The sequence below is a fragment of the Microbispora sp. GKU 823 genome (assembly GCF_002027145.1).
GTDB classification, from domain to species: Bacteria; Actinomycetota; Actinomycetes; order Streptosporangiales; family Streptosporangiaceae; genus Microbispora; species Microbispora siamensis.
Genome location: NZ_MWJN01000044.1, coordinates 1 through 53,813, shown reverse-complemented (window position 1 = coordinate 53,813; position 53,813 = coordinate 1). Strand labels below are relative to the sequence as shown.

General features: G+C 70.9%; 64 protein-coding genes, 1 tRNA gene and 4 pseudogenes (1 of these 69 running past the window's edge). 35 read left to right on the top strand and 34 right to left on the bottom strand.

Annotated elements, in window-relative coordinates:
• On the bottom strand, window positions 1-299 hold the 5' portion of the coding sequence (locus tag B1L11_RS23160; RefSeq protein WP_143737472.1) for a MarR family winged helix-turn-helix transcriptional regulator. 181 nt of this gene lie to the left of the window's left edge; only the first 299 of its 480 coding nucleotides appear in the window; its start codon is at window positions 297-299; its stop codon lies beyond the left edge, outside the window.
• 179 nt (window positions 300-478) lie between these two features.
• Here B1L11_RS23160 and B1L11_RS23155 point away from each other — a divergent pair, with 179 nt between their 5' ends.
• Entirely contained in the window at window positions 479-1,717 is a 1,239-nt protein-coding gene (locus B1L11_RS23155; RefSeq protein ID WP_079316422.1) for an amidohydrolase family protein, read from the top strand.
• A gap of 12 nt (window positions 1,718-1,729) precedes the next feature.
• Here B1L11_RS23155 and B1L11_RS23150 read toward each other — a convergent pair whose 3' ends face one another.
• Window positions 1,730-2,353: a response regulator transcription factor gene (locus tag B1L11_RS23150; protein WP_079316421.1), complete on the bottom strand. Its 624-nt coding sequence runs from the start codon at window positions 2,351-2,353 to the stop codon at window positions 1,730-1,732.
• Window positions 2,350-3,513, bottom strand: a complete 1,164-nt coding sequence (locus tag B1L11_RS23145) for a GAF domain-containing sensor histidine kinase (protein WP_079316420.1) — start codon at window positions 3,511-3,513, stop codon at window positions 2,350-2,352. Before B1L11_RS23145 ends, B1L11_RS23150 begins: the two co-directional genes overlap by 4 nt.
• Before the next feature lie 125 nt (window positions 3,514-3,638).
• Between B1L11_RS23145 and B1L11_RS23140 the strand changes: the two are divergent.
• The 4 genes and pseudogenes from B1L11_RS23140 to B1L11_RS47050 all read left to right on the top strand — a co-directional run.
• A pseudogene (locus B1L11_RS23140) lies at window positions 3,639-4,178 on the top strand (SDR family NAD(P)-dependent oxidoreductase); the annotation flags it as partial.
• Between the two features lie 118 nt (window positions 4,179-4,296).
• A pseudogene (locus B1L11_RS51690) lies at window positions 4,297-4,497 on the top strand (S-adenosylmethionine:tRNA ribosyltransferase-isomerase); the annotation flags it as partial.
• 98 nt (window positions 4,498-4,595) lie between these two features.
• Window positions 4,596-5,348, top strand: a complete 753-nt coding sequence (locus B1L11_RS23135) for an S-adenosylmethionine:tRNA ribosyltransferase-isomerase (RefSeq protein WP_256862814.1) — start codon at window positions 4,596-4,598, stop codon at window positions 5,346-5,348.
• 41 nt (window positions 5,349-5,389) lie between these two features.
• Window positions 5,390-5,971 carry a hypothetical protein gene (locus B1L11_RS47050; RefSeq protein WP_179155276.1) on the top strand — a complete coding sequence of 194 codons (582 nt, stop codon included), beginning with the start codon at window positions 5,390-5,392 and terminating at the stop codon, window positions 5,969-5,971.
• Between the two features lie 72 nt (window positions 5,972-6,043).
• On the opposite strand, the gene B1L11_RS23125 is transcribed toward B1L11_RS47050, so the two are convergent.
• Together B1L11_RS23125 and B1L11_RS23120 are read right to left on the bottom strand one after the other, a co-directional pair.
• Window positions 6,044-6,970, bottom strand: a complete 927-nt coding sequence (locus B1L11_RS23125; protein ID WP_179155282.1) for a 1-acyl-sn-glycerol-3-phosphate acyltransferase — start codon at window positions 6,968-6,970, stop codon at window positions 6,044-6,046.
• Window positions 6,967-7,701, bottom strand: a complete 735-nt coding sequence (locus B1L11_RS23120; protein WP_079316418.1) for a GNAT family N-acetyltransferase — start codon at window positions 7,699-7,701, stop codon at window positions 6,967-6,969. The genes B1L11_RS23125 and B1L11_RS23120 overlap by 4 nt, the downstream gene beginning before the upstream one ends.
• A 202-nt stretch (window positions 7,702-7,903) precedes the next feature.
• On the opposite strand from B1L11_RS23120, the gene serB reads away from it, so the two are divergent.
• Complete coding sequence (gene serB, locus B1L11_RS23115) at window positions 7,904-9,127, top strand: phosphoserine phosphatase SerB (protein ID WP_256862810.1); 1,224 nt, start codon at window positions 7,904-7,906, stop codon at window positions 9,125-9,127.
• Here the strand turns inward: serB and B1L11_RS23110 are convergent.
• The gene (locus B1L11_RS23110; protein ID WP_079316417.1) at window positions 9,052-10,389 is read right to left on the bottom strand and encodes an FUSC family protein; all 1,338 of its coding nucleotides are present in this window, start codon (window positions 10,387-10,389) and stop codon (window positions 9,052-9,054) included. The two genes, serB and B1L11_RS23110, sit on opposite strands and share 76 nt — an antisense overlap.
• Window positions 10,390-10,538: 149 nt before the next feature.
• Here B1L11_RS23110 and B1L11_RS23105 point away from each other — a divergent pair, with 149 nt between their 5' ends.
• A complete protein-coding gene (locus B1L11_RS23105) occupies window positions 10,539-11,114 on the top strand; it encodes a hypothetical protein (RefSeq protein ID WP_079316416.1) in 576 nt (191 codons plus the stop codon).
• 158 nt (window positions 11,115-11,272) lie between these two features.
• Here the strand turns inward: B1L11_RS23105 and B1L11_RS23100 are convergent, their stop codons facing one another.
• The 4 genes from B1L11_RS23100 to B1L11_RS23085 all read right to left on the bottom strand — a co-directional run bounded on the left by B1L11_RS23100 (window position 11,273) and on the right by B1L11_RS23085 (window position 15,438).
• Window positions 11,273-11,734: a histidine phosphatase family protein gene (locus B1L11_RS23100; protein ID WP_256862809.1), complete on the bottom strand. Its 462-nt coding sequence runs from the start codon at window positions 11,732-11,734 to the stop codon at window positions 11,273-11,275.
• 164 nt (window positions 11,735-11,898) lie between these two features.
• On the bottom strand, window positions 11,899-14,232 hold the full coding sequence (locus B1L11_RS23095) for a sodium-translocating pyrophosphatase (protein WP_079316415.1): 2,334 nt from the start codon (window positions 14,230-14,232) through the stop codon (window positions 11,899-11,901).
• Between the two features lie 407 nt (window positions 14,233-14,639).
• A complete protein-coding gene (locus tag B1L11_RS23090; protein WP_079316414.1) occupies window positions 14,640-15,068 on the bottom strand; it encodes an ATP-binding protein in 429 nt (142 codons plus the stop codon).
• Window positions 15,069-15,087: 19 nt separating this feature from the next.
• A complete protein-coding gene (locus tag B1L11_RS23085; RefSeq protein WP_030506779.1) occupies window positions 15,088-15,438 on the bottom strand; it encodes an STAS domain-containing protein in 351 nt (116 codons plus the stop codon).
• A 403-nt stretch (window positions 15,439-15,841) separates the two neighbouring features.
• Here B1L11_RS23085 and B1L11_RS55065 point away from each other — a divergent pair.
• Window positions 15,842-16,567 (top strand): annotated as a pseudogene (locus tag B1L11_RS55065) (DEAD/DEAH box helicase); the annotation flags it as partial.
• 237 nt (window positions 16,568-16,804) lie between these two features.
• Window positions 16,805-18,144, top strand: a pseudogene (locus tag B1L11_RS51680) (Zn-binding domain-containing protein); the annotation flags it as partial.
• 138 nt (window positions 18,145-18,282) lie between these two features.
• Here the strand turns inward: B1L11_RS51680 and B1L11_RS45500 are convergent.
• The 4 genes from B1L11_RS45500 to B1L11_RS23060 all read right to left on the bottom strand — a co-directional run bounded on the left by B1L11_RS45500 (window position 18,283) and on the right by B1L11_RS23060 (window position 22,578).
• On the bottom strand, window positions 18,283-19,578 hold the full coding sequence (locus tag B1L11_RS45500; RefSeq protein WP_143737470.1) for a hypothetical protein: 1,296 nt from the start codon (window positions 19,576-19,578) through the stop codon (window positions 18,283-18,285).
• 1,162 nt (window positions 19,579-20,740) lie between these two features.
• A complete protein-coding gene (locus tag B1L11_RS23070; RefSeq protein ID WP_306291693.1) occupies window positions 20,741-21,130 on the bottom strand; it encodes an Rv3654c family TadE-like protein in 390 nt (129 codons plus the stop codon).
• 160 nt (window positions 21,131-21,290) lie between these two features.
• On the bottom strand, window positions 21,291-21,704 hold the full coding sequence (locus B1L11_RS23065; protein WP_143737469.1) for a TadE family type IV pilus minor pilin: 414 nt from the start codon (window positions 21,702-21,704) through the stop codon (window positions 21,291-21,293).
• 472 nt (window positions 21,705-22,176) lie between these two features.
• Complete coding sequence (locus tag B1L11_RS23060) at window positions 22,177-22,578, bottom strand: GntR family transcriptional regulator (RefSeq protein WP_079316412.1); 402 nt, start codon at window positions 22,576-22,578, stop codon at window positions 22,177-22,179.
• Window positions 22,579-22,635: 57 nt separating this feature from the next.
• Here B1L11_RS23060 and B1L11_RS47045 point away from each other — a divergent pair, with 57 nt between their 5' ends.
• Entirely contained in the window at window positions 22,636-22,806 is a 171-nt protein-coding gene (locus B1L11_RS47045) for a hypothetical protein (protein ID WP_179155279.1), read from the top strand.
• Window positions 22,807-22,935: 129 nt separating this feature from the next.
• On the opposite strand, the gene B1L11_RS23055 is transcribed toward B1L11_RS47045, so the two are convergent.
• Together B1L11_RS23055 and B1L11_RS23050 are read right to left on the bottom strand one after the other, a co-directional pair.
• Window positions 22,936-23,475, bottom strand: coding sequence for a GNAT family N-acetyltransferase (locus tag B1L11_RS23055; protein ID WP_079316411.1), 540 nt, complete (start codon window positions 23,473-23,475; stop codon window positions 22,936-22,938).
• A complete protein-coding gene (locus B1L11_RS23050) occupies window positions 23,475-24,785 on the bottom strand; it encodes a helix-turn-helix transcriptional regulator (protein WP_079316410.1) in 1,311 nt (436 codons plus the stop codon). Before B1L11_RS23050 ends, B1L11_RS23055 begins: the two co-directional genes overlap by 1 nt.
• A gap of 179 nt (window positions 24,786-24,964) precedes the next feature.
• Here B1L11_RS23050 and B1L11_RS23045 point away from each other — a divergent pair, with 179 nt between their 5' ends.
• The 8 genes from B1L11_RS23045 to B1L11_RS23015 all read left to right on the top strand — a co-directional run bounded on the left by B1L11_RS23045 (window position 24,965) and on the right by B1L11_RS23015 (window position 28,991).
• Entirely contained in the window at window positions 24,965-25,210 is a 246-nt protein-coding gene (locus B1L11_RS23045; protein WP_079316409.1) for a hypothetical protein, read from the top strand.
• A complete protein-coding gene (locus B1L11_RS23040; protein ID WP_079316408.1) occupies window positions 25,207-25,542 on the top strand; it encodes a hypothetical protein in 336 nt (111 codons plus the stop codon). The genes B1L11_RS23045 and B1L11_RS23040 overlap by 4 nt, the downstream gene beginning before the upstream one ends.
• Before the next feature lie 89 nt (window positions 25,543-25,631).
• Window positions 25,632-26,756, top strand: a complete 1,125-nt coding sequence (gene amcB, locus B1L11_RS23035; RefSeq protein ID WP_079316407.1) for a cyclophane-forming radical SAM peptide maturase AmcB — start codon at window positions 25,632-25,634, stop codon at window positions 26,754-26,756.
• Window positions 26,753-26,932, top strand: a complete 180-nt coding sequence (amcA, locus tag B1L11_RS23030) for a multiple cyclophane-containing RiPP AmcA (protein WP_079316406.1) — start codon at window positions 26,753-26,755, stop codon at window positions 26,930-26,932. Before amcB ends, amcA begins: the two co-directional genes overlap by 4 nt.
• 76 nt (window positions 26,933-27,008) lie before the next feature.
• Window positions 27,009-27,677, top strand: a complete 669-nt coding sequence (locus B1L11_RS23025; RefSeq protein WP_079316405.1) for a pentapeptide repeat-containing protein — start codon at window positions 27,009-27,011, stop codon at window positions 27,675-27,677.
• Between the two features lie 11 nt (window positions 27,678-27,688).
• Window positions 27,689-28,411: a hypothetical protein gene (locus tag B1L11_RS23020; protein ID WP_079316404.1), complete on the top strand. Its 723-nt coding sequence runs from the start codon at window positions 27,689-27,691 to the stop codon at window positions 28,409-28,411.
• Between the two features lie 92 nt (window positions 28,412-28,503).
• Window positions 28,504-28,725: a type II toxin-antitoxin system HicA family toxin gene (locus tag B1L11_RS45490; protein ID WP_143737468.1), complete on the top strand. Its 222-nt coding sequence runs from the start codon at window positions 28,504-28,506 to the stop codon at window positions 28,723-28,725.
• A 20-nt stretch (window positions 28,726-28,745) separates the two neighbouring features.
• Window positions 28,746-28,991, top strand: a complete 246-nt coding sequence (locus tag B1L11_RS23015) for a type II toxin-antitoxin system HicB family antitoxin (RefSeq protein WP_143737467.1) — start codon at window positions 28,746-28,748, stop codon at window positions 28,989-28,991.
• Between the two features lie 95 nt (window positions 28,992-29,086).
• Here B1L11_RS23015 and B1L11_RS23010 read toward each other — a convergent pair whose 3' ends face one another.
• On the bottom strand, window positions 29,087-29,857 hold the full coding sequence (locus B1L11_RS23010) for a GntR family transcriptional regulator (protein ID WP_079316402.1): 771 nt from the start codon (window positions 29,855-29,857) through the stop codon (window positions 29,087-29,089).
• A gap of 90 nt (window positions 29,858-29,947) precedes the next feature.
• Between B1L11_RS23010 and B1L11_RS23005 the strand changes: the two genes are divergently transcribed.
• From B1L11_RS23005 to B1L11_RS22945, 14 genes are all read left to right on the top strand, one after another.
• Window positions 29,948-30,358, top strand: coding sequence for a hypothetical protein (locus tag B1L11_RS23005; protein WP_079316401.1), 411 nt, complete (start codon window positions 29,948-29,950; stop codon window positions 30,356-30,358).
• Entirely contained in the window at window positions 30,355-30,966 is a 612-nt protein-coding gene (locus B1L11_RS23000; RefSeq protein ID WP_079316400.1) for a hypothetical protein, read from the top strand. The genes B1L11_RS23005 and B1L11_RS23000 overlap by 4 nt, the downstream gene beginning before the upstream one ends.
• A gap of 261 nt (window positions 30,967-31,227) precedes the next feature.
• Window positions 31,228-32,100 (top strand): hypothetical protein, encoded by an 873-nt coding sequence (locus B1L11_RS22995; RefSeq protein WP_143737466.1) that lies wholly within the window; start codon window positions 31,228-31,230, stop codon window positions 32,098-32,100.
• Window positions 32,051-32,881: a hypothetical protein gene (locus tag B1L11_RS22990; protein WP_079316398.1), complete on the top strand. Its 831-nt coding sequence runs from the start codon at window positions 32,051-32,053 to the stop codon at window positions 32,879-32,881. Before B1L11_RS22995 ends, B1L11_RS22990 begins: the two co-directional genes overlap by 50 nt.
• A gap of 34 nt (window positions 32,882-32,915) precedes the next feature.
• Window positions 32,916-33,107 (top strand): hypothetical protein, encoded by a 192-nt coding sequence (locus B1L11_RS22985; protein WP_079316397.1) that lies wholly within the window; start codon window positions 32,916-32,918, stop codon window positions 33,105-33,107.
• The gene (locus B1L11_RS22980; RefSeq protein WP_079316396.1) at window positions 33,104-33,454 is read left to right on the top strand and encodes a hypothetical protein; all 351 of its coding nucleotides are present in this window, start codon (window positions 33,104-33,106) and stop codon (window positions 33,452-33,454) included. The genes B1L11_RS22985 and B1L11_RS22980 overlap by 4 nt, the downstream gene beginning before the upstream one ends.
• Window positions 33,451-33,978, top strand: a complete 528-nt coding sequence (locus B1L11_RS22975) for a hypothetical protein (protein WP_079316395.1) — start codon at window positions 33,451-33,453, stop codon at window positions 33,976-33,978. Before B1L11_RS22980 ends, B1L11_RS22975 begins: the two co-directional genes overlap by 4 nt.
• A gap of 11 nt (window positions 33,979-33,989) precedes the next feature.
• On the top strand, window positions 33,990-34,253 hold the full coding sequence (locus B1L11_RS22970; protein WP_079316394.1) for a hypothetical protein: 264 nt from the start codon (window positions 33,990-33,992) through the stop codon (window positions 34,251-34,253).
• Window positions 34,250-34,384, top strand: a complete 135-nt coding sequence (locus B1L11_RS51675) for a hypothetical protein (RefSeq protein ID WP_256862807.1) — start codon at window positions 34,250-34,252, stop codon at window positions 34,382-34,384. Before B1L11_RS22970 ends, B1L11_RS51675 begins: the two co-directional genes overlap by 4 nt.
• A 20-nt stretch (window positions 34,385-34,404) precedes the next feature.
• Window positions 34,405-36,645: a hypothetical protein gene (locus B1L11_RS22965; RefSeq protein ID WP_079316393.1), complete on the top strand. Its 2,241-nt coding sequence runs from the start codon at window positions 34,405-34,407 to the stop codon at window positions 36,643-36,645.
• A 145-nt stretch (window positions 36,646-36,790) separates the two neighbouring features.
• Complete coding sequence (locus B1L11_RS22960) at window positions 36,791-37,357, top strand: hypothetical protein (RefSeq protein ID WP_079316392.1); 567 nt, start codon at window positions 36,791-36,793, stop codon at window positions 37,355-37,357.
• Complete coding sequence (locus B1L11_RS22955; RefSeq protein WP_372974712.1) at window positions 37,354-37,623, top strand: WhiB family transcriptional regulator; 270 nt, start codon at window positions 37,354-37,356, stop codon at window positions 37,621-37,623. Before B1L11_RS22960 ends, B1L11_RS22955 begins: the two co-directional genes overlap by 4 nt.
• Window positions 37,624-37,682: 59 nt before the next feature.
• On the top strand, window positions 37,683-38,108 hold the full coding sequence (locus B1L11_RS22950) for a hypothetical protein (protein ID WP_079316391.1): 426 nt from the start codon (window positions 37,683-37,685) through the stop codon (window positions 38,106-38,108).
• 61 nt (window positions 38,109-38,169) lie between these two features.
• Complete coding sequence (locus B1L11_RS22945; RefSeq protein ID WP_079316390.1) at window positions 38,170-38,355, top strand: hypothetical protein; 186 nt, start codon at window positions 38,170-38,172, stop codon at window positions 38,353-38,355.
• Here the strand turns inward: B1L11_RS22945 and B1L11_RS22940 are convergent.
• Window positions 38,330-38,614, bottom strand: coding sequence for a hypothetical protein (locus tag B1L11_RS22940; RefSeq protein ID WP_079316389.1), 285 nt, complete (start codon window positions 38,612-38,614; stop codon window positions 38,330-38,332). The two genes, B1L11_RS22945 and B1L11_RS22940, sit on opposite strands and share 26 nt — an antisense overlap.
• A gap of 84 nt (window positions 38,615-38,698) precedes the next feature.
• On the opposite strand from B1L11_RS22940, the gene B1L11_RS47040 reads away from it, so the two are divergent.
• Window positions 38,699-38,854: a hypothetical protein gene (locus B1L11_RS47040; protein ID WP_179155278.1), complete on the top strand. Its 156-nt coding sequence runs from the start codon at window positions 38,699-38,701 to the stop codon at window positions 38,852-38,854.
• Window positions 38,855-38,954: 100 nt separating this feature from the next.
• On the top strand, window positions 38,955-39,224 hold the full coding sequence (locus B1L11_RS22935; RefSeq protein WP_079316388.1) for a hypothetical protein: 270 nt from the start codon (window positions 38,955-38,957) through the stop codon (window positions 39,222-39,224).
• Window positions 39,225-39,290: 66 nt separating this feature from the next.
• Here the strand turns inward: B1L11_RS22935 and B1L11_RS22930 are convergent.
• The 13 genes from B1L11_RS22930 to B1L11_RS22875 form a co-directional block, all read right to left on the bottom strand.
• A tRNA-OTHER gene (locus B1L11_RS22930) sits at window positions 39,291-39,368 on the bottom strand.
• A 27-nt stretch (window positions 39,369-39,395) separates the two neighbouring features.
• A complete protein-coding gene (locus B1L11_RS22925; protein ID WP_079316387.1) occupies window positions 39,396-39,752 on the bottom strand; it encodes a hypothetical protein in 357 nt (118 codons plus the stop codon).
• Between the two features lie 124 nt (window positions 39,753-39,876).
• Window positions 39,877-40,731 (bottom strand): CHAP domain-containing protein, encoded by an 855-nt coding sequence (locus B1L11_RS22920; RefSeq protein WP_256862806.1) that lies wholly within the window; start codon window positions 40,729-40,731, stop codon window positions 39,877-39,879.
• On the bottom strand, window positions 40,728-40,874 hold the full coding sequence (locus tag B1L11_RS47035; RefSeq protein ID WP_179155277.1) for a hypothetical protein: 147 nt from the start codon (window positions 40,872-40,874) through the stop codon (window positions 40,728-40,730). Before B1L11_RS47035 ends, B1L11_RS22920 begins: the two co-directional genes overlap by 4 nt.
• The gene (locus B1L11_RS22915; protein ID WP_079316386.1) at window positions 40,871-41,377 is read right to left on the bottom strand and encodes a hypothetical protein; all 507 of its coding nucleotides are present in this window, start codon (window positions 41,375-41,377) and stop codon (window positions 40,871-40,873) included. The genes B1L11_RS47035 and B1L11_RS22915 overlap by 4 nt, the downstream gene beginning before the upstream one ends.
• Window positions 41,374-41,736 carry a hypothetical protein gene (locus B1L11_RS22910; RefSeq protein ID WP_079316385.1) on the bottom strand — a complete coding sequence of 121 codons (363 nt, stop codon included), beginning with the start codon at window positions 41,734-41,736 and terminating at the stop codon, window positions 41,374-41,376. The genes B1L11_RS22915 and B1L11_RS22910 overlap by 4 nt, the downstream gene beginning before the upstream one ends.
• 226 nt (window positions 41,737-41,962) lie before the next feature.
• Entirely contained in the window at window positions 41,963-44,029 is a 2,067-nt protein-coding gene (locus B1L11_RS22905) for a hypothetical protein (RefSeq protein ID WP_079316384.1), read from the bottom strand.
• Window positions 44,030-44,110: 81 nt separating this feature from the next.
• Entirely contained in the window at window positions 44,111-44,332 is a 222-nt protein-coding gene (locus B1L11_RS22900; RefSeq protein WP_079316383.1) for a hypothetical protein, read from the bottom strand.
• A 97-nt stretch (window positions 44,333-44,429) separates the two neighbouring features.
• Window positions 44,430-45,839, bottom strand: coding sequence for a hypothetical protein (locus B1L11_RS22895; RefSeq protein ID WP_079316382.1), 1,410 nt, complete (start codon window positions 45,837-45,839; stop codon window positions 44,430-44,432).
• 19 nt (window positions 45,840-45,858) lie between these two features.
• Entirely contained in the window at window positions 45,859-46,299 is a 441-nt protein-coding gene (locus tag B1L11_RS22890; RefSeq protein WP_079316381.1) for a hypothetical protein, read from the bottom strand.
• The gene (locus B1L11_RS22885) at window positions 46,299-46,589 is read right to left on the bottom strand and encodes a hypothetical protein (protein ID WP_079316380.1); all 291 of its coding nucleotides are present in this window, start codon (window positions 46,587-46,589) and stop codon (window positions 46,299-46,301) included. The genes B1L11_RS22890 and B1L11_RS22885 overlap by 1 nt, the downstream gene beginning before the upstream one ends.
• Window positions 46,586-46,849, bottom strand: a complete 264-nt coding sequence (locus B1L11_RS22880) for a hypothetical protein (protein WP_079316379.1) — start codon at window positions 46,847-46,849, stop codon at window positions 46,586-46,588. The genes B1L11_RS22885 and B1L11_RS22880 overlap by 4 nt, the downstream gene beginning before the upstream one ends.
• A gap of 129 nt (window positions 46,850-46,978) precedes the next feature.
• Entirely contained in the window at window positions 46,979-51,742 is a 4,764-nt protein-coding gene (locus B1L11_RS22875) for a hypothetical protein (RefSeq protein WP_143737465.1), read from the bottom strand.
• Window positions 51,743-52,019: 277 nt separating this feature from the next.
• Between B1L11_RS22875 and B1L11_RS22870 the strand changes: the two genes are divergently transcribed.
• A complete protein-coding gene (locus B1L11_RS22870; protein WP_079316377.1) occupies window positions 52,020-52,391 on the top strand; it encodes a hypothetical protein in 372 nt (123 codons plus the stop codon).
• Here B1L11_RS22870 and B1L11_RS22865 read toward each other — a convergent pair.
• Genes B1L11_RS22865 through B1L11_RS22855 form a run of 3 tightly spaced genes read right to left on the bottom strand, consistent with a single transcriptional unit; the run spans window position 52,388 to window position 53,762 of the window.
• Window positions 52,388-52,750 (bottom strand): hypothetical protein, encoded by a 363-nt coding sequence (locus B1L11_RS22865; RefSeq protein ID WP_079316376.1) that lies wholly within the window; start codon window positions 52,748-52,750, stop codon window positions 52,388-52,390. The two genes, B1L11_RS22870 and B1L11_RS22865, sit on opposite strands and share 4 nt — an antisense overlap.
• Before the next feature lie 26 nt (window positions 52,751-52,776).
• On the bottom strand, window positions 52,777-53,280 hold the full coding sequence (locus B1L11_RS22860; protein ID WP_079316375.1) for a hypothetical protein: 504 nt from the start codon (window positions 53,278-53,280) through the stop codon (window positions 52,777-52,779).
• Window positions 53,280-53,762, bottom strand: coding sequence for a hypothetical protein (locus B1L11_RS22855; RefSeq protein ID WP_079316374.1), 483 nt, complete (start codon window positions 53,760-53,762; stop codon window positions 53,280-53,282). Before B1L11_RS22855 ends, B1L11_RS22860 begins: the two co-directional genes overlap by 1 nt.
• Window positions 53,763-53,813: the final 51 nt, after the last annotated feature.

Genomic DNA, 53,813 nt, shown 5'->3' with positions numbered 1-53,813 from the left:
ACGGAGAAGAGGCTGCCCCGCCGGTCACGGGGATTGCGCTGCCGGCACACCAGGCCGTCGCGCTCCATCCGCGACAGCATCTCCGCCATCGTCGGCTGTTCGACCCGTGCCAACCGGGTCAGGTCCTTCTGCGACAGCGGGCCGTCTTCGGCCAGCGTCAGAAGCACCGCGGCGTTGGCCATGCTCAGCCCGAGGGGGCGCAGCCGCAGCTCATGGAGGCGGGTCACTTTTCTCGACGAGTGGTTGATCCAGAACGCCGCATAGCGCTCCGGAACCCACTGCTCCCCCTCGCCCTCCATCGGCGCCTCTTTCCCGCTCGACCGGCCGTCCGGCATGGGCACGTGACGGCGCGTCCGTGTGGGGTGGCCCGTCCACCGCCCGGCAAAAGGCTACCGACACCGTACGCGCCCGTTGCATAGGACCCTATGCATCTGTTTACATAGGGACCTATGCATCAGCTCGGCAGACTGGACGGACCATGAAGACAGCCATCGTCAACGCCCGGGTGTTCGACGGCGAGAGGCCCATCGGCCCCGCCGGTGTGCTCGTCGGCGACGGGCGGATCCTCGCCGTGGGAGGGGACATGCCCTCCGACGCCGAGGTCGTCGACGCCGCCGGGGCGACCCTCCTCCCCGGCCTGATCGATGCCCACGTCCACACCAGCGAGGACTCCCTCGCGCTCGCCCTGACGTTCGGCGTGACGACGGAACTCGAGATGCAGGGCGGGCACACCCGGCACGGCCGCGCCCACATCGAGGACGACGACACGCTCGCCGACGTCCGCTCCGCCGGCTTCGGCCTCACAGCGCCGGGCGGGCATCCCAGCGAACTGGTCCCCGAGGACTTCGACATCCGCCCCTTCATCGGGAGCGGCGCGCCGGATGACCGGTGGCAGGCCGGCCCTCCCCCGGAACCGCACGTGACCACCCCCGAGGAGGCGGTGGCGTGGATCCCTCGTCTCGTGGCTTCCGGCTCGGACTACATCAAGTTCATGATCGACGACGGGACCGTCGAGGGGCACCCGGGCCTCCCCATGCTCGACCAGGCGACACTGGACGCCGGCGTCGCAGAGGCCCACCGGCACGGGATGCTCGCCATCGCCCACGCGCTCACCGTCGACGCCACCCGCATGGCGATCGAGGCGGGCGTGGACGGCCTCGCCCACCTGTTCATGGACCGCCCGCACACCCCCGAGATCATCCGGATGATCGCCGACTCCGGCGCCTTCGTCGTCGCGTGCGTGTGCCTGAACGCCTCACTGATGGGGATGACCGGCGAGGCGCTGGCCGACGACCCGCGGGCGAGCAGGCGTCTCGACGACCGCTGGGACAAGACCCTGCGCGGCAGCTTCAACCGCTACCCGCAGGGCAGGCTCGACGACGTGCTGGCGTCCGTCGCGGCCCTGCACGAGGCCGGCGTCGACGTCCTCGTCGGCACCGACACCTCCATTCCCGTGCCGTTCCTCGGCGGGCTGGCCCACGGCGCGAGCGTGCACCACGAACTGGGATACCTCGTCCGCGCCGGTCTCGCCCCGTCCGCGGCGCTCCACGCGGCGACCGCCGCCACCGCCCGGCGGTTCGGGCTGGACGACCGCGGGCGCATCGCCCCGGGGCTGCGCGCCGACCTCCTCCTGGTCGACGGCGACCCCACCACGGCCATCGGCGACACCCTGAACATCCGGGCCGTCTGGCGACGCGGCGCCCGGCTGGCGGCGTGAGCCGGCGGGCGCTCAGGCCAGGCCGTGGCGTACGGCGTAGAGCGCGGCCTGGGTGCGGTCCTGCACGCCGAGCTTCATGAGCACGTTGGAGACGTGGGTCTTCACGGTCTTCTCCGCCACCGCGAGCTCGCGGGCGATCTCGCGGTTCGAACGGCCGGCGGCGAGCAGCCGCAGCACCTCGCGTTCCCGATCGGTCAGGGAGGACCCCGCTCCGTCGTGCTCGCGGTCCGCCGGGCCGGCCAGCATCGCCTCGGCTGCCTCCGGCGCGAGCAGAACCTGCCCGCCGTACACGGCCCGGATCGCCTGGACGAGGGCGCCGGGGTCCACGTCCTTGTAGAGGAAGCCCGCCGCGCCCGCCCGCATGGCCGGGGCCACGTCGCCGCGGTCGCTGACCGAGGTGAGGACGATCACCCGCACGTCCCGGCCGGACAGCTCCGCGAGCGCGCCCAGGCCGTCGAGCACCGGCATCTTCAGGTCGAGCAGCAGCACGTCGGGGGCGAGCGCGCCGGTCATCTCGACCGCCTCGGCGCCGTCGGCCGCCTCCCCCACGACGCTGATGTCCTCCTGGATCTCCAGGAACGTACGCAAGCCCTGCCGTACGACGGGGTGGTCGTCGGCGATGAGCACGCGGATCACGCGGGCACCTCCAGTCGTACGGTCGTGCCGCGGCCGGGCGCGGAGGAGACCGTCAGCGTGCCGCCCACGGCCTGGGCCCGGTCGCTCATCGACGGCAGCCCCAAGCCGTGCACTCCCGCCTCATCGAATCCGGCGCCGTCGTCGGTCACCTCGAGCACCAGCGCGGCCTCCCGATGCGCGAGCCGTACGTCGATGCGGTCGGCCCTGGCGTGCCGCACGGCGTTGTGCAGGGCCTCCTGGGCGACCCGCAGCACGGCGACCTCGATCTCGGGCGCCAGATCGAGGTCGAGGTCGTCGGGCGCCTCGCCCTCGGCGGTGAAGGCGATCGTCATGGGGTGCAGGCGGTCGAGGAGGGCCACCTGCTTACGCAGGCTCTCCACCAGGCCGTGCCGGTCCAGCTCGGCCGGCCGCAGCTCCACGATCACCGCGCGCAGCTCGGTCAGCGCCTCTCCCGCCATCCGCTCGACCCGTTCGATCGCCTCGGCCGCCCGCTCGGGGTCCGTACGGGCGAGCGCGGCGGCGGCCCGCGCGGTCAGCCGCAGCGAGAACAGTTTCTGGCTGACGGCGTCGTGCAGCTCGCGGGCCATCCGGGTGCGTTCCTCGACGACCGTGAGCTCGCGCCCCCGCTCGTACAGCCGGGCGTTGGTGATCGCGATGGCGGCGTGCGCCGCGAACAACGTCAGCAGTTCCTCGTCGGCCTCGTCGAACCCGCCGGGCGTCCGCTTGTTGGACAGGAAGATGATCCCGAGGACCGTGCCGCCGTCCATGATCGGCACACCGAGGAAGTCCTTGAGGATGGGATGGGCCTTCGGCCACCACTCGAACCGGGGGTCCCTGCGGATGTCGGCCAGCCGCACCGGCGTCCCCTCGCGGAGCATCGCGCCCAGCATGCCGTGCTGGCGCGGGGTGGGCCCGATGGCCGCCCACTGCTCGTCGGAGATGCCCTCGGCCACGAACTCGGCGAACGCGCCGTCGTCGTCCGGCACGCCGAGCGCGGCGTATTTCGCGTCGAGCAGCCGCGCCGCGGACCGCACGATGACCTGGAGGACCTCGCGGACCGACAGGTGACGGGTGACGGCGAGCACGGCCGAGCTGACCGCGTGCAGCACCGCGTCGCGGTCCCGCGCGGACGCGGAAGCAGGGTCGGCAGGCTCGGGCACGGGACACAGACTAGGTGCACCGCCAACTGGCCCGCGTCGGCCGGGGGACCTAGACCCAACTGCCGAGCGACGGCAGGACCTCGGTCCGATGTGTCCCTGACGTGCCGATTCCTAACGTGAAGCGCATGAAGCAGGCACTCATCACCGGAGCGTCGCGAGGGCTGGGACTCGCTCTCGCCAAGGCGCTCGCCGCCGACGGCTGGTCGCTCCTCCTCACCGCGCGCGGCGAGGAGGACCTCATGTCGGCGGCCTTCGACCTCGGCGCCCGGGCCATCCCCGGAGACGTCGCCGATCCCGCGCACGTGGCCAGGCTCGCCGAGTCCGTGCCCGAACTGGACCTCCTCGTCAACAACGCGAGCGGGCTCGGTCCCGCCCCGCTGCCCCGGCTCGCCGACTATCCGCTGGACGCGCTGCGCGCGCTGTTCGAGACGAACGTGATCGCGCCGCTCGCGCTGGTCCAGGCGACGCTGCCCGCGCTGCGCAAGCGGCGGGGCGCGATCCTCAACATCTCCTCCGACGCGGCCGTCGAGGCGTACGAGGGCTGGGGCGGCTACGGCGCGACCAAGGCCGCCCTCGACCAGGTGTCGAACGTCCTCGCGGCCGAGGAGCCCGACGTGGCCGTCTGGTGGGTGGACCCGGGCGAGATGCGCACCCGCATGCTCGCGGACGCCGTCGGCCCCGAGGAGGCCGGGGCCGCGCCGCCGCCCGAGAGCGTCGCCCCGGCGCTGCTGCGCCTCGTGGGCGCCCGCCCGCCCCCGGCCGCTTCACGAGAGGGGAACTGGAATGAGCACCCCCGATTCGGCGATCCGGCCGTACGGGGCGGCAGGGTCGTTCGAGTTCGCGCTGACGGCGCCGCTCGAGGCGCACGAACCGCCGGAGGCGCGCGGGCTGCGCCGCGACGAGGTCAGGCTGCTGGTGTCCCGCCGCGACACCGGCGAGATCACCCACCACGTCTTCGCCGACCTGCCGTCGCTGCTGTCCCCCGGCGACCTGCTGGTGGTCAACAACTCCGCCACCCTGCCCGCGGCGGTGCGGCTCGACCGGCTGGCCGTCCACTTCTCCGGCCGCCTCGCGTCCGGCGAGTGGCTGGTCGAACTGCGCCGCCGTACGGCGACGGCGACGGAGCCCTACTCCGGCGCGCGCCCGGCGAGTGGCTGCCGTTGCCGGGAGGGGCCACGCTGCGCCTGCTGGCGCAGGAGACGCCGCGCCTGTGGCGTGCCCACCTGGACCGCGACGTGCTCTCCTACCTCGCCGCGCACGGCGTGCCCATCCGGTACGGCTATGTGGGGCGCGACTGGCCGCTCGCCGACTACCAGACGGTCTTCGGGATCGAGCCGGGCAGCGCGGAGATGCCCAGCGCCGGCCGGCCGTTCACGCCGGAACTCGTCACCGCCCTGGTCGCCCGGGGGATCGGCGTCGCACCGATCACGCTGCACACCGGGGTCGCGTCTCCGGAGAAGGACGAACCGCCCTACCCCGAGTGGTTCTCGGTCTCCCCTCGGACGGCACGGCTGGTGAACATCACCCGCGAGCACGGGGGCCGGGTGATCGCCGTCGGCACGACCGTCGTACGGGCTCTGGAGACCGCCGCCCTCGGCACCTCCGCCCCGGGCACGGTGCGGGCGGCGTCGGGCTGGACCTCGCACGTCGTCACGCCGGCGGGAGGCGTGCGAGCGGTGGACGGCCTCGTCACGGGCCTGCACGAGCCCCGCTCCAGCCACCTGATGATGCTGTCGGCGATCACCGGGACCGGCGTGCTGGCCCGCTCGTACGAGGCGGCGATCGAGGAGGGCTATCTCTGGCACGAGTTCGGCGACAGCCATCTCATCCTCTGATACGTGATCGAACCGTGATCTCGATCGTCAAGGCTGACCGCATGCGTACCCTCATCGGCAAGCCGATCGCGCTGCTGGCCGTGCCACTGGCCGCGGGCGCGCTGGTCGCGTCCGGCGCGCCCGCCTCCGCCGCGTCGGCCTCGTCCACCGCGACCACGGCGACCACCGCGACCACGGCGTCCGCCTCGGCCACCAAGGCGGCCTCGGCGCCCGTCCGCATCCAGGTCAGTTTCCCCTACAGCGTCCGTGCCGGGCGCGTGGTGTCGTTCAAGGTCAGGCTCATCAACAAGCTCAGGACCAGGACCGACGAGATCTTCCTGGCGGTCAAGTTCCCCAAGAACGTCACCAAGACCCGGATCTACGTCCCGCGCGGCACCCACTACCACGAGCAGTGCACGCGGGAGCGGACCCGCGCGCTGTGCGTGCTGCCCGGCCTCAAGAAGGGCGGGAGCTACACGTTCTGGGCGAAGGCCCAGGTGAGCGGGTCCGCCCGCGGCAAGCTCTACGGCTACTTCGGCGGCGCGGTCGTCGACACGTCGCTGAACACCGACCCCAGGGAACTGCTCAGCGAGTTCGGCGACAGCATCGGCTGGGTGAAGTCGAAGAGCACGATCACCCGCTGAGTTCCTTCTGATGCAACCCACGGCGCCCGCCCGGCCTCCCCGGGCAGGCGCGACGATCGTGGGGCAGCCCTGTCAGGCCGCCACGGCCTGCTCCTCGGGCTCCATGAGACCCGTTCTGACCTGAGCCTCGGCGATCCGCGCCAGCGCCGCCCGCGCCTCCCTCCGGTGGGCGCGCCCGCCGTACGCGGCCGGGCGGTCCAGCCGTACGGCGGGGAAGACCGTCACCTCCGCGACGAGGTCCCTGGTCGCGACGATCCGCAGAACCGACGCCAGCAGCGTGTCGTCCCCGACGTACGACGGCCGGGTGGAAAGAGCGGCCCGCTCCCCAGCACCCTCGAGGAATCGCAGCGCCACCGGCCGCACCGGCACCCCCGCGTCGAGCGCCGCCTGGAAGACGGCGGGCCGGAAGCGCCCCATCTCGCGTCCGCACCACGTCGTGCCCTCGGGGAACGCGGCCACGCTCTCGCCGCGCCGCAACGCGGCGGTCATGTCCGCGACGACCCCCGGCAGGGCGGACAGCCTGTCCCTGTCGATGAACAGCGCCCCGCCCCCGGCGGCGAGCGTGCCGACGATCGGCCACCTGCCCACCTCCGCCTTCGCCAGCGGGCGGCAGGCGAAGGTCGCCGTGATGACCAGGGGGTCGAGCCAGGAGACGTGGTTGCCGACGAGCAGGGCGGGCCCGTCCTCCCCCGGCACGGCTCGCGCCCGCACCGAGCCCCCGATGCAGGAGAACCCGCGGCGCGTCACGATCCTGACGCCGAGGGCCCGCAGCAGCAGACGCGACCAGCGCCTCGTGACCGCCCCGCGCCGTGCCGTACGGCCCAGCGCGAGCGCGATCGGCAGACCGGCGAGCAGCACGGCGGCCGCGCCCGCCAGGCGGGCGGCCCGGCGGAGGAGGCCGGCCGTACGCGTCTGCGGACGCAGGCAGACATCCGGCGCGCAGGGAGACACCGGCAGCCAGGCGGAGGAGGCCACCGGCAGGTGCGCGACGGCGCTCACCGCGTCCCTCCCAGGAAGTGCCGCAGGTAGCGGGGGTCGGCGTCGGCCACGGAGAGCAGCACGAAGAAGTCCGCCGTGCCGAAGTCCGGATCGTACGCGGGAGCGCCGCAGATCCACGCGCCGAGACGCAGGTAACCGCGCAGCAGCGGCGGCAGCACGAACCGGTCGGGGCGGGAGATCCCGGCGTCGCGCCAGGGCGTGTGCGGCGTGACGCGGTACTCCTCGGGCCCCAGCTGAACCCGGTCGACGACACCGGCGGCGACCGCGCCGCCGTCGTCCAGGGGCACCGAGCAGCAGCCCGCCAGCCAGGAGTGCCCGCGGCTGGTCATGTAGTGCGCGATCCCGGCCCACATCAGAGCGACGACCGCGCCGCCGCGGTGGTCGGGGTGCACACACGTGCGCCCGGCCTCGACCAGGTCGCCGCGCAGGCCCTTCAGCGCGCCGAGGTCGAACTCGGAGTCGGAGTAGAGGCGGTCGGAACGGCGGGGCGGCAGCAGGCGGTAGGTGCCGACCACCGTGTCACCCTCGCGCACGAGGAGGTGGTCGCAGTACGCGTCGAGCGGTTCGACGTCGAGCCCGCTCAGCGGGGAGTCGAGCCGGGCGCCCATCTCCCCCGCGAACACCTCGTACCGCAGGCGCTGGGCGGCACGCAGGTCGGCGGCGCTCTCGGCGAGCCCGACGGTGTACCGGCCGGAGCCAAGGGATTGTCCAGACTGCAGGGAGATCGTCATGCGCGTCGCGTCCTTCCTCGGCGGGGGGTGCCGGCCACGATGAGGCGGACGGCGCAGAGCGTCCCGGCCTGGCCTGCTTCGCGGCCCACCACCATGACGACATGCGGAAATGACAGCGGAACCTCAGGGCGGGGGCATGAAGGCGTCCGCATCGTGAACCTCGTGCGCGCTCATGACAAGCCGCGCAGTAACCTCAAACAACGTGAACCAGCGCACGCTCCTGATCACGCTGACCGGTCCGGATCGCCCGGGCGTCACCTCGCGGCTGTTCTCCGTACTGGCCGGGTTCCCGGTCGTCGTGGCCGACGTGGAGCAGGTCGTCATCCGAGGCCGCCTCACCCTGGGCGTGCTCGTCGCGTACGCCGGGGGGCCGCCCACCGGCACCGGAGGAACGATCGGCGGCCTGTGGACGGCCGTCGAGCAGGTCGCCGCCGACCTCGACATGGACCTGGAGATCGCCACCGGCACGACCTCCAAGGAGAAACGACGGCGCGGACGGCTGCACGTCACCGTCCTGGGCGCGCCGCTGCTGCCCGCCGCCATGGCCGGGATCGCCGGCCGGATCGCGGCGAGCGGCGCCAACATCGACAGGATCGAACGGCTCTCGAGCTACCCGGTGACGTGCATCGAGCTCGCCGTGTCCGGCGCCGACCCCCAGGCGATGCGCGCGGAACTGGCCGCCGAGGCGGCGGCGCAGCAGGTGGACGTGGCCGTGCAGCGCAGCGGCCTGCACCGCCGCGCCAAGCGCCTCATCGTGATGGACGTCGACTCGACGCTGATCCAGAACGAGGTCATCGAGCTGCTGGCCCGGCACGCCGGCTGCCTGGACGAGGTCGCCCGGGTCACCGACGAGGCCATGCGCGGCGAGCTCGACTTCGCCGAGTCGCTGGTCAGGCGGGTCGCGCTGCTCGAAGGGCTGTCGGAGGAGGTCTTCGAGAAGGTCGTCAAGGAGGTCGTCCTCACCCCCGGCGCGCGCACGCTGGTGCGGACCCTCAAGCGGCTCGACTACCGCTTCGCCATCGTCAGCGGCGGCTTCACCCAGATCACCGACTCCCTCGTGGCCGACCTCGGCATCGACTACTCGGCCGCCAACACCCTTGAGGTCGTGGACGGCCGGCTCACCGGCCGGGTCGTGGGCGAGATCGTGGACCGGCCGGGCAAGGCCCGCGCGCTGGAGCGCTTCGCCGCCGAGTCGGGCATCCCGCTGAGCCAGACCGTCGCCATCGGCGACGGCGCCAACGACCTCGACATGTTCGCCGTCGCCGGGCTCGGCATCGCGTTCAACGCCAAGCCCATCGTGCGGCAGGCCGCCGACACCGCGGTCAACGTGCCGTACCTCGACTCGATCCTCTACCTGCTCGGCATCTCCCGTGAGGAGGTCGAGGCGGCCGACGCCGAGGACGGCATGCCGTCCGCCACGACCTGAACCTCAGGGCCTGCTCGCGAAGGCGCCGGCCGCCGCCGCGCACAGCCGTACGGCGTCGGCGTCCAGCGAGCGCAGCGCCTGGTCGACGGCGGCGGTGCGCAGCAGCGCCCGCCCCGAGCCCGGCTCGGTCGCGTCCGTCTCCAGCTCGGTGAGCCGTCGCTCGGCCTGGGCGCCGACCCACACGGCGTCGTCCGCGAGCCCCGGCTCGCCTCCGCCGCCGGCTCGTACGGCTCCCGCCCCCGCACGGCCTGCGCGGCGGCCCGCAGATGGCCGGCCACGGCCTCCAGGACGTCGGGGACCGGCCCGGCGCCGGTCGGCTCGTCGCGCAGCACCGAGATCAGCGTCAGCAGGTCGTCGCGGACCCGCTGGGCGGCCTCCAGGGCCACCTCGACGGCATCGGGGGCCGTGCCGCCCGGCTCCTTGGCAATGTAGCCGAGCGCCCCCACGACCATCTCGGCGTCCACCGCGGCCTTCCTGATCCGTTCCTCGGCCCGCTCGGCGCCCGCCTTCCCCCTGGCCAGCTGCGCGAGCGTCCGGGCGACCGCCGCGTGCGAGTCGAGCATCCGGCCGACCCGTTCGGCCAGCCGTTCGGTCTCCCCCCGCGGCCACAGCAGCCGCGCGCACGCGATGGCGATGACGCCGCCGACGACGGTCAGCACGACCCGCGACTCGGCGATCCGCGCGGTCTGCGGCACCTGGAAGTCGAGCAGCAGCAGCACGCACATCGTCATGAACGTCGCCCAGTAGGCCTGATGCGTCGGGGCCAGGCCGAACGCCAGCGCGGCCGACACCCCGATCAGCGCGACGAGCAGCCAGTGACCCGGCGTGATGTGCAGGATGGCGGCCGAGACCAGCCCGCCCGCCGTGCTGCCGCCCACCCGCGCCCACACCTTGGCCCGCGTCTCCCCGTACGTCGGCTGGATGGTGACCAGCACCGCGATCACCAGCCAGTGCGGGAACGCGGGCTTGAACAGCACGATGACGATCGAGGCGAAGGCGGTGCCGAGCACGACCCGCAGGGCGTGCCGCACGCGCGGGTCGTCGAAGGCGAGCGGCGGGGGGACCGCCAGCGTGGCCATGTCGAGAGCGGGGCCGAGGCCGGGCGCGCACAGGCGGCGGGCCGCCTCGGCGGAGCCGTCGAGCGCCTCCCGGATCCGTCCGGCGCTGTGGGCGATCTGCCGGAGGAGGACGAGCACGACCATCTCGCGCTCGCCGCCCGCGGCCCGGTCGCGCAGCCGGTCGACCCGATCGCCGAAGTCCACGACGGCAGGTGCTCGGGCGGGCACTCGGCCAGGTAGGCCCGCAGCGACGCGGACAGCGAGTCCACGAGGTCGCCGAGCTTCGCCTCGTCCGCCGCGCCGGGCGCACGCCTGGCCAGCGTGTCGCACAGCCCGCGCAACGCCACGATCTCGTGGAACACCCGGCGCAACGCGACCGCGACGTCCTCCGCCGCCCGCGACCGCTCCCACCGCAGGCGGCGGGCCCGGGCCGTACGGACCTCGGCGATGGCGTCGGCGGCCTTCCTGCGGCGCTCGTCCCACTCGTCCTGGCCCACCGCGGGGTCGGCCACGGCCTCGACCAGCCCGGCCAGGGTGTCGGCCGTCTCGCCCAGCATCGTGACGACCGGGCGGGTGCGCCGCCACGGCCAGGGCAGGGTGAGCAGGACGGCCGCCAGCAGACCGCCGAGCAGTTGCAGGCCCGTGTGCGGCAGGGGTCGAGCGGCAGCGGGTTGGCGGCGGTCAGCAGCAGCGTGAGCGCCGGGGTGACGCCGATCGGGCGCACCAGGCCGCCGATCCCGGCCAGGGCCGAGGCGATCAGGACCATGAGCCAGCTGCTGCCCGACAGCAGGATCCCCAGCGACGTCCCCACGCCGACCGACAGCACGACGCCGAGCAGATACGGCGTGCGCACGCCCGAGGGGTTCGCGATGGCCCGCGCCGCGACCAGCCACGCGCCGAGGCCGACCGTCGCGCCGCCCGCAGGGTGACCGGTGAGCAGGCCCGTGAGCAGCGGGATCACCAGGCAGGCGGCTCCGGTCAGGCCGAAGCCGAGCGCGAGGCGCGGATCCTCCAGCCTCGGCGCCCTGGCGAGCACGACGTTCCTGAGCGGCAGGCGCTTCTTACTACCCGCCTCGCCGGGCCGCAATCAGGGGTGGCTCAGATGGACCAGCCGTCCGGTGCCGGGGGCGGCGTCCTCCCACGGCACGTCCAGCTCGATCACCGCGTACGCGCCGGGCGGGAAGCCGTCGATCCTGGCGTCCGTCAGGGCAGCGACGAGCTCGTGCACGCCCGGGTTGTGGCCGACGAGCACCACCGACGTGATCTCCCCGTCCGTACGGCGCAGCACGCCGAGCAGGTCGTCGGGGTACGCCTCGTAGATGTCGCGTTCGATCTCGACGGGGGCGTCGAGGCCGAGCAGTTCGGCGGTGCTGCGGGTGCGGACCGACGGCGAGCACAGGACAAGTCCGGGGGCGAATCGCCGGATCTCCTCCCCCGCCGCCCGGGCGTCCCGTTCACCGCCGGGGGTGAGCGGACGTTCGCTGTCCGGGAGGCCGGGCGCGTGGCCGGCTTTGGCGTGCCTGACCACGACGAGCGTCCGGGCGCTCATGGCATGGCCCAGATGGCGAGGCCCACGATCACGGCGATCATCACCGCCATGGTCAGCAGGATCATCGCCAGCGTCCTGCCCCCGTTCGGCTTGTCCATAAGTGCTCAGTGTATGGAGAAGGTCCCCCGCTCCAGGAGCAGGGGACCTTCAGGACGGGTGCGTTCTCAGTGGGCGACGGGCTCCGTGGTGCGGGACGCCTCGTCGGCCTCGCCGGACGGGGCGATGCCCGTGGCGCGGCGCTTGGAGACGACCACGGCGCCGACGACGACCGCCACCGCGACGACCGTCGCGGTGACGCGGACCGCGACGTTGTCGGCGTACGCGACGACGGCCGGGGCGATCAGCAGCGCGACCAGGTTCATCACCTTGATCAGCGGGTTGATGGCCGGGCCGGCGGTGTCCTTGAACGGGTCGCCGACGGTGTCGCCGATCACGGTGGCGGCGTGCGCCTCCGAGCCCTTGCCGCCGTGGTGGCCGTCCTCGACCAGCTTCTTGGCGTTGTCCCAGGCGCCACCGGAGTTGGCGAGGAACACCGCCATCAGCGTTCCGGCCGCGATGGCGCCGGCCAGGTAGGCGCCGAGCGGCGCGTACCCGAGCGCGAAGCCGACCGCGATCGGGGTCAGCACGGCGAGCAGGCCGGGGGTCGCGAGCTCGCGCAGCGAGTCACGGGTGCAGATGTCCACCACGCGGCCGTAGTCCGGCAGCTCGCTGCCGTCCATGATCCCCGGCTTGGTGCGGAACTGCTCGCGCACCTCGTACACGACCCGGCCGGCGGCGCGGCCTACGGCGCTGATCGCGAGGCCGGAGAACAGGAACACCACGGCCGCGCCGACGACGAGGCCCACCAGGGCGTTGGGTGCGTCCACCGAGAGGCTGAAGTTGGCGAACGAGCCCAGGGCGTTCTTCACGCCCTGCGTCGCCTTGGCCAGCTCGCCCTCGACCGCGGTGCGGAACGAGCCGAACAGCGCGGTCGCCGCGAGCACGGCGGTCGCGATCGCGATGCCCTTGGTGATGGCCTTGGTGGTGTTGCCGACCGCGTCCAGGGAGGTGAGGACGCGGGCGCCCTCGCCCTCAACGTCGCCCGACATCTCGGCGATGCCCTGGGCGTTGTCGGAGACCGGGCCGAAGGTGTCCATGGACACGATCACGCCGACCGTGGTCAGCAGGCCGGTGCCGGCGAGGGCCACGGCGAACAGCGCCACGGTCACGTTGCCGAAGCCGAGCAGGAACGCGCCGTAGACCGCGCCGCCGATCAGCAGCGCCGAGTAGACCGCGGACTCCAGGCCGACCGAGATGCCGGACAGGATGACGGTGGCGGGGCCGGTGAGCGAGCTCTCGCCGATCTCACGCACCGGGCGCCGGTTGGTCTCGGTGAAGTAGCCGGTGAGGATCTGGATGGCGCTGGCCAGGACCAGGCCCACGAGCACCGCGCCGATGGCGATCAGGCGCGGGTCTGCGCTGAGCGCGGCGACGTCCGCGGAGGCGCCGGACAGTTCGGCGAAGCTCGACGGGAGGTACGCGAACGCCGCGACGGCCACCAGCACGGCCGAGATGGCGGCGGAGATGAAGAAGCCGCGGTTGATGGCGGCCATGCCGGAACGGTCCCGTCCGCGCGGCGAGGTGGTGAAGATGCCGATGACGGCGGTGATCACGCCGATCATGGGGACGATCAGCGGGAAGACCAGGCCCTCGGTGCCGAAGGCCGCCTTGCCCAGGATCAGGCTCGCGACCAGGGTGACGGCGTACGACTCGAACAGGTCGGCGGCCATGCCGGCGCAGTCGCCGACGTTGTCACCCACGTTGTCGGCGATGGTGGCGGCGTTGCGCGGGTCGTCCTCCGGGATGCCCTGCTCGACCTTGCCGACCAGGTCGGCGCCGACGTCGGCGGCCTTGGTGAAGATGCCGCCGCCGACACGCATGAACATCGCGAGCAGCGCGGCGCCGAAGCCGAACCCCTCGAGGACGTTCGGCGCGTCGCCCTTGTAGACCAGCACGACGATCGCGGCGCCCAGCAGGCCCAGGCCGACCGTGAACATGCCGGCGACACCGCCCGTGCGGAACGCGATGCGCATCGCGGTCCTCTCACCCGACTCGCGGGCGGCGGACGCGACGCGGACGTTTCCGCGTACGGCGAGCCACATGCCGATGAAACCGGTCAGTGCGGAGAACACCGCGCCGACGACGAAGAAGACGGACCGGCCGATTCGCTCGCCGGTCGAGCCGGCCGGGAGCAACAGAAGCAGGAACGGAATGATGACGACGAATATCGCAAGCGTCCGGAACTGCCGCGCGAGATACGCGGCGGCGCCCTGCTGCACGGCACGCGCGATGTTCTGCATTCGCTCGGTGCCCTGCCCGGCGGCGAGCACCTCGCGCACCAGGCCGCCCGCGACGGCCAGAGCGAGCAGAGCCACGACGGCGACGACTATGACAAGAGTGAGATGGGAACCGTTCAGAGCTACCGCTGCGCCTTCGCCAGCGGCGTGCAAGGCAGACATCCGTCCTCCTCGGCCAGACGGGGTTTCGGTCTCCCTGCCCGGACGACGCTGGACGAACCCACTGGCCGTGCGGCGCTTCCGGGCGGGTTGGCAAGTGCCGCTTCCGGTTGCATCCGCAATACCTTGGCCGGTGCCGGGAGTCTACGCAGCGACGCCACGGATATGAAGGCCCTCGCGCCTCGTAATCGAAGCGGCGTCCAGTAATGGACGAACATTTGCACCGCTATGAAGGTGCTTTGACCAGCGGAGTCAGGGGCGTGGCGGCGATGGTCGCCCTGGTTACGGTACTGCCTTGTTCCTAGTTTCGGGCAGGCCGAAATTAGGGCTGACATAGCAAAAGATCGAGTGCCACGCCGGGGGGCGACACTCGATCTGCTCGAAGGTCTTGCCTCGAAGGCTCTCGAAGGTCAGAGGGCGGCGACGCCGTTGGGAGACGCGGGCCAGCTCATGCGGATCCGCATGCCCTTCGGCCCGGGGAGCACCTCGACGTCGTCGGCCAGCCCCGCGATGACCGCGATGCCCAGATTGTCGATCTCGGGCATGAGGCTGCCGTTCGCCTCCAGCACCTGGGGCGTCACGTCCTCGCTCGGGGCGGCGTCGGTGACCGTCACCTCGAAACGCCCCGCGTCATCGCGTAACTCGATGCGTACCGGCTCCCCCGGGCAGTGGAGGCGGTGCGCCTCCACAGCCCGCGAGCACGCCTCTCCGACGGCGAGCCGCACCTCGTCCAGGATCGCCTCCGCCACTCCCGTACGCCGGGCGATGGCCGTGGCGACCAGCCGGGCCGTACGCACGTGGGCGGGCAGAGCGCTGAACGTCAGCTCGACGGTGGCCATGTTGCTGAATCCCCGGCCGTCACTTGTCCCGGCCGTGGGCTTCCTTGGCCTCCTCGACCGAGGCGTAGATCCCGAAGACCTTCGTCAAGCCGGTGATGCGGAAGATCTTCAGGATGCGCTCCTGCGTGCAGACGAGCTCCAGGGAACCGTCGTGCGCCCGCACCCGCTTGAGGCCGCCGACCAGCACGCCAAGGCCCGTGGAGTCGAGGAAGTCCACCTTCTCCATGTTCACGAGCAGGTGGAAGTTGCCCTTGTTGACCAGGTCGATCAGCAGCTCACGCAGTCTGGGCGCGGTGTAGACGTCGATCTCACCCTCGACATCGACGATGGTGAGATTGTCCTCGGAATGGTGGTCCAACTTCAGATCCACAGATCCTCCAGCGCCTTACTTGCGTAGGTCTCGATACAGGTCATGCATCCTGGTAGTCCAGAGGCACGACCCGATGCGCGGCATTCAACCACGCTACGACTCCGTGTCTATACGAAATCACGACTCCGGGCGACTCTCCCCGCAGATGCCAAACTGGAAACCAGTGACTCCGACTTCTTCGTCCTCTGCCCGAACAGGCGACCTTCTCACCCGCCTGCTCGCGGTTCCCGCACGCCGGGGGCGCGTGACTCATGTGGAGCATGTTCCAGCACGTCAGGCAGGTGAGGCAAGATGGCCCGAATGGGCCCCTGATCTGCTGGTCTCCCGACTGCGTCTGCAGGGAGTCTCCGGCCTGTGGGAACACCAGCTTAAGGCCGCCGAGCTGGTTAAACGTGGCCAAAACGTGATCATTGCCACAGGGACCGCGTCCGGAAAGTCCCTGGCCTACCTGATCCCGGCCGTCACGGAGATCTTCTCCGGCGGCACCGTGCTGTATCTCACCCCGACCAAGGCGCTCGCCGCCGACCAGCTCAGGGCCCTGCGGAAGCTGCGGCTGACGCAGGTGCGCGCCGCGACGTACGACGGCGACACGCCGCCCGAGGAACGCCGGTGGGTCCGCCAGAACGCCAACTACGTGCTGACCAACCCGGACATGCTGCACAGGTCGATTCTGCCCCGGCACTCGTCCTGGTCGTCCTTCTGGCGGCGGCTGCGCCTCGTGGTCGTGGACGAGTGCCACGGCTACCGGGGGGTGTTCGGTTCCCACGTCGCCCAGATCCTGCGCCGGCTGCGCCGGGTCGCCGCCAGGTACGGCTCCTCCCCGGTGTTCCTGCTGGCGTCGGCCACCGCGAGCGACCCCGCCGCCGCGGGAGTGCGCCTGACCGGCCTTGAGATGGCCGAGGTGACCACGGACGCCTCCCCCCGGGGTTCGACCACCTTCGCCCTGTGGGAGCCGCCTCTGACCGATTTACGCGGGGAGAGCGGGGCCCCGGTCCGCCGTACGGCCACGGCCGAGGCGGCCGACCTCCTGGCGGACCTCGTGATCGAGGACGTGCGCACTCTCGCGTTCGTCCGCTCCCGCCGCGCCGCGGAGACCGTGGCCCTCACCGCCCGCCGCACGCTGGAGGAGGTCGAGGCCCTCCTCGACGCCGGGCCCGCGCCGTATGGGGGGGACGTCGAGGGCGCGGGCGACGGCGGGTCTTTCGGTGACGCTGCCGGGGGCGCTGTGGGGGGCGCTGCCGGGGGCGCCTTCGGCGGCGCTTCGGGCGAGGCCTTCGACGAGGTCGGCGGGCCGGGACGGTCCTCCGCGGTGGCCGCCGAGACCGGAGAGGCGTCCGAGACCGGCGTGGGGCGCCGGACAGATCGCGGAGGGGGGCGGCTGGCCGACCGGGTGGCGGCATATCGGGCGGGCTACCTGGCCGACGACCGGCGAGTGCTCGAGAAGGCCCTGCGCTCGGGCGAACTGACCGCCCTGGCCACCACCAACGCGCTCGAACTCGGCGTCGACGTCTCGGGGCTCGACGCGGTCCTCATCGCCGGGTGGCCCGGCACCCGCGCCTCCTTATGGCAGCAGGCGGGCCGGGCGGCCGCGCGGGCCAGGACGCGCTGGCCGTGCTGATCGCCCGCGACGACCCGCTGGACACCTACATCGTCCATCACCCGGAGGCGGTGTTCGGACGGCCGGTGGAGGCCATCGTCCTCGATCCCGACAATCCGTACGTGCTGGCACCCCATCTGTGCGCGGCCGCCGCCGAGATCCCGCTGACCGAGGACGACCTGGAGATCTTCGGCCCGGCGGCGCGGGGCGTGCTCGACGACCTCGTGAGCCGGGGACTGCTGCGCAGGCGCCCCACGGGGTGGTTCTGGACGAGCCGGGACCACGCGGCCGACCTGGCGGACATCCGCGGCTCGGGCGGTGCCCCGGTGCAGGTCGTGGAGGCGTCCACCGGCCGCCTGCTGGGCACGGTCGACGAGCCGTCGGCGCACTCCATGGTCCATCCCGGAGCCGTCTACCTGCATCAGAGCGAGACGTTCGTGGTCGACGTGCTCGATCTGGACGCGGGGGTCGCCCTGGTCACCGCCGCCGAACCGGACTACGCGACCTTCGCACGGGACGTCACCGACATCCGAGTCATGGAGTCGCTGCGCTCACGGCCCTTCGGGCCCGGCACCCTGCACTTCGGCTCGGTGGAGGTCACCCGCCAGGTCGTCTCGTACCTCAAGCGGCGTACGCAGACCGGGGAGGTCCTCGGCGAGGAGCCGCTCGACCTGCCGCCGCGCACACTCTGCACCCGCGCGGTCTGGTGGACCCTGCCCACGCCCGCGCTCGCCGGTCTCATCGAGCCCGGACACGCGGTGGATCTCGGCGGGGCGGCGCACGCGGCCGAGCACGCCTCGATCGGCCTGCTGCCCCTGTTCGCGACCTGCGACCGCTGGGACATCGGCGGCGTGTCCACGGAGCTCCACCCCGACACGGGCCTGCTCACGGTCTTCGTCTACGACGGCCACGACGGAGGCGCGGGCTTCGCCGAGCGCGGGTACGCCCGGGCGTCCGACTGGCTGACGGCGACGCGGGAGGCGATCGCCTCATGCGAGTGCGAGCGCGGCTGCCCGTCCTGCATCCAGTCCCCCAAGTGCGGCAACGGCAACGAGCCGCTCGACAAGGCCGGGGCGATCCGCCTCCTCGACATCCTCCTGGGCACCTGACCCGGCGCGGATCGCGTCAGGCATCGGACGGCACCGCCCGGGCTGGCGGGGCACGGCTCCCGGCGGGCGAACAGAGGCGGATGCAGGCGGCAGGCACCCAAGGCACGTGTCCCGGCAAGTGCCGGGAACGCACGACCGTCAGAGGTCGCGGTGGCGGCCGGAGTAGAGGCTGTCGTCGTCCTCCGTCCAGACGTCCGGCTCGGGCTGGCGGAGAGGCCGTTCCGGCATCTCGCCGTTGAACGCCGCACCCGCGGGCACCGCCGGCACGGGGACCGGCATCTGACCGGGCAGCGCCGCCGGAGACAGCGATACGGGATCGGGGGCCGTCCGGCCGCCGTCATCCAGACGTGCGGTCAGCGGAGGAAGCGAGGCCAGCTGGTCCAGCGCGGACTGCACGGGCGATTCGCCTGCGGCGGCGGAGGCCATGACAACACCGGACGGCGATGTGGGGAAAGCCGCACGGGCGACGGCAGAGTCCACGGAGGCGCCGTTCGACGGATTGGTGCCGGAAGCACTTCCGTCGGCCGGGTGGGCACCGGAAGCCGGGTCACCGGGAGCGCGGTCCTCGGTGGTGGGGGCAGCGGAGGTCGCCTCGGCCGCGAGTGTCACACCAGGGCTGGTCTCAGCGATTGAACTGATCTCGGCGGTAGGGCTTTCAGCGGTAGGGCTTTCAGCGGCAGCCGACAGCGGCTCCTGCTGGTCCGGCCGGTCGAGAGAGGCGGCCGGCCCCTGATCGGACAACGCGGTCTCCTGGCCCGTGTCCCTGATCGTGCCCACGCCCACGCCCACGCCTGGGATCGTGCCCGTGTCGGTATCGCTGTCGGTGACCGTGCCCACACCCGGCGTGCCAGTGCCGGTGCCGGTGATCGTGCCTGCGCCCGGGATCGTGTCCGTGCTCTCGCTCGTCGAGGAAACGGCGCCCAGGAGGGTCTCGGGGTCGCCTTCCGCCTCCGGGAGATTCTCGCGGGCCTTCGGCCTGGCCAGGATTACGGAGGGACGTCGGACAGGCGCTTTCCCCCGGGCCTTCGCCGTGGCGGCGCCGCCGAACGCGGCCGCGCCACTCGCCACAGTGGCGGCCTGAGGCGAGGTGCCCGTCTTTCCTGCCACCTGCCGCGGCTCCGAGCCACCGGATCGTCCCTCGCCCCCGCTGTCACTCGTCAGGCCCTTGCGCCGCAGCCAGGCGCCCAGGTTCGCGCCCGTGAGCAGCAGGACGACGGCGAGCGCGACGTACACGCCGAAGCTCAGCCCGCCGAGCGGCAGGAACGAGGACTGAGCCGTCATCTTCGGGTCGTCGGTCTTCTCCGGGACGACCACCGGCTCGGTCTGGTCGCTGCCGCCGTTCGCCTCCGGCAGCGTGAGCTCGGTGTCCTTCGGCGGCTCGGTGTCCTTGGGCAGCGCGGTGTTCTGAGGCAGTGCCGGTTCCGGGTTCGGCACGGCGGCGGTCTGGTGCGTCTTCGGGGTCTTGGCGGCGGGCGACTTGACCGCCGCCTGGCCCGGCTTCTTCGACGGCGTCGGGGGAGGGAGTCGGGGACGGTTTCGGGGGCGGGCACGGTCACGTACACGGCCGCGGAGCGCTGAGATGCGACGGTGCCGCCGGTGCCGTCCGACCGGAACGCGCGGACGGAGACGTCCACCTTCTGTCCACCCAGACCGGATGGAAGCGCGAGCTTGGTCTGACAGGTCGAACCGGAGCAGGCGGAGTCCGCGGAGACGGAGCCGGACTTGCCGGCCTTGACCGAGGTGATCTCGTACGACTGGAGATCCGGCTCCGCGCCCTTCGCCCAGCTGACCAGGATTGTCGAGGGGTTCTTGAGCTGTGCCTCGACCCCGGAGGGAGCTTCCGGCGGCCTGCTGAGCACAAAGGTCGAGGTGGCGTAGGTCTTGTGCGTGACCTCACCGAACAAACTGACCGTGAACGTCCCGTTGGGGGCGTCGCCGGGGTCGAAGGATCCGCTGATCGTCTGGTTCGCGCCGCCAGAAGCGATCTTCTGCCGGGATACGGAAGGGCCCTCGACGTAAAGGGCCATGCTGATCTGGTACCAGTCCGTCTTCGCGGACACAGCCACCGCACCGGACGACTTGACGACCGCGCCGTCCGCAGGAGAAAGGATCTCGGCGTCGGCCGCGTTCGCGGGTGCGACACCGATCATCGGCGCGGACACCAGAGCCGCCAGAACGATCATCGCCGTTGTGCCCAGCCTACGAACCCTGGTCACGACGCATCCCTTCGTGGAGAACCGTCCGCCCCGACTGCCTCGGCCGAATGCGTACGGCGACTGAGAGTACGCGGCACTTTACGCCAGCCGTCCACTCTTGGACCGAATGTCTAAGAAGTCGTGATTCTATTGCGACACAAGTAGTCTCACATTACGGAAGATCCAAATTGCGTGATATGCCCGTCGCCCCCGAAGCGGCCGGTGGCGCACATTGCCCTGCGGATCCCGCCGGACGGGACTCGGGCCTCGACAAAGCGATCGCCCTCATGCGGCGGCACCGGACGGCCGGCCGAACAACCGCTCATGCGGCGGCACCGGCCGAACCGCGCCGGTCAACCCACTCATGCCATGACACCAACCGGACCGGCCGAGCAACCCACTCATGCGGGGGCGCCGACCGGACCGGCCGAGGCGGAGGCAGAGGCCGTCGTGGGACCGAGGAGGGGGACCACGAACCGCACCGTTACCGCGACCTCGGCGACGCCGCCCGACAGCGAGCACGACCGCAGCGAGGCGCCGTTGGCGACCGTGATGGCCTCCGCGCGATGACACGCCTCATCCGGGACCGCCAGCGCCACGCGAGCGGCCCCGAGCGCGCCGAGGTCGGCGGCGCTCTGCGCCCGGTGCCGCGCCACGCGGGCGACGCCCACCTGGACGACGACCATCGCCACCGCCGACACGGCGGTCATGAGAGCGATCGTCCAGATGGTCGCCGAGCCGCGTTCCCGTGTGGAGCGCGCTCCGTCCTCGCAGGCCTGAAATCTCCTCATTCGCATGCCTTCATGTCCGCAACGATCCGTCATCCACACGTCCTCGCTGTTCGGAGTGATCCGCCGTCGCGCTTCTCCGGCTCAGGGGCCGTCCACCGGCTGCGTTCCTATGTGTTCAGGGCGACTGCCGGCCGTGTTCATGTGGCTTGTGGGCCGCTCGTCATTCGCGTTCGCCCGGTCGCGGAGCGGCGAGGTCTTCCCCGCTGTCCGGAGGCCGGCTCTCCCCCGTATCCGCCGTCGATGGCGAGAGAACGCCGGGTTCGGTGGCGGAGACGGCGGCGGACCGGAGTCGAACCGGCGGGAGCGGCGACCTGAACGGCGGCCGGATCGTCGCGATGACCTCGACCCGGGTGGTGTCCGCTCCCGTGCGAATGGACACCGAGGCACCCTCGGGAGCCAGTCGCAGGACTGCCCTGCTCACCTCCTCGGCTGCCTCACCCCGCGCGGCGGCGCGTGCGCCGGCCCGGGCGGCGTCGACGCATCGCAGTTGCGCGCCCGCGATCGTCACCGCCCACAGTGAGGCGGTCAGCACCAGCACGAGGGCCGGAAGGGCGACAGCGGTCTCCGCGGTCACCGAGCCTCGCTCCCGCCGGGGCCGCCCGTCCACCACACGACGTCGCGGCACCCAGGCACAGCGGCGCACCACCGGGGGCCTCAGGCGGCCAGCTTGAGCGCTTTTTGGATGAGCGCGGCAAGCATCGACCTCACTTCAGCGCTCGTGACCACCTTCCAGAAGAACGCTTGCAAAGCAAGGGCGGAGGCTTGGCACCCAGCTGCCGATCTGGTGCGTCTAAGTGGGGCAGGGCCGTCCCGCTGCTGCGCAGGGTTGCAGCGGGGCGGCCCTGCCCGTTTGCTCCGGATTCGCCCAGGTTTTCGAGAATGATTTCGGCGGGACCGTTGCAAAACGGCATTAACGGCACGCATTATCAGGATCACCCGGAGACCGCGCAGGGACGCCTTCGAGCGGCGGATCCGGGCGGGGGCCACCCCGGCACGCATATTGCCGGGGTGGCCCGTCCTCTGGACGGCGCGAGGTCGTCCAGCTCTTAGTCGCCGACGAGCACCGTGCGGTCGCCGGGGAGGATCTCCGGCTCGGCGCCGTCGCGCTCGATGACGAATACGGGAATGCCTTCTGCGAGGTTCAGGGCCTGGCGCTCTTCAGCGCTCGGCATGCGCGTCCGGACCCGAGTATCTGCCCCGATGGCGACCTCGTCTACGTCGTGCTCGGCGCGGACACGTGACCCCCGGCGGGTGGTGGTGATGAGTCCCTCGGCGCGGAGCATGGCCATAGCCTGCCGCACCGAGGTGCGCGAGATGCCGTACTCGTCCATGTAGTCCGGCTCGGCCCGCAGACGCTGGCCCGGGCGGAGCTGTCCTGTCTCGATCTGCCGGCGGATGAGGTCCGCCAGCTGCCGATAGACAGGCACCCCCGTGCCCGGATTGATCATGGAAGGGACCGTAGTGCCTACGTAGGTACGTCCCTGTCATACCTACGTAGTGATGACATGGGCCAGGAGGCTGCCCTCGCGTGGGCGTGGGGCATCCTCTCCCGCCCGGGCGACATCCGGATTGCCGAGGACGGCAAGGTCGTCGTGGTCCCGCTTCTGGAGCCCGGGGACTGGTATCTCCGCGAGCTGTACCTCCGTGCCGGCGGGAAGTGGCGGCAGGTGCCGTGAGATGGGCCCGCTCGCTCGGCGTGTGAACCTCTCGCGCTGGTTGCGCGTCGGAGAGATAGACCCGTGCCAGGGATGGGGCCGCTCCGCTTCGGCGGGGCGGCCCTCGTCGTCTCCGCTTGCCTCCGGTAACTAGCGGATGCGCCTGCGGTCGAGCACCATCACGTCCGCCACCTCGGCGTCCGGCGCCGGGCGGCACGTGCCGACGACCTTCCATCCCCAGTGCTCATAGATCGCGTGCGCCGCCGCCTCCGGCCGGGACAACAGCGTCGCGTACGGCTCGGGCCGCCCCTCCAGCAACTCACCCAGCAGGCGCCCGCCGATGCCCTGTCCCCGGTACTCCTTGACCAGGTTCAGCTCGATCACCGCGTACTTGTCGGCCGCGACAACCTCCGCAGGGCCCGGGGTGGTTTCCCCGCCCCACCAGCGGCCCGCGGGAAACGGCAGGCCGAACGCGAACCCGACCGGGGCGCCGCCGTCCTCGGCCACCACGAGGGTGAACCCCGGGCTGCCGGCCTGCTTCCGGGTGCGGTCGAGGAAGCGGTCGCGTTGGTAGAGCGGGCCAGAGTTGTACGGCGGTTCGGCGCGGATGGCCATGTAGACCTCCGCCAGTTCATCGTCCAGGGCCGCCGCGGCGGCCTCGCCGGTGAGGCGGTGGAAATCGACTCCCATCAGACACCTCCGGGTAGGGCCAGCATCTGCCGGTATTCGATCACGCTGGGCTCGGTCTGCCGGGCTGGCGGCAGGGCCTGCACGACCGATACCGCGGTGTGCACCACATAGCGCGTCAGGTTGGCCGGCCCGAGCTCGGCCAGCACGGTGCGGGCGTGGCCGAGGCCGCCGTCGACGTCGCCGGACCGTACGGCGCTCATCGCGACGTGCAGCTGCACCTGGGCGGCTTGTCGGTCGGCGGGGTTGGGGTAGGCGGCGAGCGCCTCGGCCTGGGCCCGGCCGGCGGCCGGGTGGCCTGCCAGGGTGTAGACGAGGGACCGCGAGTGCAGGGTCCGGGTGACGGGCCAGCCGAAAACGGAGGCGCGGTCGCCGGTCACCTGGTCGGGGAGTTGGTCGAACACGCGGTCCTGCTCGTTCAGGTCGTCCTCGGCCCCCTCCAGGTCGCCGAGCAGGGCGCGGGAGTTGGCGCGGGCGCCGAGCGCCTTGGCGGTCGCCGCGCAGGGCCGCCCCTGGGTGGCTGTGAGAGCTTCCTCGGCGCGGGCCAGGACGAGCGGCAGCGGCCGGTCCTCATACAGCGCCTGGATGGCCTCGAAGGCGCACACCGTGGCCAGCATGTCGTCGCCTGCCTGTGCTGCGGAGCGGCGCGCTGAGGCCCACCAGTGGCGGGATTCGCGGGCTTGCCCGGCCGAGCCGAGCGCGTAGGCGAGCAGGAACGTCATGCGGGTGTTGACCCGGGCCCAGGCGACCGGGTCGCTGGGGGCGGCGCTCATGGCTTTCTGCAGGGCGAGGAGGTCGACCGACAGGTCGGAGATGAGGTCGGGCAGCGGCCGGGTGACGACCTGGTGGGCGTACTCCCAGGCGAGTTCCTCCCATTCCTCGACGCTCGCCGCCCCGACATGGTCGTCGACGACCTCCCGTAGGCGGGTCAGGCCGTCTATGGGCAACGCCGCGGCGGCGCCGGTGAGCGCGATCCCGGCGAGGAGTTGCCGGCGCAGGTGGTCCATGTCGTCAGCATGCGGCGGCTGGGCGGGTTCTGGCGAGCCCTGTTTGCCGGTATTGGCCACGGCGTTGGCATGGAGTGCGGGCAGGATCCCGCGGGAGCCGAGGACGCGTTCGAGCCGTTGTACGGCGTCGGCTGGGGGGCGGCGGTCGCCTCGCTCGTAGCGGGCGAGGATGGATGGGTCCATGTGGGCCTGGCGGGCGACGTCGTCGAGCGATGCCTTCTGCTGCTCGCGCCAGTGGCGGAGGGCCGCGCCGAGTAGGTGCCAGGGCGACTTGGCTGGGTCGACCGGATCAGCGGGACGTGGCATTCCGCAGCTCCTGGTTGTGGTCAGTTCTGGTCAATCACTTTGGCCAGATCACGCGCCTTGGTTCCCCCGGGGATCTATGGCGACTATGGCACAGCACCGCACTTGATGCACTCTTCCCGTCGCACACAGTCACCATCGGGAAGGGGCCCTTACCACCTGACGTTCGCAGGAGACCTCTGATGGACCAGCTCGTCGCCGCCCCCAAGCCCCCGCCGCTGTCCCCCACGGACGCCGCTGTGCAGGCACTGGAACGCCTTCGGCAGGACCTCGGAGCCCGGCACCGCGTCCCCGGCCGCGACGAGCGGAACCGGGTGATCCTCGCGAAGGCACCCGCAAGCGAGCCCGGCGCGGCGACCGAACGTGTCGCCGCCCGCTGGCGCGAGGTGCACGGCCATATCCTGGCTGCGCGAAGGGCAGGCCTGTGAGCGCCTTCTTCCACCTCGCCATGGCCCTGCCCGGCCTGCGTCGCCTCGTGCTCGGCCCCGTACAGGCGCCGCCGGAGCCGGAGGAGACCGCGCATCACTGCTTCACCAAGACCGGTGAAGACGGCAAGCAGATGGTGCTCGTCATCTTCGCCAACGCGAACCGGGCGCTGGAGACCATCACGGTGGGCGGCGAGGTCACGTCGGAGACCACCACGCCGCTCGGTCGGCAGCAGCTCGCGGTCTGGTACGCCCAGCGGTACGCGCAGCTACTCGGCGACGGCTGGGAGCCGAGCTTCGTCAGCCCTCCGGTGCAGGTGCCGTCTCACCCATGAGCCCCGGCCTCGCGGCGTGACCGAGGCGCGGCGCGGCGCGAGGCGGCACCACCCACCCCATCCCCATCACCGACGAGGACACGCGATGGATGAACGGCAGTACGGCCAGTGGTTCGGCCCGCCGCAGACTCTCGTGCTCCAACCCACCCCCCTGTGGCAATCTGGACTGCAGCTACTGCTACCTGCCGAACAGGAAGCTGAACAGGCAGATGCCCCCCGAGGTGCTGCGAGCCGTGGTCGCCTCAGCCGAGGAGCTCACCGCGGACGGCGGTCAGGTAGACATCGTGTGGCACGGCGGCGAGCCGCTCACCATCGGAGCGAGCCGGTTCACGGCCATGCTGGCCCCGTTCGAGGAGCTGCGTCGGCAACACCGCATCCGCCACCAGGTGCAGACCAACGCCACCCTGCTCAGCGACCAGTGGTGCAAGGTTCTGACCAGGTTCGACGTGCGAGTCGGCGTCAGCATCGACGGCCCCGCCCACCTCAACGGCCGCCGCGTCGACCTGCGCGGCCAGCCCGCGTTCGCCCGAACCATCCGGGGGATCCGGGACCTCCGCCGGCACGGCATCCCGTTCTCGATCATCGCCGTCGTCGGCCCCGAAGGGATCGCCCAGCCCGAAGCCCTGCTCGACTTCCTGATGCGCCTGGAGCCTCAGTCGATCGGGTTGAACATCGAAGAGCTGGAGGGAGCCAACACCACGGCGCCGCCGATCAGCCGCGAGCGCGCTGAGGAATTCTGGGCGCGGGTGCTGGCCTGGTCCACGCAGCCCGGTCACCTGCCCGTGCTGCGGGAGGTGCAGCGCGTCGCCGAATACCTGCGGCTGGTCCGCGGCGGGCAGCGCCAGCGGTGGGATGCCCGCCGCCTCGACCCGATTCCGACCATTGCCTGGAACGGCGACGTCGTGCTGCTGTCCCCGGAGCTGGGCGGCATCAAGGACTCGACGTATGGCGACTTCCTTGCCGGGAACGTCCTGCGTCGGTCGATTCCCGCGATGCTCGCCGACGCTCACCGGCTCCGATACGTCCAGGAGTACATAAACGGTCTCCGCGCGTGCCGCGCCGAGTGCGCGTTCTGGGACTTCTGCCGCGGCGCGCAGGCTGGCAACCGCTACTTCGAGCACGGCAGCTTCTCCTCGACCGAGACCGCGTACTGCCGCCTCACCCGGCAATCCCTCATTACCGCCCTGACAACCGCTGCGAAGGAGTGCGCATGACCCCCCTGCAGGAACTCGCGACCACGGACGCCCCGCTCGTCGAGGACCTCGTCACCGTGTACGCGTCCACCGCCCCCGGCACGATCCACGCCGGGCACGACAACCGCCCCTCGTGGGACAACGCCGGTCAGACGTTCGATAACCGCCCTTCCTGGGACAACTGGAGCAAGAAGTAGCCACCTAGTGAGGCCGTGGGCGAGCAGGTCGGAGAACTCGCCCGCGGCCTCACCGCATATTGATAGGGAGGAACACATGGAGACCCGTACCGTGCGCGAGACCACGGTGACGCTGCCCGGCCTGGACGAGGAGGACCTGGACGAGGTCGCCTCGCTGGACGGCGACCGGCTGATGGAGTTCATCTACAACGGCGCGCAACTGCGTGAGCTGTCCCTATCCGGGACGACCCTGATGAGCGGCCGCATCAGCGGACTGGCCACCGAGCGCGCCTACCTCGACAAGGTCACGTGGAACTCGGTGGAGCTGACCGGCTGCGACCTGTCCAACCTGCGCATGTCGGACAGCAAACTGTCACGAGTTGTCTTCCGCGACTGCAAGCTCCTCGGCGCGCTGCTGGAGGAGGTCACGCTCGACAGCGTGCTGTTCGAGCGGTGCCGTCTGGACTACGCCACCCTCAGCCGCGTCCGCGCCGCCGGGCCGGTCATCTTCGCATCCTGCTCGCTGCGGGAAGCTACGTTCTCCCGAGCGGACATGACCGGCGCGGCCGTCGACGGCTGCGATCTCCACCTGACCGAGTTCGACGGCGGCGTCTACCGCGACCTCGACCTGCGGGGCAACGACTTGGCCGGCGTGCGCGGAGTCACTTCTCTGCGGAAGGCCAAGATCGACCGGTCCCAGCTCCAGGACTTCGCGCAGGCGGTCGCGGCCGACCTTGAGATCGCCGTCGCCGAAGACCAGGCGTAGGAGGGGCGACCGTGGGCTTTCACCTGCTGTTCGACCAGTTCGAGAGCATCCGGCACCGCATCGACATCGGCAGCGTGACCCAGGTCGGTGACGTCCCCGGCTACGACGACAAGAGCGCAGTCGTCCCCGCCGGGGACTGGCGGCCACTCACCGAGGGCGAGGCCGAGCAGTTCCGCGCGGACGAGACGACCCCGCCGGGCCTGGTGGTCAAGCTGGTCACCCGCCCGCTGCCGGTCTCCCCCGGTGCCGACCTGGATGAGCGGCGCCAGGCCGCCGCCGCCCTCGATCCGCTGGACGGGCAGTGGCCGCATGAGCTGCTCGCGTGCGCCGACAGTCCCGCCGGCTGCCTGACCACCACGCTGGACTTCGACAACGGTCGCCGCCGGATCGGGCTGCACATCGACAACTTCGACCGCCTGCCCTACTCGGAGCGGCTACGCAGCCGCCGCCGCCTGGCCCTCAACATGGGCCCCGGCAGCCGCTACCTCCTGCTCGGAGACCGGACCATCATGGATATCTGCGGCGCGCTGGGCCGCGACCAGGATGGCCACCTACCACACACCGACGACCTGCGGCGCTACATCGCCGAGGGGCACCCGCTGAGATGCCTGCGGATCCGGCTGGAGCCCGGCCAGGGGTACATCGCGCCCACGGAGCTGCTGCCGCATGACGGCTCGACGGCCGGGGCGGCGGAGTGGTCGGTGGTCGCGTTCTGGCTGGGGCCGCCGTCCTGAATGTGAAGGGTTTTCAAACCCGCATCGGCTGATGCTGGAACGATTTACGCTCTTCCCGCACCTGCGCGCGAGACCTCCGAGAAGGGAGCCGCATGGGGAGAGGCAACGACGACCTTCCGCGCGTTCTTAACCAGCGGAAAGCAAAGAAACTGCTGGAAGACCACGGGTGGGTTGAGACTCTCGGCGGGAAACATACCGTGAAGATGGAGAAGGAAGGCTGCCGACCGATCACGTTGCCACAGCACAGCGGGCGGGACTATTCAGCTTCTCTTTCAGATGCGATACTCCGGCAGGCGGGACTGAAGGGACGGTGAAGCGCCACATGACGTCAGGCATGGACGAACGCACCGGGACCTACACGATCCGAGTGCACACCGAGGACGACGACACGGTATGGGCTGAGGTCGATGAGCTGCCGGGGTGCTTCGCGTCCGGGGAGAGCATCGAGGAGCTCTGGGTGAACCTCGCGGAGGCGATCGGCCTCTACCTGTCTAACGATGAGGTGCGGGTCGAGGTGAAGATGGAAGCACCTGAGCCGATCACCGTCCACACGCGTGAGCAGCGCTTCGCCGTGTGCTGACGCTTTCAGACTTCAAGGGGTCGCTCCGCTAGGCGGGGCGACCCTTTTGCTTCGCCTGCGGCGCGGTCACCTAGCATCACGCGCCCGTCGTCGGCCTATTCCGCAATCCCCCGCCGTACGGGCACGTCGTACACCAGCTCGTACTTGTCGACCGGAATGACAAGGTCCGCCGTCTCGACCGGCCTCTCGCCGGCGTAGTACGTCCGCTGGATCGTCAGCGCGAGCGACCCCGCCGGCATCACCAGGTCCTTGGCCTCCGCGGCGGTGATCGGCCGGGCCGACACGATCTCGGGGCAGTGCGTGATGGTCACACCTATGACGGCCATCCGATCGACGACACCCTGCCCCGCATACGGCCCATCCTCCGGGAACACGATCGGCTCACCCCTGGTGAGCTCGTACGGCTCGTACGACGTGGACAGCATCACCGGCTCGTCGTCCCCGAAGAACACATACCGCGTCCGCATGACGTCCACGACGTTCGGGTCCGGCTCGCCGAGGGTTAGGCGCTCGCGGATCGCCGGCGGGGCCTGGATGGTCTCCGACTCATACGACCACGTCCCGGCCCGGCCTTGCGCCTCCATCTCCGCACGGAACGGCGATCCGCCACGATGGTCGCGATACCAGGAACGGACCAGGCGCCGTAACTCCGGCCGTTTCCTGACGAACGCGCCAGCTCCGGAGCGCACCTCGACCAGGCCTTCTCCGGCGAGGGTTTGGATGGCGGACCTCGCTACGCCTTCGGCGACGCCGTGTTCCGCGGCGATCTCGTGGCGGGCTGGCAGGCGGGTGCCTGGTGGCATTTGCCCGGACAGGATGAGCCGCCGGTAGTGGTCGGCCAGTTGTAGGTAACGAGGTTGGTCCACCCGTACAGCTTGACGTGCCGGATATCCAGGTTGCAAGGTGGAGATCCGGCAAGACAGCCGGATATCCGGCTACTCCCCCCGGTGGTGGCAATGGCGATGTACCGGCAGGACTATCCAGGTCTCCCCGAGATGGTCGAGATCGCGGCCCAGCATGCCCGCGCGGTGCTCTCGGCATGGGGGCCCGCGCAGGCTGAGACGGCTGAGCAGATCGTGCGGGCGCTGGCCGAGGACGCGTTGACCCGCACGGCACCCGAGAGCCTGTTCACGTTGACGACCTGCATCAACCCGACGGAGGTCAGCTTCGAGGTGTGCGACCCGGGCGTGCTGGTGGATGGGCGCGGGCCGACGAGTGCGCTGGCGGAAGTGTCGCGCCTGGCGGACACCTGCGGCACGCGCAGAGGCCGCGACGGAAGTGGTCACGTCTCGTGGGCGGGCCTTCGCCTCCCGCTGGATCTGGACGGCCAGGAGCAGGCCCTGGCGGCGAAGGGGGGGCAGGCATGACCGCGCCAGCGCCTTCGATCCGCGTGCCGTACATCACCGCCTGGTCGGACGAGGAGGTGCTGCAGAACCTCGCCTTCCGCTACCACCCCGAGGCCGGAGGCCTGCGCCTGACCTACACCGACCCCCAGCCCACCGACTGGGTGTACGGCGTGCTACGCGCCCGACACGGCCTCGGCCGGACAGGCCGCATCGAGTGGAAGAAGGTCAACACGCTGCGGCAGTGGCGGTGCATGGAGCACAACCTCTGCCAGGTATGCGGCCGGACCGCTCTGGACGAGCACACCGGTCGCATCTGGTGGGTTCTCACCGAAGCCGACGGCACGAACGTCCCCGAGGGCTACACCAACGCGCCGCCGACCTGCCGCGCTTGCCTTCCCGAGGCCATCGCGCTGTGCCCGCGGCTGCGCAAGTCCGCGGCCGTCTACACCGCCCGCTTCAGCCTTCCGTACGCGGTCCTCGGCACCGTGTTCCAGCCCGGCACCCCCTTGCCGGTCGTCACCGAGGATCGCGCGCTCGTCCTGCTGGAGGAGTTCCGCCGGCTGCACCGCACGCTCGCCCAGCAGCTCGTCGTCACTCTCGCCGACCTGCGGCCCGAGCCGCTCCCATGAGCTTCCCGCCTCGCCGCGTCTGACCCTTGCGCGGCTGAGGCGGGGCGCCCTGCCGGCCTGTTGCCCAGTTCGGGCCGGCAGGGCAACAGACGGTGGCTCGGCCCGATCCGGGACGGGGCGAGCCACCTGCCCCGGGGATCACCGGCCATCCCCGGGGCCCCACCACAACCGAAGACGACAGCGGCCCCGCAGCAGCGATCGCAACGCTGACACGGGGCCGGACCCAATCGGGTCGCCGTTACCTCCACGAAGGAAACGACCTTGACGCAAGATAACCAGGCCCTGGCTCCCTTGCCAGGTCCATCCGCCAACAACTCGCCGGGCCTGCCGGTCCTCGACCAGGTGACCGCCTACGCCGCCGCACACCCGATCGCGACGGCCATCCTCAGCGTGCTCGCCCTGGCGCTCCTCGTCCTGGCTTGGTTCACCCTGCGCGCCGTCCTCCGCACGACCGCCCACGCGGCTCACGCGCTGACGGCGGCGGTCCGCGGCTGGGCCGCCGACCGGACGACCGAGGACATCCTGACGATGGTCGCCGCGAGCATCGCGACCGGCGTCTCCGCGCAGGGCATGTGGCGCTTCTCCGGAGACGTCCTTGGCCTCGACGGCCCGTTGCGGCTGGTGCTGTTCGGCTTCATCGAAGTCGCCGTCGTCACCTCCGCCGTGCGCGCACGCCGCAGCATGCGGGACAACTACTCCGCCGGGGTCGACGGCATCGCCGTGTGGGCCTTCGCAGTGCTCACCGCCGTCTTGTCCGCCATGGACGCAACGCTCAGCGGGAAGGGGCTCAAGGGCCTGGCCGAAGCCGCGTTCCGGCTCGCCGCCCCCTTGGTGGCCGCCTGGCTGTGGGAGCGCGGCATGGCCATCGAGCGGCGCCGCATCCGCGGCCGCTCCTCCATCCACTGGCGGCTCACCCCCGAACGCATCCTCGTCCGGCTCGGCCTGGCCGAGGCGACCGACCGCACCGCCGGCGAAGTCGACACCCAGCGCCGCCTCACCCGGGTCGCGCTCGCCTCCGACCGCGCGCACCAGCTGCGCGAGGCCGGGGGCGTCGACGCGCAAGCAGCGCCGGGCCTACCGGGCGATGCGCCGGGCGTTCACTGCGGCGGCCGAGCACGCTGGGCTCGCCCGTGATGCCGCCCTGCAGGAGGCGCTGCGCGGCCAGGTGGCCGCCCTGCGCAGCATGGAGCAGCTGCTGGACATCCCCGCCGCCTCCGCCTGGGCCGCTCCCGAGCAGGCGCCGGTGGAGGAGCCGGTGGAGATGGCCCAGGAGGCTCGTGCGGCCATTGACGCCTACGAGGCGTGGAAGCGGCCCAAGCTGATGCCGTTCCCCCTCACGCGGCCGCGCACGCTCGTCCCTCACACGGTGAACGGCAGTGTGAGTGCTCCCGTGAGCGCCAACGGCCGGCCGATCAACGGCCACACCCACACGGCGCCGCACACCGCGCCCACCCCGGCGACCGTCCTGCTCCCCACACTTCCGGTGAGTGAGCCCGTGAGTGTCGGTGAGCCGGAGACGTGGCCCCTGAACGAGGGGGACGTCCTCACGGTCACGCACACGGGTGACGGGTCCGGCAGTGAGGAGCCGCGTGAGGACGACGATGAGGAGCGCGACGAGCGCGGCAGGCCCAATGAGCAGGACAATCGAGCCGCCGAAGAGTGGATCCGCGCAAGGTGCCGCGGCAGGAACGGTGTCGGGAAGCGACCCACCTGGAGCGAGGTCGGCGACCGCTACGGCTTCAGCTCCGGCTGGGGCGGGCGTCGTGTGCGGGCCGTGCAGGACCGCATGACCGCGCAGGGCTACACCTTCACCGACGACGGCACCGTCTACGCGCCGAGCAAGTCCCTTACCCCGGAGCCGGACTCGGGTGAGCATGGCGACACCCCGCAAGTCACTGTCTCCGGCGACGACTGACTCCCCCTGTGAACGTGAACGGATGTGACCTGTCGTGAACTGGCTTCCTGGTCTCTGGCTCGCCCTGTTCGGCGCGATCGTCGCCCTGGTGTGGGCCCGGATCACCAAGTGGTACGAGCTGCTCATCCTCGGCGGTTTCGGCCTGCTGACCGGTGCCCTGCTCGCCGGAGCGCACTCGTGGAACTCCATCAGCATCAGCCGCCTGTGGGGGGTGTTCTTCGGATGAGCATCACCCCGACCTCGTGGCGCGAGTTCGTCCGGCAGTGGTGGTCGTTCCGCCCCACAGGCACAGGCGTGCTTACCCTCGGTGGCCTCATGGTGGGCTGCCGCCTGCTGGGCCTGCCCCTGGCGCTGGCGATCACCCTGCCGATCCTGACCGGGGCGGGCCTGGCAGCCGTGTTCGCCCTGGTCGAGCTGTCCAACGACCGCGCCAACCGGCAGCAGGGTGGCACCGACGAAGACCCGACCTCCACAACCGAGCCGGTCGCGGGCCGCTCGTCTGCGTACGCCATCGACGACCAGGCCGATCCGGCCCGCCACGTCGACCTGAGCTCAGGCGGCGACCCGTCATGACCGGGGGCGAGCTCGTCGTGATCGCGACCGCGAGCGGCCTCGTCTACGCCGCGGTCAAGCGCGCCAACCGCAACGACCCCCTGCGGGCCACCCGTGGCGGTGGTCGGGCCGCCCGTGGCCGCGGGCCCGGTGGTGTCCGGCGACCGGCCCGCGGCTCGCTGCTGGTCCGCTTCTACAACGCCACCGGCGCCTCCCCCGTGAAGGCGGACACGGCGAGCGAGGCCGTCGCCGAGCTCGCGGGCCGGCGGACCGGCCGGGCCGCTCGCGCGCTGCACGAGTGGAGCGGGCGGCGCTGGGCCGAACGAACGGCCCGTCGTCCGGAGCAGTCGGCACGCGACAAGTGGCGCAGCCTCGGCGGCCAGGCCCGCACATGGGCGAAGTCCAGCCGTGAGCGTGCCCGCGCAGGTTGGAAGGCCCGCCTCCGCCGCGACAAATCCGCCCCGCCGCCCGGTCGACCCGTCCCCAGCCCCGGCAGCGGCCGGCCACGCCGAAGCCGCAACCGGCGCCGCCAGCCCCCTCCATGAAAGGCACCACCATGACTCAGACCACCACCGAGACGGCCGCCCCCGCCGAGCCTGGGGGCGTCACCGCGCCCCCGCTCGACTGGGCCGTACTGATCAACCGCGTCGCCAACTTCGTCCCCGAGGACGACACCGCGCTCGTCGCCTTCATGGCCGGGGAGACCGCCGGCGTCCTGGGCTACGCCGAGGCCCTGGTCCAGACCCGGGAGAACTGCGTCAACGAGGTCGCCTCGACCCGGCGGCAGTCTCCGGCATCACCTCCTACAGCGAGCACATGAGCGAGGCCGCCCAGCGCCTGGCCGAGGCCCACCAGCAGTTCGTCGCCGTCTACGGCGAGGTCCTCGCGCTCGCCGCGTCCGGAGTCCAGATGCCGTTCCAGGGCCGGTTCTTCACCGGCAACGCCTCCTGAGCACATTGAAAGGAACCAGGGTGCGTACCTCGACGCGTCCCCAGGCGCACGAGCCCGACACCACCACCAACGACAGCGCGGTCGAGCAGCCGCGTCCCCGCTGGGGGCTGCTCGGCCGCGCTGCCGGGTGGGTTCAGGCCGACCATCTACGCCGCGGCCCGCTCGCCGTCATCGCCGGCACCTACGGCGCCGCCGCCGGTGCCCACGCCCTCGACCTGCCCGCCTGGCCCGGGCTTCCCGTCACCGTATTCGCCACGCTCGGCATGTACATGAGGGCGATGAACCTGCCCGGCGAGCAGAAGCCGCTGCTCACCGCCTTCGCAACCGCGGCCGGCGGCCTATGGCTGTCGGCGGCGGCGCAGTGGGGCGTCACCTCCGGCCCGTACGGCCTGACCACCTGGCTGGGGGCCGCCACAGGAGCGCTGACCTACTACGCCTACCGCCGCGACCCCGCCATCAAAACCGCGATCGCCTGGGAGCAGGCCAAAATCGACTGGCACCGCAAAGCGCACCTGTACGGCCTGGCCGGCAGCCACCTGGTCGACTGGCGCGAGACCCGGCTCGGCGAGCAGATGGAAATCGACACCGTCGGGACCGGCCGCCGTGCTTCGCAGATCGTCGGCGGTGACATCGAGGAGCGCATCGCCGAGATCGAGGGCCTGAAGACGTCCCGGGTAAAGGTCCGCCGCCCCGACCGGGCCGGGCGCATCACAGTCAGCATCCGCTACAAGGACCCCTGGGTGGAGCTGCCGCACCCGCTGCTCGACCCGACGCCGGAGATCCCCCTGCCGCCCGTGGCGGACGTGCGCGAGCCGGCCATCATCGGCATGGACCCCGAGACCGGCCGCCCGCTGGAAATCACGGCCTGGGACGAGGAGGGAGCCAAGCGTATCTTCGTCGTGGCCACCACCGGTGGCGGGAAGACCGTCCTGCTGTCCAACGCCCTGGAACGGCTGACGGCGGCCGACAACGCATGGGTCATCCTCATCAACGTCTCCAAGGGCAAGGAGGCCCGCCGCTGGCGCCGGGCGTGTGGGGCGTCAGCGTGCGGCCCCGCCGAGCGGGTCAAGGCCCTGCGGCTGCTGGAGATGGCCCGGCACATCATCGACTACCGCGGCGCGGCCGAGGACGGGGATGAGGCCACCGTCGAGCCGCAGCCGGACCAGAAGGCAGTAATCGTCGTGGTCGACGAGACCGACAAGCTCCTGGGCCCGAACGACCGTATCGGCATGGCGACGCGGCGAGAGTTCGAGTACCTCACGGGCACCGGCCGCTCCGAAGCTGTGGGTGTGCTCGCTGTGGGCCTGCGCGGCACCGTGAGCAACCTGGGGTCCGGCGATATCCGGGCCAACATCGACCAGGTCCTCGTCGGCAAGGTCAACCGCCGCTCGGAGATGCAGCACGCGGTCGGCGAGTATGGCCTGACGCTGCCCGACATGGGCCGCTACGGCGAAGGCCACGCCGGGGTGATCCTCGCCACCGACATGAGCGGCCACTGGTCGAGCGGGCGCACCTGGCGGCTGGACAAGCTCACCGACATCGACCGCCTCGTCGAAGGCCGCCACCCCGGCGAGCTCGAGCCCGGCCTGATGGCCTACCTGCGGGACAAGATGGGCGCCGACCTGGTGGACGCGCTGCTGTCCACCGAGCCCTGGGAGCCGCGCCGTACGGCGGGCTCGACATCTTCGCCGCGGCCCGCACCGGCCGCCCCGACGACGGAGGCACCCCCGATGCCCACCTACCACGACGACGATGACGCGGACCCGGGCGCCGCAGCGCGCGAGAAGGCGAGAGCAGCACTCGCCGCCGCCGGCAGCACGCTGGACACGTCCCTTACGCCTGGGGAGCGGCGGGCGTTGGCGGTTGCCCGCCGGAGGCAGGCGGCGGAGCAGACCGAGATCGAGCCCGAGCTACGCGAGCTCCTCGTCGGCATGCTGGGCCGCCCGGACGGCACGACGGTCCGCGAGGTCGAGGCGGCCATGCAGGCGGCCGGGTACGAGCGTGGCGTGTCGAAGACCGGGGCCTGGAGGTGCCTGGACCGGCTGCGGTTCGAGAACGTCGCCGAGTTGCGCGGTAAGGGGCGCAGTGCACGCTGGTATCTCGCCGTGCCGTCGCCGGACGAGCTGGAGGCCGGGCTCGGGATCGAGGGCGTGGACGACGCGGCCGACGACGTCGAGCGGCTGGCGGAGGAGGCCGCGGAGCGCGCGGCCGAGGGCCTCATTGACGGTGCCGAGCCCAGCGGAGATGGTGACCGAGAGTGAGCGGTTTTCGTTTCACAGCCCCTTCTGAGATTCGTTTCACAGCCCCTCCCCCATGGCCCGTATATGAGGGCAGACGGGGGTTGGCGGAACGAAACGATGCGACGCCGCCGCCCGTCACACCCCGTGACCTCGCGCGGGGGTGCGCATGAGCTGGACGAGCCACGCCGAGGTGGCCGCCGACACGAGCGAACTGGGCAGCCTGGGGCGGGACCTGTGCGGTCGTTGCCGGGCGACTGGGCTGCATCCGAACGCGTACGCCCCCCTGACTGGCGCGACGCTCGCGCTGGGCGTCTGGCCGCTCACAGGTGGGGGCCACGGGTATGCGCCGTTCGCCTCCGACCGTGAGCTCGTCGACCAGCTGCTCGACTTCGGCATCGCCATCCTCGGCCAGTACGACCGTGTGGTCACGCTCGTGCGAATGGCCGCCTTACGGCAGGCCGAGCTGCTGGCGTGGATCGCCTCGGCCACCAAGGGCGACCCGGTGGAGGCATGGCAGGCCGAGCTGGTCGACTGCACCACGGCGCTGGAGGTCCTCGCTGGCGTCCCAAGGCGGCTCCGGGCTGCTGCGGGGCGGGTCGCTGCCACCCCGGCCGCGCTCGGTGAGACCTACGTCGAGGTGTATCGGCTGGTGGCGGCGGGTCGGGTGCTGCCGTACAACGGCCGCTGGCTGACCGGTGAGATGGCACCGACCGCTAGCGGAGGGGCCCCGTGACCCCAGATGATTTCGCCGAGCTACTCGCCCGCGACCCGGCCGCGGGGTGGATGGACTGGGCAGTGTGCCCGGAGATCGACCCCGATCTGTTCTTCGCCGAACCGAACGACCCCGTCTCCAGCCGACTCGCCAAAGCCGTCTGCCGTGGCTGCCCGGTAGTCTCCGAGTGCCTGGCATACGCCATTGAGCACGGCGAGGTTGGTGTGTGGGGAGGGACGACGGAGAAGGAGCGGAAACGCCTGAAGAGCCTCGCGCTGGCTGCGTGAAGCTGGCCCTGTCCCTGTCTGCCTCCATTCGCTAGCGTCACCTTGAGGTGAGGATCAACATGACCGGCCAGGCCCCCCTCGGCGACTGCCTGCAAGCGCACATCGACCGCTACGACGGCGGCTCGAAGAACGCGTTCACCGAACGGGCCCGCGATCCGGAAACCGGCAACACCTTCCGCGTGCAGTGGGTGATCGACCTGCTGAACGGCAGAGTGAACAGGGCACCCGAGCTGTGGCGGCTCCGGGCTCTCGCTGCAGCGATGGCCGCACGCAAGGGCGCCGCCATGGAGCAGGCCCGCTATCGCGAGCATCTGGAGACGCTTCGTCACCTGACCGCCGCTCAGTATCTCGGGCTGGAGGTTCCTGCGCCTGGAGAGGACTCGACGGCGAGCTTCAGAGTTCCCGCCGGCCTGCCGCTTGAGAAGCGGAAGATGGTGGTGAGGTGGGCCGAGATGATTGCCCGGGACCTCGCCGACGACAGCTGACACAGGCTCAACGGCGAACCACTTTGCGGGCTCTTGACCTGCTGGTTCTTATCCTGCCCGCGTGGGGAAGTGGGTTGGCGTGGACGGCTGGGAAGTCGACACCGTCGTGCTCAACGGCCGCCAGGTCCTCCGCGTCCGGCACCTCGGCTACCACATCACCTTCGCCCAAACGGTGGCCGAGGTCGCCGAGCTCGTGGATCTGGCGGACCTGGTTGAGGTGGTCAGCCTTCCTGCGCGGCCTTCCTGAGCGCCATGCGCGCCGCATGGTGCTCGGCCCGGGGGACTTCCATCCACCACGAGTGCCCGTACAGAACGTCGAGCGTGCGGTCTCGTTCGGCCCATGCCTCAGCGTGCGCCTGGCGCAGCTCGTCGGGGATGCTCGCCTCGCCGGCGGCGATGGCGGTCGGGCGCGGGTACTGGGCGTCGATCTCCGCGACCTTGATGCTGGCGGCCAGGAATGCTCGCTGGGCTTCGATGAGGTCGGTCGGGAATTCGTAGTCGGCCATCGGGTCCCCCTGGGTGTGCTGGTCCGGGGCTGATCCTACGAACACCAGTGGCGGCCCCAACGCGCGGGCGGCACCATGGTCGGCATGAGGATGAGCGCGGACGATCGTCTTGCCGAGGAACTCGTGCGCATCACCCGCCGGCGATGCCAGGAACGGCTCTGGGGGTTCGAGGAGCCGTCCGGCCTGCCGCAGGAGGAGCGTGCCGCCGACGTGGAGCAGCCGGCCGAGCAGGAGGCGTAGCCAGCGAGGTTCCTGGGGTCACAGGGGCCGGGGCCAGTGAACCGCGGCGCCGCCAGGCCCGTCCTCTCCTGGCCAACGTCCCCCAGCATGGGAGAACACCTTGCTCCGTCGTCTCCTCGTCGCCGGCGCGCTCACCGCAGCCGCCCTCATCGTCCCCACCGCCGCGGCGATCGCCTCCGCCGACGCCTCCACCAGTTCGGCGACCGCGAGCTGCTACAAGCGCGTCGGGAACCACTGGAACTGCATCACCCCCGGCGCCTACTGCCCCGCGACCGCGCACGGGAAGTACGGGTACGCCAAGGTCACGAGCAAGCGCTACCGGTGCTCGTACTACACGAGCGACCGCAGGTGGCACTGGAAGCGCGCCTGACCAGGCGGGCATGACGAAGAGCGCCCGTCCCTCCCCGCAAGGGGGAAGGACGGGCGCTCTACTCGTTGGTGCTCTCGGCGGGATTCGAACCCGCGCCACCGCCACCGGGGCTGGCGGTGTCCTCGGCCGCTGGACCACGAGAGCACCCGAGGGCCGTGCGGTGCCCTCAGCTCAGGTCCGCGCGACCGCGGTCTTCGGCGAGACGTTCTGCCGGACGAACGCAGCCACCAGCAGCGCCAGGAACGCCATGATGGCCGACGTCTTCTCCGCCGTGATGTTCAGCCCGAATGCCAGGCCCAGCGTGATCACCGCCTGGGCGAAGCCCAGGATCGCCGACTGGATCGACGAGCCGCCGTCGGCCGCCCGGGTGACGAACGCGAGCCAGACACCGATGACCGCGGCGGCGACGGCGTTGATGGCCGTGACCGTGGTGTCGGGCAGCGGCACCACGAAGGCGACGAACATCTGCAGGGCGGCGCTGAACAGGCCGAGCCATAGTGCCGGCTCGCGGCCGAAGATCGTGGGCATATGCCCCTCCTTCAGGGGACGGCCGCCCTCAAACCGGGGCGGAAAACAAGAAGACCCACCCTGTTCGGGCAGGTCAGAAGGTGGCCGGTATATGAGCCGGTATGAAATCGGGCCAGTGCTCGGGTCAGCCCTGCGAGGTCCTGGCCTCGTCGTCCGCCGGCGCAGTGGACAGGCGGATGGTCACCTGGGAGATCTCCTGCCGGATCCGCTCGACGAGCGCGTCGGCGTCGATCGCCTGGTCGCGCTGCGCGAGAGCCTCCGCCAGCGTCTTCACCGCGGCGTTCAGTGCGCCGAGCTCGGCGCGGATCGCCCTGGACTGGGCGTAGCCGTCCTTGCCGTACGCCCACACCTGCCGCATGAACGTCTTGAAGTCGAGCTTCGAGCCGGGCTTGAAGATGCCCTGGCGAGCCGCCCACAGGTCCTTCCCGACCTCCTGTGTGAGGCTGGCCAGGACCTCCTTGGCGACCTTCTTCGCGTCCGCGTCGGTGAGCGGCATGTCGTCCTCCTGCTTGCTGTAGTCGGGGTTCCAGAACCCGGCGATCACGCTCGGGCCGCGGACGCGTCTCTTGCAGGCGTCGCCGGTGTTGCCCTCGATCGTCTGCACCCTGCCGTCACCGAGGTTGCGCTCGACGACGCCGACGTGGTCGATGTTGCCGATCGAGTCCGACCCGCCCCAGTCGAAGAAGACGATCGCCCCGGGCTGTGCGAAGCGGCGAATGTTGTCGGCCGTGCCCGCGTGCCACCGGCCGAGGGCGCGCCCGTCCAGGGCGTGGGTGACGGTGTAGGCGCGGTCCCCCTGCGGGAGCACCGCGGCTGTGTTGTCTGATCGGTGGGCCCAGTGAGTCACCGACATGTCGCACCAGGGCGCGTCAAGGTATTCGTTGCCGTGCGCCTTGGCGTACTCGCGGGTGATGTGGTTCGGCCGGCCGACCAGCCCCAGGTCCTTTCGGGCCTCGGCCAGCATCTTCGCGGCGGTCACTGGACACCATCCGGTTGGTCGGGCCCGGGGCCGCGGTAGATGCCGTCGTCGTCCGGCTCGCCATACAGCGCGCGGAGGACCTCCTCCTCATCCGACTCGGTCGGGCCGGCACCGTTACGCGGCTCCGGCAGACTCTCGCTCATGCGCCCTCCAGGGACACTGGTTCGGTCGGGGTCAGCCCGGCTTCGACGAGCTGCCTGCGCAGCGTGCTGATCAGCCGGTCCATGTGCGCCATCCGCGTGCGCATCTCACCCATCTCTCGCTGGGTGCTGTGCAGCTCGTCGCGGATCTCCTGATTCGTCCCACGCTCGGCCTGTAACTTCTCGCTCAGCCGGTCGAGCTGCTCGAGGGCCTTCTCGTGCTGGGCGCGGACCCGGTCGAGCTCCTCGCGCAGCTCGTCGATCGCGTGGTCATAGATCGCCTTGGCCTGCTCGAACGCCTCGGAGACGACCTTCGCGCGTTCGATCGTGGCCGACTGCTCGGCCATCCGTTCCTGGGTCTTGTTCGTCCTCACCGAGGTTCGGAAGGCGAACAGGCCGGTGATGGCGGTGCCGAGCAGCGCGCCCGCTGCCACGATCACGGCGACCCAGTTCTCGGGGCTCCACCCTGCTGCCGCGGCGGCGAGGTGGAAAGCCAGGGGCGTCATTGGTCTCCCTTGGGGATCTCGGGCCAGGTAGAGATCACGTGCACAACGAGGGCCGCGAACGCCCAGAACGTCACGGTCACGTAGGCCTGCGGCACCTCGTCGAGGGCCCACGCGATGAGGTAGATGGCCGCCCACAGGAACTTGAGGGCGGCCGCGAAGCCGAACGCGATCGCGTCGCGCTTCACGAATGCCTGGACAAGGCACAGCGCGCCGACGCCGGCCCACAGCACGGCCCACACCCATAGCGGCGCCAGCTCGGCGAGGAACGCGTACGAGGGGGTGTGCAGTACGTCTGGTGAGGGCCAGGCGAAGCGGATCGCGGAGACGAGGTCGAGGTATGCCAAGAGCAGCAGGAACATGCCTCTGCGCCCCACACGCCGCTGCAGGGCATGCCAAGACGACGCTCGGGCGCGGTCGGTGTGTCTTCGCGGGCTGGTGCATCGGCGCACGTGGCGTCCCCTTTGCTGGTGTGATGGGTGCCTGTTCGGGGCAGGCGTACCGTCACGTCGAGGGGGTGCCGCCCGCTGTTTTCTTCACCGACCTGCGACGGATCTGGTGGGCGGGCGGCACGTTGATGGGGCGGGGTTAGGTGATCACGCCGCCGTTCCGCAGGCTGTTCATCAGGTCGCGGACGGTGTCGTGAAGCGCTGCCGCATCAGCGCGGAGCGCCGTGTACGCGCTCGCGCTCGCGTAATCGCCCGTCTGCACCGAGGGCGACGAGAAATTCGGCGGGTTCGACAGGTCCGTGCCTCGCGGCACAGGCACCCCGCGGACCGTCCGGGCGTCGTTGCTGAGCCGGTCGACGTTCCGCTGGAGCTGGCGGATGTCGCGGTTTTGCTCGGTCGGGAACCTGTCGTCAGCGAGATCGCTGATCGTCGGCTCCTCCAAGATCAATTGCGCTTCCTCTTTGCCGACACCACGCCGGACCGGGCTGATCGCGATCCCGATCAACCGTTGGGACTGGTTCACACCGGCACCGCCGTCGACGCTGGGAAACCACTCGTTCACCATCACGCGCCTGACCTGGTCACCCAACGCCGACGGGGACAGCGTCGTCTTCGCGCCGAGCGCGACCGTGCAGCTGTAGACGCGGACCGCCCCTGCCATCGCGGCCAACCACCGGACCACATAGTCGTTCAGCTCGCTCGTGCTGGTGGACTGGCCCGGGTGATCAACCCGCTGCCCGATGCGGGGCCAGCCGGCCGCCAAGTGCGTGGCCGAGCTCGCCCAGGAGGAGTAGACCGGCTCGGACCCGGCCTCGGCGTCGGTGACCTCCGGCGTTCCGCCCCTGACGCGGGCGCGGGTGGCGCCGCGCAGGGCGTCGATCTGCTCGGACCACTCCAGGATGTCCCCGCCGTGGGGGGACTCGGTGACGACGTGCGTGGTGGTGCCCTGGATCCTCGGGTAGCCCCACCGCCACCACCGTTCGACCTCACCCGTGGTCGCATTCAACGAGGGGTCGATCACGTACTCAAACCCGTTGTACTCGCGCGCGAAGTCGGCCAGGGCATCGCCGTAGGTCTTGTCATCGGAGGCTTTCACCTCCAGCGGGCGGGTGACGCCGGACGTGCCTGGCTGCAACTGGAGGCTGATGTTCGCCCCTGTCAAACCCTGCATGTGGGTGATCAGCGACCTGGCGTTCGCGATCTGGTCCGAGCTGTAGGACAGGTCGGACTCGACGGGCACGTTCCGCAGGTAGGCGTCCAACGTGGACCCGCGGAGCTGCACGCTGATACCGCCCCGGCGCGATCGTGAGATCTGCGCGGCGGTGATCCAGTACTCGCCCCATAGGACGCCGGCCCGCCAGATGCGGACGGTGAACCGGCCCGGCCCGGTCGACAAGTCGGAGGAGAAGCGGGGGACGATGCGGGCGACTTCCTCGGCCACCGTCTTGTTCGGGATTGGCAGCGTCGCGGAGAAGGTACCCGGTTCGCCGATCCGCCGGTCGAAGGTGCAATCCGAGGGGCGGATGTCGGTGATGTACGCCCCGGTCCGCAGGTCGTGGCACATGTACCTGTACAGGCCCGAGCCGCGGCCGGGTGCGGTGTCCGGGATCACCGGCGGCGTCGGCGTGGACCCGGTCGTGGGGATCAGGATGGTGAAGCCCTGCTGCTCGCCCACGCTGCGGCTCGTACGGAAGGTCGCGGCGGCGACCTGCGTGGACGACACGATGGCACGGGACGCCACGGTGGCCGCCACGTACTGCCGCGACTGCGCGGAGCGTACGGGCGTCCACCCGGTCGGCGTCTGCCACGACAGCGTGGTGCTGCTGTTGAGGCTGAACGCCACTCCGACGCGGAGCTCCAGCCCCGATCCTGTCGACGGCGTCGCGGCCGGGGCCGTCACGTCCTGGGTGCTGCCGGCCGCGCCCTGCTGGGTGATGACGATGCCGGTCGACGAGCCGCCCGGGATGGCCAGGATGGTCACCGTGTTGTCGGCGGAGAACGACTGGGTGAACTGGTAGGTGCTCGGCTCGGCCGCCGTGGCGGTGCGGCGGTAGACCTTCGTGCCGCCGGCGCCGCCGTCCCGGCCCCGGGCGGCGATCGCGGTCCAGGTGCCGCCGCCGTCGACGGCCATGCTGTTGAGACTGCCGATGTCGGCGGAGTGGATGGCCAGGAGCAGGTCGCCGGGGCGGGAGTCGGGGGCGGGCACGTCGCGGAGTGCCGGTCCCGCTGTAGGAGACGTAGGAGACGTCCCGGATCTGGGCTGGCACGGCTCACCCCCTTGCGCTGGTTAGAGGTAGGCGTGCCGCCAGAGAAGGGTGATGCCGGGCGCGGACCCGCCGCCGTCGTAGGTCACCGCGTTCGCTCCTGCGGCCAACACGAGGTCGAAGACCGGCACCGAGGTTCCGGAGAGGGTGGAAATGACGTCGTTGCCGCCGAGGCGTGCGGTGCCGTAGTAGGTGTCGATGATCAGCATCTGGCCGGACGGGACAGTGGTGTTGAACTCCAGCACTCTCGCGTCGCCACCGGTCCGTTGGATCTCGATGGCGGGGTTGGTCGAGGGCCGGGGATCCTGATCAGCGGGTAGGTCGCGGCGTTGCCCAGGTTCGTCAGGGTCTGGGTGGCGCGTCGGCGATGACCGCGCTACTGAGAGACTGGGACAGCAGGACGGGATCGGACAGGGTCCACTGGATCGTCAGTTTCGCCTTGCCGATGCCGACCATGTCGAGCGGGATGCTTCTCCTGGTGACGGACCCGTAGCCGACGTAGACGTTGTTGAGCACGCGGATCGCCAGCGGCAGCTCGACGTCGTCTTCCAAGACGGGTGTCGCCTGGATGAGGTCCTCGATGGCCTGCTCGATGTCCCCGGGGTTGGCGGTGATCAGCCCGGACAGGGTGACCTGCCGCTCCTGCGCCAACTTCCGCCCCGGGTAGGAGCCGTGCCTGCTCGGTTGGGGGACGTTCCCGGAGTCCAACCCGGGCATGTCGGTGACCCACCCGTCGAGCTGCTGCGGCGTGTACGGGGTGCCCGGCCCGAACAGAAAGCCGTTCCACTCGACCTGCCCCGGGCCGCTGATCCCGTCACCAGGGTTGACGGGCACCCCGGCAACCGGGTCGTAGACCTGCCAGGCACCGACGAGGGTCTCGGGCGTGACCGTGATGTTCGAGTACGCCTGCACCGTAGGGGCGGGCAACGCCCAGGTGCCGGCGAGAGTGTTGGGGTTGACCGGGGTCAGCCCGTTCGCCGTTGCGATCTCCGGGTCAGGCAGGGTCCAAGTGCCGGTCAGGGTGGATGGGGCGATCCCGGACCCGGTGGAGATGGTGAGGGTGGGCAGCGACCAGGTGCCCGTGAGGACGGATGGGGTGGCCTGGGCACCGAATGATGCAGGGCCGAGCCAGCCGACATCGGTAACAGCCACGTCGTCGTACTCGTAATTTCCACCGCTGGCACGCCAGAAGGCGATCCCGACCGGGATTATGGTGCCCAGGTCGATCGCTGACGCCTGAGTGCGTTCAGACCACGACGCGGCGGCTGCGTCGGCGCTGTCGTAGCGGCGGATTTCGCAGGTGCTGTCCGATGTGGTGGTCCCGATGTGAACAGAGAACTCGACACGGACCCACTGGTTAAGGGGAACCGAGCCAGTCTGTAGCGCCTGGTCTGGCGAAGCCCCGCTCTTGCGGATGGATAGCTTCCCTGTCGTGCTGATGCACAACTGCGTCAGGTCGCTGCTAGCGCCCCGAAGAGTGATGAAGAAGTCGGTGAAGCTCGACGGGTAGCCGGTGAGCCAGATGTAGGCGCGTGCCCATACGTCTCGACCTGACAGGGTGTACGACCAGCGCACGCTGCCAGCGGAGGTGAGGATGGCCGCCATCGGGCCGCGCTGCCCGGAGACATTGGCGGTGGTGTAGGTGGGGACCCCGGAAACACTGGTGAACGCATCCCCGGACACGCCGCCCGAATTCTCCGGGGTGATACCAGCGCCATCCGTCCCGCCGGAGAAATTGTTCTTGAGGAGCACCGCTCACCGCCCTCCGGGGTTAAGGAATGGCGAACGAGGCGATGCCGCCGGACGCCCAGGTGATGAGGAAGGTGCCGTCCTGCGTGCTCTTGGCGGCGCCGAACCACACCGCCAGCAGCGCCCGATTCGACTTGGAGGGGTAGTACAGCAGCGCGCCCTCGGCAGTGATCGTCGAGCTGTCCAACTGCACGTTGTCGGCGTCGAACACCATCGACGAGCCGACGATCGCCAGCGTCGTGCCGGTCAGCAACGGCCCACCCGACGTGTAACCAGCCCCGCTGGCCTCGCCCGAGTTCCACGGCGCGGTCCCGTACGCCGTATCCGTCCCGTAGTTCGGCGTCACACTGCTGCCGAAGAACGCCAGCTTGCCCGTCTCCACCGTGAGATCGAGGGACAACGCGGAATCGTCCCACTGGTCGAGCTGCGTCTGACGGAACATCCCGCTCGCGGACCACGCCATCAGCCGAGCCTCCTCACGCGACCCGCCGGCCGGGCAGGCTCACCCGACAGGTCCCCCGCCACCATGACGCCGTCGCCGCCCGGCAGCACCGGCCGGCCGTTCTCCCGCAGCCACCGACGCAACCTGTGCATCTCGGCCATCGCCGCCCGCTTCGCAGCCAACGTCTCCGCCGTCGGGTTGGCGGCGTAGGCCTCCTTCGCCGCCACCAGGCGCTCCTGCTGCTCAGCACACAGCTCCAGCACCGCCACCACCTGGCGCTGGCGGAGGGCCTCAAACCGCGCTGTACTCACGGCCGCAGCACCCCCACAGCGCCGTGCACCGTGGGGATGCGGACGTGGACGTCCTGGTGCTCCCCCTGCCGAGAGGAGCGGTTACGCGTCGTGGCGACGGCGCCGGAGTCGGTCAGCTCCGTCACCTCACGCACCATGCGACCCGCCTCGTCGCGGGTCTCTCGCCGCCGCGGTACGGTCCGGTCGCCCTTGACCTGGATGCCTTTGTCGCGCAACCACTGGCCGTAGGTAACCCCGGAGTCGGGGTCGTACGTGGACATGCGGAAACCACCTCTCGTGTGGTCGAGGGGAAGAAGGAAAGGGTCAGCCGCGGTCGCGGAGGTGGAACCCGAACTCGCCGCCCAGGCGGTAGACGTCGGCCTCTTCGCGGATCACCGCGCCCGGCATGTTCACCTGCACCGGAGGCGGCCCCCCTTGCGAGGCGTAGCCGAAGCCCTGGGCCGGAGCAGACTTCGCCATCTGAGCGATCGCCTGCCGCAGCTCGCGGACCTCTTGGGCGAACCCCGGCGAACCGCCTGTGGCGTAGCGGGGCGCCAGCGCCGACCGGCGCGGTGCGACGGTTTGCCCGAGCATGCTCGCGCCTGGTGCAACGTCACCAGGCCGCGGCCGTACTTGCCCGGGGAGACGGGGATGATGACCTCCGGCCCGGCCTCGCCGGCCAGCACGGGGCCCCTGGCGAGGCCGCCGTTGGCCATCGGCGTGATGACGACCGGTTTGGCCGACGTCATCTGCTTCAGGCCGCCGGAGGCCGAGCCCATGGCCTTCAACTCGCCGGACGCCGTCCCCGTCCCCGACTTCGGCTTGGACGAGGATGACTTGGCCGACGGCCCGGACGGGGCGACCAGGCCCGGCGTGTTGGAGGACTTGCCCGCGCTGGACTTCCCTGCGGCCGAGGACCCGGCAGCGGCGGCCTGACCCACCGACGCGGCCAGCGCGTCCACTGAGGCGGCGAGCCGGTCGATGGACGCCGCCAGGTCCCCGCCGGCGGTCTCGACGGCCGAGCTGACCTGGTCGGCGGCGCTGGCGGTCTGCCCCGCCGCGTCGGTGACCCCACGCGCCGCGGTCTGGCCCAGGTTGTCCGTCGCCCGCGTCAGCGGTTCCAAGTTGTCCAGGGTGATCCGCAGCTCACCGGCACCGGAGGTGCTGGTCGTGGTGACGGTCACCTGCGACGAGGCGGAGGATGAGGCAGGGCCGGCGGCGGGCGTCACCCGCATCCCGAAGTCGCTGGCGACCTGCGACAGCAGCTTCTGAGCCCTGCCCCTGTACCGCTGTTCGTAGGGGATGAACGCCTCAGGAGCCCGGCCTTCGCCGTACAGGATGGTGGGCCTGCTTGCCACCCCGGGCGGTGTGGATCGCAGCCCACCAGTGGCGTACCGCTCGATCGCCCCCGCCTCGTGCAGCGCTTTGCCCGCGCCGATCGACTTGGAGTTGTCCCCCTTGGTGACCATCGTGATCGTGATGGTCTTGTTCTGCAGCCGGGAGATCTCCAACCGCAGCTTGGCCACCGAATCTTTCGCGTTGTTGATCTGATCCTTCGACAGGCCGGCGGACTTGCCCAGGTTGTAGATCGCCTCCCGGGCGTCCTTGCTCTTGCCGGCCAGCTCGAACAGCTGCGGCAACGCCTTCAGGATCGTGACCTTCTGGTCGGTAATCCCCTTCGCGGCGTCCCCGGTCTTCGCGCCCAGTTCGGCCTGCCGGTTGGCGACCGTCTGGATGTCGTTGATGTAGCCGGAGAACTTCTCCCGCGCGAGGATGACGGCGTCGCGCTGCTTATCCGTCATCTGGCGGGTGAAGTCGAGCTTGCCGCCCGCCTGCTCGATCGCGGTCTTCGCGTCGTCGTAGCTCTTCTTCAGGCCCTGCAGCGCGGCCTGGATGTCCGTCCGCGCTGCGAAGGTGTCCATGTTGGTCTGGAAGTCCCGCAGGGCCTTGTCGGCGTCGCTGATCGCCCCGGCCGCGTCGTTCGTCGGCTGCACAGCACCGCTGACCACCGAGGTGTACTGCGGGAACAAATCGCGCAGTTTCGCCACGGGGACACCGGCGTCAGAGGCCTGCTTGGTGATCGCGTCGAACAACTTCGCCGCGCCCGCACCGTTCCCGGACGTGACCATGGTGGACAGCGCCTGGTCGAGGTTCGAAACACGCTCCGCTCCATGATCGAACGACACGCCGACCACGCCGCCGATCGTGTTGGCCAGGCCACCCATCTTCGTGTCGAGCTGATCAATCCAGTTGCTGCTGGACATCCGCTCGATCACGTCGCTGATGTCCTGCAGGCCCCGCCCATCGATCAAGCTGACGCTGCCGCCCAGCTGATCGAGAACATCGGCGGCGGGCTTGCCGCCCTTGGCGAAGTCGCCCAGGTGACGGGCCAGGTTGTCCATGTTCGGGTTGAGGCCCGACAGCTCCCGGTCCAAGGCGCCGGCAGCGGTGACGACCCCGGTGATGGCCAGGGCCATGCCGCCGCCACCGGTCAGGGCGTCCTTCAGCCCGCCGAACTTGCCCTTCGCGCCGCCCGCCGCGTCACCGGCGCCCTTGATGCCGCCGCGGAGGTTTCCCCACCACTCGGTGATCCCGGTGACGGTCTGGTAACCCTTCACCGCGACGATTACGCCGGAGATCGCCAGCGCAACGGCCTGGATCTGTCCCGGGCTCATCTCGGACAGGACGTTGGCGAGAAGCAGGAACCCGCCCAGCTTGATGGTGGTGCCGAGCTTGGCGGCGGCCATGACCGCGCCCACGCCGAGCGCGATCGCCTGGATCTGATCCGGGCTCATGCCGGCGAGCTTGTCGCTGATCTCCACCAGGATGTCCAGCGTGGTGCTGCCGGCCCCGGACCCGGCGCCGAGGATGTTCCCGACCGTGCGGCCGATGTTGCCCAGGATCTCCAGCACCTTCGGCGCGTTGGCCTGGGCGTAGGCGATGAACTCCTGGAACGCCGGGTTCGACTTGAGGTTGGTGCCCCAGTCGGCGAACGCCTTGGAGGCGTCCTCGATCGAGCCGGTCACGGCGTCGGTGTGCGGGAGGAAGGCGTCGACGACGCCGGCCAGGCCCTTGAAGACGTTCCCGGCGGTGTGCCCGAGGGACTCGATCGCGCCGGGCATGGCCGTTTCGAGATTGAACAGGAACTGGCCCCAGAACGGGTCCTCCAACGCGCCCTTAGCGTCCTTCTCCAGGTCGAGGAACGACCGCCCGGCGGTCCGCACCAGCGGGCTGATGCGGGGCAGCTGGGAGGACACCAGGTCCAGCCCGGCGGAGATAGCTGGGAACACGTCACCCTCGAGCGACCGCTGCCAGTCCTCGTAGCCGTCCTTGTAGTCCTTGATGTCGTCGGCCAGCTCACGCTCGGCCTTGGACAGCTTGGACATCTTGGAGGCGGCGCCGCCTGCCGCCCCGCCCGCGCCTTCCAGGGCGGCCTTGGCCTGCAGCTGCTGCACGCGCAACTGCTCGGCGGCCCGCTGAGCGTCCCGCTGCGCCCGCAGCACACCGGCCTGCGCCTTGGCGATGGACCGCTGCCCCTCGACCGCTGCCCTCGCGGCGGCCGCGCGGGCGTCGCCCAGGTCACGCTCGGCGCCCTGCTCGCGGCGGGTGGCGTTCTCGACGCCTTCCTTGGCCCGGCGGACCTCGTCGGAGCCTTCGATGCCCTGGGCGTTGGCCTTGGCCTGCTCCTTGGCGAGGTCGCCGTTGCGTTCCTTGATTTCCTTGAGCGCGAGCTCGGCCTCCCGCACGCGGAGCGCGGCGTCCTGCCGGTCCAGCGCCGACGACTTGGGGTCGGCGTTGGCCTTCGCCAAGTCCTGCTGAGCGCGGATGATGTTGAGCTGCGCCCGCTCCTCCGACAGGGCGCCCCGCTCGGTCGCCAGGGCGAGGTCTTCTAGTTTCTCGCGGGCATCCTCACGTGCCCGAGACAGGTCCTCAAGGGCGCGCTGGGTGGCGCGGTGGGCGTCGGCCACGGCGTACTCGGCGTCCTGCACGCGGCGGGTCGCGGACGCCTGCCGCTCGGCGGCCTGCTCGACCGCGATCGTGACCTGCTCTTGGGCCTGCCGGACGGCGGCGTGGGCGTCCCGCACGCGGTCCTGGGCCTGCGCCATCTGCAGCGCGGTGGAGGCGGCCTTGGCCTGCTTCTGCGCCAGGCTCTCGCCCGCCGCGCCCGCGCTGCCTGCTGCGGACGCCTGCTCCTTCAGCGCCTCGTTGACCCGGCCGACGGCCGGGATCGCGACCGCGGCGAACCCAGCAGCGCCCGCGCCAGCGGCGCCGAACGCGGCGCCGAGCGCCCCGACGCCGACGGCGACGGAGGTGACCGCGGGCAGCGACGCGAGGGCGGCACCGACCAGGGCGATGTTCCGCAGCGCACCGGACACGTCGGCGTCGACCCGGGGCATGGCAGCCCGGCCGTCCGTGGACGACAGCTCCGCTTGGACTGCGCGGAGTTCGGCCAAGGCGCTGGCAGAGTCCACCCGCACCTGCGGGTTCGCTGACGACCGGTTGAGCGCCTCCAGCTGCCGCTGAATGTCGGCCAGCTCCGCCTTCGCGGCGCCGGCGTCGAGGTCGACCCCGATCGTCCGCCCGCGCAGGGCATCAAGACGGGCGCGGAGGTCGTCCAGCTCACGCTCGGCCTGGTCGGTGTTGAAACGGTCGACCTCGGCCTGCAACGCGGCGATCTGCGAGATGGCCGCGGAGGTGTCGGCGCGCAGGTCGATGTCCGCCGAGGCGTCGATCGACTCCAGCTCGGCCCGGATCGCGGCGAGCTCGCCGAGGGCGGTGTCGGCGTCGATGTCCACGCCGACCGTCTTGGTGGACAGGTCGGCCAAGGCCGCGCGGAGCGTCTGGACCTTCGCCTCGGCGTCCGTCGAGGAGGCGGTGATCTGCGCCTTCGGCAGGGCCTTGAAGGCGGTCTCCAGCCGCTTGGAGAACGAACGGGCGAACGCACCGGCCGCCTCGTCCCCCTCCTTCGGCAGGCGGTCCTTCGGGATCTTCGGGAGCGGCAGCTCCTTCGGCATCCGCGGGAGCGGGAACTCCTTCGGCATGTCCTTGAAGGGGTCCGACAACCCCTCCAACGAGTCCCGGAACTTCTTCGCAGCAACCTCGGCCTTGGCCAGGCCAGCGATGAACTTCCGATTGTCGAGGGTGAGCTTGACCACTACGGTCCGGTCCGCCAAAGCAGCTCACCCCATCCCAGCTCGAATTCGGCAGTGCGTGATTTCCGGATGGGAGTGCCAACCTCAGCGACGGATGGGGCGTCTTCGTCTCACTGACCCCTCAGCCCCCACAGGGAGCCCACCTATGAGCACCCCGTACGGCCCCCACCACGGGGCCCAGCAGCCGATACCGCAGCCCGCACCTCCGTACGCGCCCCCGCAGCAGGGGCCGGGGTACGGACCTGTCCCGCCTGGGCCATACGGCCCACCGGCGCCCGGATACGGTTATCCGCCGGCCATGGCGGCGCCCGAGCCGCGCAACGGGCTCGGCCTGGCCGCGTTGATCTGCGCGCTGCTCGCCCTGCCCTGTGCCCTGATCCCGATCCTGTTCCTGGTCGGCGGACCGCTGTCGATCGTCGCCCTGTGTCTGGGAATCGCCGGGCAGGCCCGCGTCAGCAAGGGCCGGGCGACGAACCGCGGCGCGTGCGCCGCGGCGATCCTCCTCGGCGCGCTGGCCCTGCTCGGCGCGATCAACGGCGCCCGGGTGACCTTCACAGCCGTGGACAACTTCAACACCACGGTCCAGCAGATCAACAACGACAACCAGAAGATGATCGACTGCGTGAACAAGGCGACCACCGCCGAGGAGATCGCCGACTGCGCCAACTAGGGCTTGCTCTTGCGTACGACGGAGAACAGCAGCCCGGGAGGAGACTCCCGATACTCCTCCCGCCGCTTCTCCAGCACGGTGCACGCGTGACACCTGGTGGGCAGCGGGGCCTCGTACTCCCCCTCCGCGTCCGGATCCGTCGTCTCAGACAGCGGATGCCCGCACTGGCAGCGTTCGGCGTCCTCCGCATGCTGTGCAAGCGCCCACGCCAGGTCGTCCTCGGTCCACAGCGCATCCCACGTCGTGGTCGAGCGGACGAGCCGGCCGGTCTCCTCGTCGTAATGGTGCACGGTCTCCGCCCGCACCTGCCGCCCCAACAACAGTGACCGGGGTACCTGGTAGGTGCGGGCGATGGCCATCTCCTCGGCGTGCGCGCCGCCCAGTCTCAGGCGCTCACGGATTTTGGGATGTCCACCGCGCGGTTGTTGGCCTCCAGGATCGCCCGCCACAGCGCGGCCCACTGCCCGTTGGTGAGGATCTCATCCACCAGACGGGCGGCCTGCTCCTCGCTGAGTTCGGGGTCGACGCAGCACGCGGCCAACGCGGCGACCGGGAAGGTCTCCGCGTGGTAGTCCAGGCCCTCGGCCTGGTCCTCCGGCCGTGGGGCGTGCTTGGCGATCAGATCCGACCAGCGGCGCTTGGGCAGGCCCTGAATGCGGAACACCACGGTCTTGGCCTGCATCTGCTCACGGACGGCGTCCATCCGCTGCGTGACGTCCCGCAGCTCCCCGCCCGCGCCGGCGAGAGTGTCACCAGCGGGGCGGGCAGCGAGGTCGCGGCGCTGCCGGTCGAGGTCCTCCCACTGGGCCTGGAGGTCCCCGGCCAGGCACAGCGGCACCGTCCGCGTGGGCGGTGCCGCTGCGGCGAGGATGTCGTCGAACGTCGCCATCAGGCCGCCACCACAGCCTGGGTGTCCGGCGCCGTGTGGTTGAACAGCTTGCTGGTGAACCTCTGCGCCGCGTTGAGCTCCGGGGGCTGCATGTTCGGCCTACCGCAGCGCACCGGGTACACCTCGACCGGGTCGCCCGCGGCGTACGCCGTCTCGTGCGCCTTGTTGCGGCGGACGATGAGGTAGCCGAGCTGGCGGTCGGTCAGGGTGTTCCACCCGATGTCGTCGACCTCGTCCTCCTGCCGCTTCACCGTCAGCTCCAGGCTGTACTTCACGGTGCCGGCGTCTTCGGTCTCGTCCCGGCTCGCCAGGGCCGTGTTGTCCACGGCGGACTGCTCGGGGCTGATGTTGAGTCCGTCCTTGGTGATGACGGTCTGCAAATCGATGGCCGCGTTGCATTCAGCGGCGGTGGGGTTGTGGATGTCGGCGATGGTGAGGGCGAAACTGACCTTGACGTTGCCGTCACCGAGCAGGTCTGCCACGGGTCACTCCTTGCTGTTCTTGGGCGCGGTGGGGCGCGCGGTCGGGGTGGA

Excerpts from the sequence above, each read along its gene's own strand:
- B1L11_RS47045 (WP_179155279.1), top strand. The coding sequence starts at position 22,636 with ATGGGCCAGGAGGCTGCCCTCGCGTGGGCGTGGGGCATCCTCTCCCGC.
- B1L11_RS22925 (WP_079316387.1), bottom strand. The coding sequence starts at position 39,752 with ATGCCCACGATCTTCGGCCGCGAGCCGGCACTATGGCTCGGCCTGTTC.
- B1L11_RS47035 (WP_179155277.1), bottom strand. The coding sequence starts at position 40,874 with ATGAGCGAGAGTCTGCCGGAGCCGCGTAACGGTGCCGGCCCGACCGAG.
- B1L11_RS22990 (WP_079316398.1), top strand. The coding sequence starts at position 32,051 with ATGCGCCGGGCGTTCACTGCGGCGGCCGAGCACGCTGGGCTCGCCCGT.
- B1L11_RS22860 (WP_079316375.1), bottom strand. The coding sequence starts at position 53,280 with ATGGCGACGTTCGACGACATCCTCGCCGCAGCGGCACCGCCCACGCGG.
- B1L11_RS23015 (WP_143737467.1), top strand. The coding sequence starts at position 28,746 with ATGGACGAACGCACCGGGACCTACACGATCCGAGTGCACACCGAGGAC.
- B1L11_RS23045 (WP_079316409.1), top strand. The coding sequence starts at position 24,965 with ATGGACCAGCTCGTCGCCGCCCCCAAGCCCCCGCCGCTGTCCCCCACG.
- B1L11_RS23005 (WP_079316401.1), top strand. The coding sequence starts at position 29,948 with ATGGCGATGTACCGGCAGGACTATCCAGGTCTCCCCGAGATGGTCGAG.
- B1L11_RS45490 (WP_143737468.1), top strand. The coding sequence starts at position 28,504 with ATGGGGAGAGGCAACGACGACCTTCCGCGCGTTCTTAACCAGCGGAAA.
- B1L11_RS22960 (WP_079316392.1), top strand. The coding sequence starts at position 36,791 with ATGAGCTGGACGAGCCACGCCGAGGTGGCCGCCGACACGAGCGAACTG.
- B1L11_RS22880 (WP_079316379.1), bottom strand. The coding sequence starts at position 46,849 with ATGTCCACGTACGACCCCGACTCCGGGGTTACCTACGGCCAGTGGTTG.
- B1L11_RS22975 (WP_079316395.1), top strand. The coding sequence starts at position 33,451 with ATGACCGGGGGCGAGCTCGTCGTGATCGCGACCGCGAGCGGCCTCGTC.
- B1L11_RS23100 (WP_256862809.1), bottom strand. The coding sequence starts at position 11,734 with ATGAGCGCCCGGACGCTCGTCGTGGTCAGGCACGCCAAAGCCGGCCAC.
- B1L11_RS23155 (WP_079316422.1), top strand. The coding sequence starts at position 479 with ATGAAGACAGCCATCGTCAACGCCCGGGTGTTCGACGGCGAGAGGCCC.
- B1L11_RS23055 (WP_079316411.1), bottom strand. The coding sequence starts at position 23,475 with ATGGGAGTCGATTTCCACCGCCTCACCGGCGAGGCCGCCGCGGCGGCC.
- amcA (WP_079316406.1), top strand. The coding sequence starts at position 26,753 with ATGACCCCCCTGCAGGAACTCGCGACCACGGACGCCCCGCTCGTCGAG.
- B1L11_RS47050 (WP_179155276.1), top strand. The coding sequence starts at position 5,390 with ATGCGTACCCTCATCGGCAAGCCGATCGCGCTGCTGGCCGTGCCACTG.
- B1L11_RS23050 (WP_079316410.1), bottom strand. The coding sequence starts at position 24,785 with ATGCCACGTCCCGCTGATCCGGTCGACCCAGCCAAGTCGCCCTGGCAC.
- amcB (WP_079316407.1), top strand. The coding sequence starts at position 25,632 with ATGAACGGCAGTACGGCCAGTGGTTCGGCCCGCCGCAGACTCTCGTGC.
- B1L11_RS22870 (WP_079316377.1), top strand. The coding sequence starts at position 52,020 with ATGGCGGCGCCCGAGCCGCGCAACGGGCTCGGCCTGGCCGCGTTGATC.
- B1L11_RS22915 (WP_079316386.1), bottom strand. The coding sequence starts at position 41,377 with ATGACGCCCCTGGCTTTCCACCTCGCCGCCGCGGCAGCAGGGTGGAGC.
- B1L11_RS23025 (WP_079316405.1), top strand. The coding sequence starts at position 27,009 with ATGGAGACCCGTACCGTGCGCGAGACCACGGTGACGCTGCCCGGCCTG.
- B1L11_RS22865 (WP_079316376.1), bottom strand. The coding sequence starts at position 52,750 with ATGGCCATCGCCCGCACCTACCAGGTACCCCGGTCACTGTTGTTGGGG.
- B1L11_RS51675 (WP_256862807.1), top strand. The coding sequence starts at position 34,250 with ATGAGCGAGGCCGCCCAGCGCCTGGCCGAGGCCCACCAGCAGTTCGTC.
- B1L11_RS22910 (WP_079316385.1), bottom strand. The coding sequence starts at position 41,736 with ATGTTCCTGCTGCTCTTGGCATACCTCGACCTCGTCTCCGCGATCCGC.
- B1L11_RS22950 (WP_079316391.1), top strand. The coding sequence starts at position 37,683 with ATGACCGGCCAGGCCCCCCTCGGCGACTGCCTGCAAGCGCACATCGAC.
- B1L11_RS22890 (WP_079316381.1), bottom strand. The coding sequence starts at position 46,299 with ATGGCGTGGTCCGCGAGCGGGATGTTCCGTCAGACGCAGCTCGACCAG.
- B1L11_RS22970 (WP_079316394.1), top strand. The coding sequence starts at position 33,990 with ATGACTCAGACCACCACCGAGACGGCCGCCCCCGCCGAGCCTGGGGGC.
- B1L11_RS23120 (WP_079316418.1), bottom strand. The coding sequence starts at position 7,701 with ATGACGATCTCCCTGCAGTCTGGACAATCCCTTGGCTCCGGCCGGTAC.
- B1L11_RS22980 (WP_079316396.1), top strand. The coding sequence starts at position 33,104 with ATGAGCATCACCCCGACCTCGTGGCGCGAGTTCGTCCGGCAGTGGTGG.
- B1L11_RS23090 (WP_079316414.1), bottom strand. The coding sequence starts at position 15,068 with ATGGCCACCGTCGAGCTGACGTTCAGCGCTCTGCCCGCCCACGTGCGT.
- B1L11_RS23095 (WP_079316415.1), bottom strand. The coding sequence starts at position 14,232 with ATGTCTGCCTTGCACGCCGCTGGCGAAGGCGCAGCGGTAGCTCTGAAC.
- B1L11_RS23060 (WP_079316412.1), bottom strand. The coding sequence starts at position 22,578 with ATGATCAATCCGGGCACGGGGGTGCCTGTCTATCGGCAGCTGGCGGAC.
- B1L11_RS22940 (WP_079316389.1), bottom strand. The coding sequence starts at position 38,614 with ATGGCCGACTACGAATTCCCGACCGACCTCATCGAAGCCCAGCGAGCA.
- B1L11_RS23000 (WP_079316400.1), top strand. The coding sequence starts at position 30,355 with ATGACCGCGCCAGCGCCTTCGATCCGCGTGCCGTACATCACCGCCTGG.
- B1L11_RS47040 (WP_179155278.1), top strand. The coding sequence starts at position 38,699 with ATGAGGATGAGCGCGGACGATCGTCTTGCCGAGGAACTCGTGCGCATC.
- B1L11_RS23070 (WP_306291693.1), bottom strand. The coding sequence starts at position 21,130 with ATGAGGAGATTTCAGGCCTGCGAGGACGGAGCGCGCTCCACACGGGAA.